General features: G+C 72.1%; 53 protein-coding genes and 1 riboswitch (2 of these 54 only partly in view). Of the genes, 32 read left to right on the top strand and 21 right to left on the bottom strand.

Translation table 11 applies throughout. From position 1 onward, the window contains the following. The 3 genes from JTN19_RS00795 to JTN19_RS00785 all read right to left on the bottom strand — a co-directional run. Positions 1-370, bottom strand: partial view of an ABC transporter substrate-binding protein gene (locus JTN19_RS00795; protein WP_206929071.1) — the beginning only. The gene continues 392 nt to the left of window position 1, outside the view; the window shows 370 of its 762 coding nt (coding positions 1-370); its start codon is at positions 368-370; its stop codon lies beyond the left edge, outside the window. 131 nt (positions 371-501) lie between these two features. Further along, the gene (locus JTN19_RS00790) at positions 502-2,688 is read right to left on the bottom strand and encodes a TonB-dependent receptor (RefSeq protein ID WP_206929069.1); all 2,187 of its coding nucleotides are present in this window, start codon (positions 2,686-2,688) and stop codon (positions 502-504) included. A 4-nt stretch (positions 2,689-2,692) separates the two neighbouring features. Next, entirely contained in the window at positions 2,693-3,478 is a 786-nt protein-coding gene (locus JTN19_RS00785) for a hypothetical protein (RefSeq protein WP_206929061.1), read from the bottom strand. 28 nt (positions 3,479-3,506) lie between these two features. On the opposite strand from JTN19_RS00785, the gene JTN19_RS00780 reads away from it, so the two are divergent. Genes JTN19_RS00780 through cbiB form a run of 3 tightly spaced genes read left to right on the top strand, consistent with a single transcriptional unit; the run spans position 3,507 to position 5,991 of the window. Further along, positions 3,507-4,013: a Fur family transcriptional regulator gene (locus JTN19_RS00780; protein ID WP_206929059.1), complete on the top strand. Its 507-nt coding sequence runs from the start codon at positions 3,507-3,509 to the stop codon at positions 4,011-4,013. A gap of 32 nt (positions 4,014-4,045) precedes the next feature. Next, a complete protein-coding gene (gene cobD / locus JTN19_RS00775; RefSeq protein ID WP_206929057.1) occupies positions 4,046-5,035 on the top strand; it encodes a threonine-phosphate decarboxylase CobD in 990 nt (329 codons plus the stop codon). Further along, the gene (gene cbiB, locus JTN19_RS00770; protein WP_206929047.1) at positions 5,032-5,991 is read left to right on the top strand and encodes an adenosylcobinamide-phosphate synthase CbiB; all 960 of its coding nucleotides are present in this window, start codon (positions 5,032-5,034) and stop codon (positions 5,989-5,991) included. The genes cobD and cbiB overlap by 4 nt, the downstream gene beginning before the upstream one ends. On the opposite strand, the gene JTN19_RS00765 is transcribed toward cbiB, so the two are convergent. From JTN19_RS00765 to cobU, 3 genes are read right to left on the bottom strand one after another with little or no spacing between them, the layout of a single operon-like run. Further along, positions 5,951-7,432 (bottom strand): cobyric acid synthase, encoded by a 1,482-nt coding sequence (locus tag JTN19_RS00765; RefSeq protein WP_206929040.1) that lies wholly within the window; start codon positions 7,430-7,432, stop codon positions 5,951-5,953. The two genes, cbiB and JTN19_RS00765, sit on opposite strands and share 41 nt — an antisense overlap. Further along, complete coding sequence (gene cobO, locus JTN19_RS00760; RefSeq protein ID WP_206929038.1) at positions 7,432-8,037, bottom strand: cob(I)yrinic acid a,c-diamide adenosyltransferase; 606 nt, start codon at positions 8,035-8,037, stop codon at positions 7,432-7,434. The genes JTN19_RS00765 and cobO overlap by 1 nt, the downstream gene beginning before the upstream one ends. After that, entirely contained in the window at positions 8,034-8,537 is a 504-nt protein-coding gene (cobU, locus tag JTN19_RS00755; protein WP_340643248.1) for a bifunctional adenosylcobinamide kinase/adenosylcobinamide-phosphate guanylyltransferase, read from the bottom strand. Before cobU ends, cobO begins: the two co-directional genes overlap by 4 nt. Before the next feature lie 52 nt (positions 8,538-8,589). Continuing rightward, a riboswitch (cobalamin riboswitch) is annotated at positions 8,590-8,802 on the top strand. Positions 8,803-8,907: 105 nt separating this feature from the next. Here cobU and JTN19_RS00750 point away from each other — a divergent pair. From JTN19_RS00750 to JTN19_RS00720, 7 genes are read left to right on the top strand one after another with little or no spacing between them, the layout of a single operon-like run. Beyond that, complete coding sequence (locus tag JTN19_RS00750; RefSeq protein ID WP_206929036.1) at positions 8,908-9,282, top strand: DUF1636 family protein; 375 nt, start codon at positions 8,908-8,910, stop codon at positions 9,280-9,282. Further along, positions 9,279-10,322: a cobalamin biosynthesis protein CobW gene (gene cobW / locus JTN19_RS00745; protein ID WP_206929034.1), complete on the top strand. Its 1,044-nt coding sequence runs from the start codon at positions 9,279-9,281 to the stop codon at positions 10,320-10,322. Before JTN19_RS00750 ends, cobW begins: the two co-directional genes overlap by 4 nt. A gap of 4 nt (positions 10,323-10,326) precedes the next feature. Further along, entirely contained in the window at positions 10,327-13,569 is a 3,243-nt protein-coding gene (cobN, locus tag JTN19_RS00740; RefSeq protein WP_206929032.1) for a cobaltochelatase subunit CobN, read from the top strand. Beyond that, positions 13,569-14,657, top strand: coding sequence for a hypothetical protein (locus JTN19_RS00735; RefSeq protein ID WP_206929030.1), 1,089 nt, complete (start codon positions 13,569-13,571; stop codon positions 14,655-14,657). Before cobN ends, JTN19_RS00735 begins: the two co-directional genes overlap by 1 nt. After that, complete coding sequence (locus JTN19_RS00730; protein WP_206929028.1) at positions 14,650-15,276, top strand: precorrin-8X methylmutase; 627 nt, start codon at positions 14,650-14,652, stop codon at positions 15,274-15,276. The genes JTN19_RS00735 and JTN19_RS00730 overlap by 8 nt, the downstream gene beginning before the upstream one ends. Beyond that, positions 15,273-15,992: a precorrin-2 C(20)-methyltransferase gene (locus JTN19_RS00725; RefSeq protein ID WP_206929025.1), complete on the top strand. Its 720-nt coding sequence runs from the start codon at positions 15,273-15,275 to the stop codon at positions 15,990-15,992. The genes JTN19_RS00730 and JTN19_RS00725 overlap by 4 nt, the downstream gene beginning before the upstream one ends. Continuing rightward, positions 15,989-16,744 (top strand): precorrin-3B C(17)-methyltransferase, encoded by a 756-nt coding sequence (locus JTN19_RS00720; protein ID WP_206929016.1) that lies wholly within the window; start codon positions 15,989-15,991, stop codon positions 16,742-16,744. Before JTN19_RS00725 ends, JTN19_RS00720 begins: the two co-directional genes overlap by 4 nt. Here JTN19_RS00720 and JTN19_RS00715 read toward each other — a convergent pair. Further along, complete coding sequence (locus JTN19_RS00715; RefSeq protein WP_206929014.1) at positions 16,717-17,475, bottom strand: cobalt-precorrin-6A reductase; 759 nt, start codon at positions 17,473-17,475, stop codon at positions 16,717-16,719. The genes JTN19_RS00720 and JTN19_RS00715 overlap by 28 nt on opposite strands. On the opposite strand from JTN19_RS00715, the gene cbiE reads away from it, so the two are divergent. The 3 genes from cbiE to cobM are packed head-to-tail and all read left to right on the top strand — an operon-like array spanning position 17,474 to position 19,835. Then, on the top strand, positions 17,474-18,694 hold the full coding sequence (gene cbiE / locus JTN19_RS00710; protein WP_206929012.1) for a precorrin-6y C5,15-methyltransferase (decarboxylating) subunit CbiE: 1,221 nt from the start codon (positions 17,474-17,476) through the stop codon (positions 18,692-18,694). The genes JTN19_RS00715 and cbiE overlap by 2 nt on opposite strands. After that, entirely contained in the window at positions 18,673-19,074 is a 402-nt protein-coding gene (locus JTN19_RS00705; RefSeq protein ID WP_242530731.1) for a cobalamin biosynthesis protein, read from the top strand. Before cbiE ends, JTN19_RS00705 begins: the two co-directional genes overlap by 22 nt. Beyond that, positions 19,071-19,835 (top strand): precorrin-4 C(11)-methyltransferase, encoded by a 765-nt coding sequence (cobM, locus tag JTN19_RS00700; RefSeq protein ID WP_206929010.1) that lies wholly within the window; start codon positions 19,071-19,073, stop codon positions 19,833-19,835. Before JTN19_RS00705 ends, cobM begins: the two co-directional genes overlap by 4 nt. On the opposite strand, the gene JTN19_RS00695 is transcribed toward cobM, so the two are convergent. Continuing rightward, positions 19,802-20,902, bottom strand: coding sequence for a cobalt-precorrin-5B (C(1))-methyltransferase (locus JTN19_RS00695; RefSeq protein WP_206929008.1), 1,101 nt, complete (start codon positions 20,900-20,902; stop codon positions 19,802-19,804). The two genes, cobM and JTN19_RS00695, sit on opposite strands and share 34 nt — an antisense overlap. A 44-nt stretch (positions 20,903-20,946) precedes the next feature. Here JTN19_RS00695 and cobA point away from each other — a divergent pair, with 44 nt between their 5' ends. Genes cobA through JTN19_RS00665 form a run of 6 tightly spaced genes read left to right on the top strand, consistent with a single transcriptional unit; the run spans position 20,947 to position 25,970 of the window. Then, positions 20,947-21,735 carry a uroporphyrinogen-III C-methyltransferase gene (gene cobA, locus JTN19_RS00690; protein WP_340643247.1) on the top strand — a complete coding sequence of 263 codons (789 nt, stop codon included), beginning with the start codon at positions 20,947-20,949 and terminating at the stop codon, positions 21,733-21,735. Continuing rightward, positions 21,736-23,052, top strand: coding sequence for a cobyrinate a,c-diamide synthase (locus JTN19_RS00685; RefSeq protein ID WP_206929006.1), 1,317 nt, complete (start codon positions 21,736-21,738; stop codon positions 23,050-23,052). After that, the gene (bluB, locus tag JTN19_RS00680) at positions 23,046-23,687 is read left to right on the top strand and encodes a 5,6-dimethylbenzimidazole synthase (protein WP_206929004.1); all 642 of its coding nucleotides are present in this window, start codon (positions 23,046-23,048) and stop codon (positions 23,685-23,687) included. Before JTN19_RS00685 ends, bluB begins: the two co-directional genes overlap by 7 nt. Continuing rightward, positions 23,687-24,685: a nicotinate-nucleotide--dimethylbenzimidazole phosphoribosyltransferase gene (gene cobT, locus JTN19_RS00675; protein ID WP_206928995.1), complete on the top strand. Its 999-nt coding sequence runs from the start codon at positions 23,687-23,689 to the stop codon at positions 24,683-24,685. The genes bluB and cobT overlap by 1 nt, the downstream gene beginning before the upstream one ends. Beyond that, complete coding sequence (locus JTN19_RS00670; protein WP_206928992.1) at positions 24,685-25,437, top strand: adenosylcobinamide-GDP ribazoletransferase; 753 nt, start codon at positions 24,685-24,687, stop codon at positions 25,435-25,437. Before cobT ends, JTN19_RS00670 begins: the two co-directional genes overlap by 1 nt. A gap of 2 nt (positions 25,438-25,439) precedes the next feature. Then, entirely contained in the window at positions 25,440-25,970 is a 531-nt protein-coding gene (locus tag JTN19_RS00665) for a histidine phosphatase family protein (RefSeq protein WP_206928990.1), read from the top strand. Between the two features lie 5 nt (positions 25,971-25,975). On the opposite strand, the gene JTN19_RS20300 is transcribed toward JTN19_RS00665, so the two are convergent. Together JTN19_RS20300 and hppD are read right to left on the bottom strand one after the other, a co-directional pair. Beyond that, the gene (locus tag JTN19_RS20300; protein WP_206928988.1) at positions 25,976-27,679 is read right to left on the bottom strand and encodes a methyl-accepting chemotaxis protein; all 1,704 of its coding nucleotides are present in this window, start codon (positions 27,677-27,679) and stop codon (positions 25,976-25,978) included. 144 nt (positions 27,680-27,823) lie between these two features. Beyond that, on the bottom strand, positions 27,824-28,915 hold the full coding sequence (hppD, locus tag JTN19_RS00655; protein ID WP_206928986.1) for a 4-hydroxyphenylpyruvate dioxygenase: 1,092 nt from the start codon (positions 28,913-28,915) through the stop codon (positions 27,824-27,826). 116 nt (positions 28,916-29,031) lie between these two features. Between hppD and JTN19_RS00650 the strand changes: the two genes are divergently transcribed. The 4 genes from JTN19_RS00650 (at position 29,032) to JTN19_RS00635 (ending at position 33,174) form a co-directional block, all read left to right on the top strand. Next, the gene (locus JTN19_RS00650) at positions 29,032-29,508 is read left to right on the top strand and encodes an Lrp/AsnC family transcriptional regulator (protein ID WP_206928984.1); all 477 of its coding nucleotides are present in this window, start codon (positions 29,032-29,034) and stop codon (positions 29,506-29,508) included. Positions 29,509-29,742: 234 nt separating this feature from the next. Beyond that, on the top strand, positions 29,743-31,632 hold the full coding sequence (locus JTN19_RS00645) for a GMC family oxidoreductase (protein ID WP_206928983.1): 1,890 nt from the start codon (positions 29,743-29,745) through the stop codon (positions 31,630-31,632). Further along, complete coding sequence (locus JTN19_RS00640; protein ID WP_206928981.1) at positions 31,629-32,711, top strand: ferritin-like protein; 1,083 nt, start codon at positions 31,629-31,631, stop codon at positions 32,709-32,711. Before JTN19_RS00645 ends, JTN19_RS00640 begins: the two co-directional genes overlap by 4 nt. Further along, a complete protein-coding gene (locus tag JTN19_RS00635; RefSeq protein WP_206928979.1) occupies positions 32,704-33,174 on the top strand; it encodes a hypothetical protein in 471 nt (156 codons plus the stop codon). The genes JTN19_RS00640 and JTN19_RS00635 overlap by 8 nt, the downstream gene beginning before the upstream one ends. A gap of 24 nt (positions 33,175-33,198) precedes the next feature. On the opposite strand, the gene JTN19_RS00630 is transcribed toward JTN19_RS00635, so the two are convergent. Then, a complete protein-coding gene (locus JTN19_RS00630) occupies positions 33,199-34,425 on the bottom strand; it encodes an FG-GAP repeat domain-containing protein (RefSeq protein WP_206928977.1) in 1,227 nt (408 codons plus the stop codon). Positions 34,426-34,456: 31 nt separating this feature from the next. After that, complete coding sequence (locus tag JTN19_RS00625) at positions 34,457-34,882, bottom strand: GlcG/HbpS family heme-binding protein (protein WP_206928975.1); 426 nt, start codon at positions 34,880-34,882, stop codon at positions 34,457-34,459. Between the two features lie 365 nt (positions 34,883-35,247). Between JTN19_RS00625 and iolE the strand changes: the two genes are divergently transcribed. Genes iolE through JTN19_RS00600 form a run of 5 tightly spaced genes read left to right on the top strand, consistent with a single transcriptional unit; the run spans position 35,248 to position 42,272 of the window. Further along, positions 35,248-36,144 carry a myo-inosose-2 dehydratase gene (gene iolE, locus JTN19_RS00620; RefSeq protein WP_206928973.1) on the top strand — a complete coding sequence of 299 codons (897 nt, stop codon included), beginning with the start codon at positions 35,248-35,250 and terminating at the stop codon, positions 36,142-36,144. Next, a complete protein-coding gene (locus JTN19_RS00615; protein ID WP_206928971.1) occupies positions 36,141-37,313 on the top strand; it encodes a calcium:proton antiporter in 1,173 nt (390 codons plus the stop codon). Before iolE ends, JTN19_RS00615 begins: the two co-directional genes overlap by 4 nt. Before the next feature lie 23 nt (positions 37,314-37,336). Further along, the gene (locus tag JTN19_RS00610; RefSeq protein WP_242530741.1) at positions 37,337-39,325 is read left to right on the top strand and encodes an amylo-alpha-1,6-glucosidase; all 1,989 of its coding nucleotides are present in this window, start codon (positions 37,337-37,339) and stop codon (positions 39,323-39,325) included. Beyond that, positions 39,322-41,970, top strand: coding sequence for an MGH1-like glycoside hydrolase domain-containing protein (locus tag JTN19_RS00605; RefSeq protein WP_206928969.1), 2,649 nt, complete (start codon positions 39,322-39,324; stop codon positions 41,968-41,970). The genes JTN19_RS00610 and JTN19_RS00605 overlap by 4 nt, the downstream gene beginning before the upstream one ends. 2 nt (positions 41,971-41,972) lie before the next feature. Continuing rightward, on the top strand, positions 41,973-42,272 hold the full coding sequence (locus JTN19_RS00600) for a hypothetical protein (protein ID WP_206928968.1): 300 nt from the start codon (positions 41,973-41,975) through the stop codon (positions 42,270-42,272). 6 nt (positions 42,273-42,278) lie between these two features. Here the strand turns inward: JTN19_RS00600 and pcaG are convergent, their stop codons facing one another. The 3 genes from pcaG to pobA are packed head-to-tail and all read right to left on the bottom strand — an operon-like array spanning position 42,279 to position 44,825. Then, positions 42,279-42,881: a protocatechuate 3,4-dioxygenase subunit alpha gene (gene pcaG, locus JTN19_RS00595; RefSeq protein WP_206928963.1), complete on the bottom strand. Its 603-nt coding sequence runs from the start codon at positions 42,879-42,881 to the stop codon at positions 42,279-42,281. Beyond that, positions 42,881-43,630 carry a protocatechuate 3,4-dioxygenase subunit beta gene (pcaH, locus tag JTN19_RS00590; protein WP_242530730.1) on the bottom strand — a complete coding sequence of 250 codons (750 nt, stop codon included), beginning with the start codon at positions 43,628-43,630 and terminating at the stop codon, positions 42,881-42,883. Before pcaH ends, pcaG begins: the two co-directional genes overlap by 1 nt. A 22-nt stretch (positions 43,631-43,652) precedes the next feature. Further along, positions 43,653-44,825, bottom strand: a complete 1,173-nt coding sequence (pobA, locus tag JTN19_RS00585; protein ID WP_206928961.1) for a 4-hydroxybenzoate 3-monooxygenase — start codon at positions 44,823-44,825, stop codon at positions 43,653-43,655. A 137-nt stretch (positions 44,826-44,962) separates the two neighbouring features. Here pobA and JTN19_RS00580 point away from each other — a divergent pair, with 137 nt between their 5' ends. After that, positions 44,963-45,895: a helix-turn-helix domain-containing protein gene (locus JTN19_RS00580; protein ID WP_206928959.1), complete on the top strand. Its 933-nt coding sequence runs from the start codon at positions 44,963-44,965 to the stop codon at positions 45,893-45,895. A gap of 1 nt (position 45,896) precedes the next feature. On the opposite strand, the gene JTN19_RS00575 is transcribed toward JTN19_RS00580, so the two are convergent. The 3 genes from JTN19_RS00575 to JTN19_RS00565 are packed head-to-tail and all read right to left on the bottom strand — an operon-like array spanning position 45,897 to position 47,946. Then, positions 45,897-46,655 (bottom strand): SDR family NAD(P)-dependent oxidoreductase, encoded by a 759-nt coding sequence (locus tag JTN19_RS00575; protein ID WP_206928957.1) that lies wholly within the window; start codon positions 46,653-46,655, stop codon positions 45,897-45,899. 2 nt (positions 46,656-46,657) lie between these two features. Continuing rightward, on the bottom strand, positions 46,658-47,446 hold the full coding sequence (locus JTN19_RS00570; RefSeq protein WP_206928949.1) for a crotonase/enoyl-CoA hydratase family protein: 789 nt from the start codon (positions 47,444-47,446) through the stop codon (positions 46,658-46,660). After that, complete coding sequence (locus JTN19_RS00565; protein ID WP_206928947.1) at positions 47,443-47,946, bottom strand: MarR family winged helix-turn-helix transcriptional regulator; 504 nt, start codon at positions 47,944-47,946, stop codon at positions 47,443-47,445. Before JTN19_RS00565 ends, JTN19_RS00570 begins: the two co-directional genes overlap by 4 nt. Before the next feature lie 294 nt (positions 47,947-48,240). Between JTN19_RS00565 and JTN19_RS00560 the strand changes: the two genes are divergently transcribed. From JTN19_RS00560 to JTN19_RS00550, 3 genes are read left to right on the top strand one after another with little or no spacing between them, the layout of a single operon-like run. After that, positions 48,241-49,917: a feruloyl-CoA synthase gene (locus tag JTN19_RS00560; protein ID WP_206928937.1), complete on the top strand. Its 1,677-nt coding sequence runs from the start codon at positions 48,241-48,243 to the stop codon at positions 49,915-49,917. Further along, positions 49,914-51,152, top strand: coding sequence for a thiolase family protein (locus JTN19_RS00555; RefSeq protein WP_206928935.1), 1,239 nt, complete (start codon positions 49,914-49,916; stop codon positions 51,150-51,152). Before JTN19_RS00560 ends, JTN19_RS00555 begins: the two co-directional genes overlap by 4 nt. Then, a complete protein-coding gene (locus tag JTN19_RS00550; protein WP_206928933.1) occupies positions 51,145-51,573 on the top strand; it encodes an acyl-CoA thioesterase in 429 nt (142 codons plus the stop codon). The genes JTN19_RS00555 and JTN19_RS00550 overlap by 8 nt, the downstream gene beginning before the upstream one ends. Positions 51,574-51,584: 11 nt before the next feature. Here JTN19_RS00550 and JTN19_RS00545 read toward each other — a convergent pair whose 3' ends face one another. The 3 genes from JTN19_RS00545 to JTN19_RS00535 form a co-directional block, all read right to left on the bottom strand. Further along, positions 51,585-52,541, bottom strand: a complete 957-nt coding sequence (locus JTN19_RS00545; protein WP_206928931.1) for a Bug family tripartite tricarboxylate transporter substrate binding protein — start codon at positions 52,539-52,541, stop codon at positions 51,585-51,587. Between the two features lie 62 nt (positions 52,542-52,603). Next, a complete protein-coding gene (locus tag JTN19_RS00540; RefSeq protein ID WP_206928930.1) occupies positions 52,604-53,710 on the bottom strand; it encodes a 5-methyltetrahydropteroyltriglutamate--homocysteine S-methyltransferase in 1,107 nt (368 codons plus the stop codon). 31 nt (positions 53,711-53,741) lie between these two features. Then, a protein-coding gene (locus JTN19_RS00535) for a xanthine dehydrogenase family protein molybdopterin-binding subunit (protein WP_206928928.1) crosses the window boundary here: on the bottom strand, positions 53,742-55,287 show its 3' portion. The gene runs 629 nt beyond the window's last position; the window shows 1,546 of its 2,175 coding nt (coding positions 630-2,175); the start codon falls outside the window, past its right edge — the gene reads right to left on this strand; its stop codon occupies positions 53,742-53,744.

The raw sequence follows: 55,287 nt of genomic DNA, 5'->3' as shown, positions 1-55,287 counted from the left end.
GCACGGCGTCGAGCCGCGCTTCCAGCCGCGTCACCAGCGCCTCCGCCACCGCCTCCTGCCCCGTGGCCATTCCCAGCAGGCGGAGGTTGGAGAAGATCTGCGGCAGGTCGCGATGCGTCACCACCAGAGTGGGCACGCCGATGCGCGCCATGGGCTCGGTCAGCGCATGGGCGGCGTTGCGGGCGGGCGTCATCACCACCAGGTCGGCGTCCAGCCGCGCGATGGCCTCGGCCGAGAAGCCGAGCCGCCCGCCCACCAGCGGCAGCCCCTGCACCTCGGGCGGGAAGCGGGTGTAGGCCTCGATGCCCACCACGCGGTCCAGCGCGCCGATGGCGGCCAGCATCTCGGTGTTGGAGGCGAAGATGGCCACGATCCGCCGCGGCGGCCGTCCGATGACGACGCGCCGCCCCAGCCCGTCCGTCAGTACGCGCGGCCAGGAGGAAGCGCGCGCGGCCGCCGGCGCGAGCAGTGGCGCGGCCAGCAGGGCGCGGCGAGGCAGCGTCAGAATGTGACGCGCATCCCGGCCGTGAACTCCCGCCCCGGCATCGAATTGCCCAGCCCGCCATTGGAGAAGCGTGCATCCCCCAGGAAGGGCTGCCCCGCCGTCGCGATGAAGAGCGCGTGGTTGTTCACGTCGAACAGGTTGTTGATCGCGCCGAAGATCCGCAAGCCCGGCGCCTGCTCGGGCAGGGGCTGGAAGCTGCCGCGCAAATTCCACACCCAGAAGGCTCCCTTGCGGTGGATGTATTCGCGGAAGGGCTCGGCCGCCGGGATCAGCAGGTTCTCCTCGGTGTCGTAGTGGATGGGGCCGCGCAGGATGCCCAGCACCGAGACATCCCAGCGCGCCTGCCCCACCGTGGTGCCGATGGCCGCCTGGTAGCGATACATGCGCTGCGCCGTGCGCGTGTTCACCGTGGGGCCGAGCCGCGCGCCCTCGTCGATCATGTCGAAATTCCAGGACGCATTGGCGAAGGCGGTCCAGCGCCAGCCCTCAATGCCGAAGGCGCGCGCCATGTCGGCCTGGAGCTGCACCTCCAGCCCCCGCACCAGGATGTCGCCGGGGTTGTTCACATAGTCCGAGGTATTGGCCACGCCGGGCCGCGCGCGGGTGGTGATGCGGTCATGGATGGTGTTCTGGAACAGCGCCACATCGGCCCGCCATCCGGGGCGGAACAGCGCCGCGCCCACCTCGTATTGCGTGCTGGTCTCGGGGCGCAGGTTCGGGTTGCCGAAGACGCGCCCGCCGCCCAGCGCCGTGAAATCCGCCGCGAGGTCGGTGGCCGTGGGCGCGCGGAAGCCTGTGGCCGCATTGGCGCGCAGCACGGCGCCTTCCGCCACGCGCAGGCTGGCGCCGGCCGACCAGGTGGTGGCCTCGTACTCCGCGCTGCGGAGGCGCAGGGCCGGCTGGTTGGGGGTCGCGTCCACCTGGGTCTCGCCCCAGGTCCGGCGCACGCCGCCGCGCAGCGTCAGCCGGTCATCCCACAGGCGCTGCGACAATTCGGCGAAGAGGCCGAGTGTCCGCTCGGTCTGGTCATTGTCGAAGGGGGGCACCTGGGTGGTGATGCCACTTCCCGGCAGCCCCACGCGCCAGCGCGTCGAGCGCAGCGTGGAATGTTCGAGGTCGAGCCCCGTCACCAGCTCCGCCCCCTGCCACAGCCGCATGGAGGGCTGCAGGCGCAGCCCCAGGATATCCAGCGTGCGGCGGTTGCGGTCCGCATCGGTGCCGATCACCGGCAGGCCGGTGCCGCCCCGCTGCACGGGCGAGCGCCAGCGGAAATGGTCCACGTCGCGCACCGCGTAGAACTGGCCGAACCAGCGATAGCGGCCGTCCGCCGTGCCGCCGTCCAGCGTCACGTCGGCGGAGGCGTTGGTGCGGTCCTCGCTATTGGTGGGGTTCCAGGCCGAGCCGCGGAAGCCCGCATCATAGGTGCCATCGGTCCGCAACGTGACGCCCAGGCGTCCCAGCCCCGTCTGCACGCCGAGCGCGCCCAGCGCGCCCAGCCGGTTCCACTGCGTGCCCGCCTGCTCGCCTCCGCCGCCCGCGCGGTAGGAGTCGCGCCGGCCGCCCGCGAAGCCCAGGTAATAGTCCACGCCGGCACTCTCCAGCGCGCCGCCATAGCCCGCGCGCCCCTCGACCAGGCCCCAGGAGCCGCCACGGATCTCGGCCCGCCCGCCCGGCGAGTTCACCCCGTCGCGCAGGATCAGGTTGATGACGCCGCCGAGCGCCTGGCTGCCATAGACCACGCTGGCCGGGCCACGGATCACCTCGATGCGTGCGACCTCGGAGGGGCTGAGCTTCGACAGGTTGGCCGTGCCCGCGCGCCGCCCGTTCACCAGCACCAGCACCTGGCTGCGGAAGTCGCGCCCCTGGCCATCAGTGGCGCCGCCGCGGATGTTGATGCTGGTCTGCGCCGGCGTCCATTCGCTGAAGAAGCCGACCGCATTCTCGGCCAGCAAATCGGTCAGGTTCTGTGCGGTGCTGTTGCGGATGGTGGCTTCGTCAATCACCTGCACGGTGCCCGCAAGCGAGGAGCGCGGCTCCGGCCGGCGCGTGGCGGTCACCACCACCTCGTCCAGGCTGGCCGTGGGGGGCAGCCGCACCTCCGGGGCCGTGCCCTGCGCGCGAAGGGGGGCAGCGGGCAGGGCCAGCACGGCCAGCGCCGAGCCGACCAGAAGAAGCTGTCGCATCGGTTCAGAGATTCCAGAAGAGAAGGGCGGAGACCTTGGGGGCGGCGAGTTCGACCCCGCCGCAGGGCAGGGGGCGCGCCGCCGCCTCCACCGCCGCGCGGCAGGCGGCCGGCGGCTGGGCGAGTTGGGCGGCGCAATAGGCGGTGGCGGCGTCGAGCCCGTCGAAGCGCGCGCGGAAGGTCCAGGGGGCGAGGCGGATGTCGTGCGGCTGGTCCGGTCCGAGGGCGGCCAGCACGCCGCGCAGGGCGGGTGTCTCATCCTCGCCATGCAGGGCGGCGGGCAGGGCGCCGGCCAGGCACCAGCGGCGCGGGCCGTGCTGGGCCGGCACCACCCAGGCCACCCGCGCCCGCGCGAGCGCCCGCATGTGGCCGAGCAAGGTCCGCGGCGCCTGGAGCGTGCCGCCGATATTGGCGGCGAAGGCCCAATGGTGCGGGGCGAGGCCGAGCGCGGGCAGGGATTCCCAGCAGGCGTTCAGCGGGCGCAGGCCGGTCCTGTCCATGCGCCGCAGCCGTCCCAGCCTGGCGCGCAGATAGCGATTGGGCTCCAGCGCGGTCCAGCCCGCGGTCTCCGGCAGCCAGGGCAGGACCGGGTGGCCGGCGCCGGCGCCGATGTCGAGCAGGCTCTCGGGCGCCTCCCCGCGCAGGGCGCCCGCGATGGCCGCGCCATAGTCCGAACGGTCCAGCGCCTGGGCGTAGAACCGCGCGGCGCGGTCGGGCCAGACGGAACCCCGGCCCGCATTCGGGGAGAGGCTGCCCTCTGGGCGCGGATCGGGGTTAGACTGCGGTGCCATCCGGCCGATCCTGTGATAAGATCACATCATGTGCAAGAGCATCCCCTTTCCGCGTTCGCTCTCCGCCTCGGCGCGGGGCGAATTTCTCGCCAGCGCCGCCGCGCCGCCGCTGTCGCGCAACCAGGCGCTGGTGATGGGCGTCCTGCGCGCCGAGACGGGCCGGGCGCTGACCGCCTATGAGGTGCTGGAACGCCTGCGCCCGGAGGGAATCCGGGGGCCGCAGACGGTGTATCGCGCCCTGGACGCGCTGCGCGAGGCTGGGCTGATCCATCGCATCGAAAGCCTGAACGCCTACACTTCCGCCGTCAGCGCGCGGCCGAGCTGCGGCTGCACGCCGGCGCCCTATGACGACCATGCCCACCCCAGCGCCTTCGCGGTCTGCCGCGGCTGCGGCGCGGTGAATGACCTGGAGGATGCGGCGCTGGCGGCGGTGCTGGGTGTGGCCGCCGATGGCAGCGGCTATGCGGTGGAGCGCCGCGTGGTGGAGCTGGTGGGCACCTGCCCCGACTGCGCCCGGGCCGCGGCGGAGGCCTGACCGCGCGCCCGGCTGTGATGGTATTCAATAACATGGGCGGCCCGCCCTTGCCGCATGGGGGCAACCTCGCCGCCGCGCGGCGGCGCTTCCCGGGGGCGCCGGAGCCGTTCCTCGATCTCTCTACCGGCATCGCGCCGGGCGCCTATCCGCTGCCGAGCCTGCCACCGGAGGTCTTCACCCGCCTGCCGGAACCCGCCGACCATGCCGCCCTCTGTGCCCTGGCCGCGCGGCGCTGGGGCGTGCCGGCCGGGGCGCGGGTGGTGGCGGCCCCTGGCACGCAGATCCTGCTGCCCATGATCGCGGCACTGCAGCAGCCAGGCGAGGCGCGCATCCTGGGCCCCACCTATGCCGAGCACGCCCGGGCCGCTGCCTTGGCCGGACATGCGGTGCGCGAGGTGCCGGCGCTGGAGGCGCTGACGCCGGCCACGGTCGTGACGGTGGTGAACCCGGACAATCCTACCGGCCGCGTGCTGCCCTTCGCCGTGCTGGAGGCCCTCGCCGCCGCCCAGCGCGCGGCGGGCGGATTGCTGGTGGTGGACGAGGCCTTCCTCGACGCCGACCCTAGTCTGCCCAGTGCGCTGCCCCTGGTGCCGGGGGGTGGGGTGATGGTGCTGCGCTCCTTCGGCAAGTTTCATGGGCTGGCGGGGGTGCGGCTGGGCTTTGCCGTGGCGGCTGAGGACATCGCCGCGAGGCTGGAGGCGCTGCTGGGTCCGTGGTGTGTCGCGGGGCCGGCTTTACATGCGGGGCTGGCGGCACTGGCCGATGAGGGCTGGGCGGCGGCGCAGCGCGAACATCTGCGCGCGGCGACGGGGCGCCTTGATGCGGTGGTGGCGGCCGCAGGGCTCACCGTGCTGGGCGGAACGCCGCTGTTCCGTTTCGTGGCGGCACCCCCCGGCACCGGGGAGCGCCTGGGTCGCGCCGGCGTCCTGGTGCGCGAGTTCCCCCATTGGCCGGACCGGCTGCGCCTCGGCCTGCCACGCGACGAGGCCGGTTTCGCGCGGCTGGCGGCGGCCCTGGCGTGACCGGGCTCGCCCTTCTCGCGCTGTTGATCGAGGCGGCCATCGGTTATCCGCAGCGCCTGGTGGACCGCATTGGCCATCCCGTCATCTGGATCGGGCGGCTGATCGGGGCCATGGATCGCGGCTGGAACCAGGCGGCGCGCAGCTTCGCCGCGCGGCGCGCGGCCGGGGTGGCCGCGCTGCTTGTGCTGGTGCTGGTGGCTGGCGGCGTGGGCTTCGCGCTGCAATCGGCGCTGCTGGCGCTACCCTTCGGGTTGGTGGTCCTGGCGGTGCTGGCCAGCAGCCTGCTGGCGCAGCGCAGCCTGCATGAGCATGTGGCCCGCGTGGCCGCCGCGCTGGAACAGGGCGGGCTGGAGGCGGGGCGGGAGGCCGTCTCCCACATCGTGGGCCGCGACCCGCTTTCGCTGGACGAGGCGGGCGTGGCTCGCGCGGCGATCGAGAGCCTCGCGGAGAATTTCTCCGACGGCGTCACCGCGCCGGGCTTCTGGCTGGCCGTTGGCGGGCTGCCGGGGGCGGCCATCTACAAGGCCGTGAACACCGCCGACAGCATGATCGGCCATCGCACCGCCCGGCACGAGGCCTTCGGCTGGGCCTCGGCGCGCTGCGACGACGTGCTGAACCTGCCGGCCTCGCGCCTGACGGGGCTCGCCCTCATCGCCGCCGCTGCGCTGCTGCCGGGGATGGATGCGCGCGGCGCCTGGCGTGCCATGTGGCGCGACGCGAAGCGCCACCGCTCGCCCAATGCCGGCTGGCCGGAGGCCGCGATGGCGGGCGCGCTGGGCCTCGCGCTGGCCGGCCCGCGCCGCTATGGCGGCGTGCTGTTGGAGGATGCCTTCATGGGCGACGGGCGGCGCGAGGCCAGTGCCGCCGACATCCGCGCCGCGCTGCGCCTCTACCGCACGGCCGACGCCCTGCTCATCACGCTGCTGGCGCTGGCCTTCCTCGCGCTGCAAGGCTGAGCAGCGCGTCGAGGTCGAGATGCGCTTCCAGGTGCGCGGCCAGCGCATCGAGCGCTGCCTCCACCTCCGCCTCATGGTCCAGGCGCGGGGCGCCGGCGTTGAAGCGGGCGAGCCAGGAAGCCCGCTGCGCCGTCGCGCCGAAGAGGCCATGGATGTAGGTGCCGGTGACGCGCCCATCGGGCGAGACGGCGCCTTCCGCGCCACCATCCTCCAGAGTGGCGAAGGCGCGGGCGCGTGCGGGGCCATCGGTGCGGCCCATATGCATTTCGTAGCCCGACAGCGCCGCGCCGTCATGGCTGTGGCCGCGCACGGGCACGAGGCGCTTCTCGCCGGAGAGCACCGTGTCCACCGCCAGCAGCCCGAGGCCAGGCAGGGTGCCGGGCGGGCCCTCCACGCCGTCGGGGTCGGCCACGGTCCGGCCCAGCATCTGGTAGCCCCCGCACAGCCCCAGCACATGCCCGCCGCGCCGCAGATGGGCGGCGATGTCCACATCGAAGCCCGCCGCGCGCAGCGCGCGTAGGTCGGACAGGGTGGACTTCGATCCGGGGAGGATGACCAGATGCGCGTCGCCCGGAAGCGCCTGGCTGGGCCGGACGCGCACCACCTCCACCTCCGGCTCCGCGATCAGCGGATCGAGATCATCGAAATTGGCGATGGCGGGCAGCACGGGCACGGCCACGCGCAGCTTCGCCCCAGGCTTGCGCGCGAGCGGATGATCCAGCGCCAGCGCATCCTCGGCCGGCAGCTTCGCGGCCTCGGGCAGGTGCGGCACGAGGCCCAACGCCGCCCAGCCCGTGCGCGCCGCGATCAGCGCCATGCCATCGGCGAAGAGCGCCGGATCGCCCCGGAAGCGGTTGACGAGGAAGCCGCCGATCATGGCCGCATCGGCCGGGTCCAGCACCGCATGGGTGCCGACCAGGGAGGCGATGACGCCGCCACGGTCAATGTCGCCGATCAGCACCACAGGCACATCCGCCGCGCGCGCGAAGCCCATGTTGGCGATGTCGTTGGCGCGGAGGTTCACCTCCGCCGCGCTGCCGGCGCCCTCGACCAGCACGATGTCCGCCTCGGCCCGCATGCGCGCGAAACTGTTCAGCACGGCCGCCATGAAGCCGGGCTTGAGGCGCTGGTATTCCGCGGCTCGCGCCTGGCCCACCACGCGCCCCTGCACGATGATCTGCGCGCCCACCTGGCTTTGCGGCTTGAGCAGCACGGGGTTCATGTGCACCGAGGGCGCCACGCCAGCGGCGCGCGCCTGCAGCGCCTGCGCGCGCCCGATCTCGCCACCATCAGCCGTGACGGCGGCGTTGTTGCTCATGTTCTGCGGCTTGAAGGGGCGCACGCGCAGGCCGCGCCGGGTGAAGGCGCGCGCCAGCCCCGCCACGATCAGCGACTTGCCGACATCGGAGCCCGTGCCCTGGAACATCAGCGCGAGCGACATCAGAACTCGATGCCCTTCTGCGCCTTCACGCCCGCGGCGAAGTGGTGCTTCACCACCCCCATCTCGGTGACGAGATCCGCCGCCTCGATCAGCGCGGGCTTCGCGTTGCGGCCGGTGACGACCACGTGCAGCAATGGCCGCCGCGCGGCCAGGTCCGCCAGCACGCCCTCCAGCGGCAGGTAGTCATAGCGCAGGGCGATGTTGAGCTCGTCGAGCAGCACCAGGTCCAGCGACGGGTCCGCCAGCATCTTCCGCGCCATCTCCCATGCGCGTGTCGCGGCGGCCACGTCGCGGGCGCGGTCCTGGGTTTCCCAGGTGAAGCCCTCGCCCATGGAATGCCAGCGCACACGCTCGCCGAATTGCGTCAGCGCGGCCCGCTCGCCCGTCTCCCAGGCGCCCTTGATGAACTGCACCACGCCCACGCGCCCGCCCGCGCCCAGCATCCGCAGCGCGAGGCCGAAAGCCGCGGTGGACTTGCCCTTGCCCGGCCCCGTGTGGACGATCAGCAGGCCTTTTTCCGTGATGGTCTTGGACGCCACCTCGGCGTCCTGCACGGCCTTGCGGGCGGCCATCTTGGCGCGGTGGCGCGCTTCCTCCTCGCTCATGGCTTCACCTTCAGCGGGATGCCGGCCACCACCAACTCCACATGATCCGCCAGCGCCGCGATGCGTTGGTTCAGCACGCCTTGCGCGTCGCGGAAACGCCGGCCGAGCGGGGTGGCGGGCACGATGCCCTGGCCCACCTCGTTCGAGACCAGCACCACCGGCCCCATGCGGGCGCGCAGCGCGCCCTCCAGCGCCTCCGTCGCCGCGCTGATGTCGTTTTCCGCCAGCATCAGGTTGGACAGCCACAGCGTCAGGCAATCCACCAGCACGGGCGGGCGGGCGCGGGACAGGATGTCCGGCAGGTCGCGCGGGGCGTCCAGCGTCTCCCACCCCGCCTCGCGCCGCGCGCGGTGCGCGGCGATTCGCGCCGCCATCTCGGCGTCGAAGGCCTCGGCGGTGGCGATATAGGTCCAGGGCGGGGGCAGGGCGGTGACGAGGGCTTCGGCGCGGCGGCTCTTGCCCGAACGCGCGCCCCCCAGGATCAATGTCAGGCTGTTCACGCCGCGATCATGCCCCAGGAAAGGCTGATTGACACGCCCCGCGTCACCCCGCTTGATAGGCCGGTTCGAAGGTTCCCCGGGGACGGGGATGAAAAGGGAATCCGGAGCGGGCCACGCGGCCCGAGGCCGGAGCTGCCCCCGCAACTGTGAACGGTGAGCGGGCATCACATGTCACTGGGCGAACCCATCGCGAGATGGGGCCCGGGAAGACGATGCCCCGCGGTGATCCGTGAGCCAGGAGACCTGCCCGCGAACACAGAATGCGCCGGGCGGGGTGCCTCGGGGCAGGGCCATGTTGGCAGGGGCGTGCGGTGACGCGCGCGCCCCGGATGCACCCTTTCGCCCTGATCTGGGGCCGGAGCATCCGCGCGTGTCCTCCGATGTCGTGATCTTCGTCTGCACGAGCTGCAAGCGCGAGGGCGATGCGCCCGACGCCCCCCGCGCCGGCGCCGCCCTGGGCGAGGCCGTGGCCGCGGCCGGCCCGCACCGCGTGCAATTCGTGAAGTGCCTGTCCAATTGTTCGCGTGGCCCTTCGGCGGCGCTCGTCCGGCCTGGCGGCTGGAGCTACGTCTTCGGGAAGCTGGAAGTGGACGCCTCGCCCGAGGCGCTGCACGAGGGCGCCACGCTGCTCGGCGCCTCCGAGGACGGCACCATGCCCTGGAAGGGCCGCCCCGACATCCTGAAGCGCCAGATGATCGCGCGCATCCCCCCCTTCGACTTCACCCCCGCGGAGAGCGCGCCATGAGCGGCCAGAGCCTCGACAAAACCCCCTGCACCATCGTCACGGGCTTCCTCGGCGCGGGAAAGACCACGCTGATCCGGCATCTGCTGGAGAACCCGGGCGGGCGGCGCATCGCCGTCATCGTGAACGAGTTCGGCGACATCGGCATGGACGCCGAAATCCTGCGCGGCTGCGGCGTGGAGGCCTGCGCGGAAGCCGATATCGTGGAACTCGCCAATGGCTGCATCTGCTGCACCGTGGCCGATGACTTCGTGCCCACGCTGGACGCGCTGCTGGCGCGCGAGCCGCGGCCGGACCACATCCTGATCGAGACCTCGGGCCTCGCTCTCCCAAAGCCGCTGGTGCAGGCCTTCCATTGGCCCGCCATCAAGGGGCGCGTGACGGTGGATGGGGTGGTGGCGGTGGTGGATGGCGCCGCGCTTGCGGAAGGCCGTGTGGCGCATGACGAGGCGGCGCTGGCCGCGCGACGCGCCGCCGACCCTTCGCTCGACCATGATGACCCGGTGGAGGAGGTCTTCGAGGACCAGGTGGCCTGCGCCGACCTGATCGTGCTGACCAAGGCCGACCTGCTGGACGAGGTCGGGCTGGCCCGCGCCCGTGCGGCGCTGGGCGCCGCCCTGCCGCGGCCCATCGGCGTGCTGGAGGCGCAGTCGGGCCGCATCTCGCCCGCGCTGCTGTTGGGCCTGGGCCTCGCCACCGAGGCCGAGATCGAGGCCCGCCGCACCCATCACGACAATGAGGAGGACCACGACCACGAGGATTTCGATTCCGTGGTCCTGCCGCTGCCCGAAGTGACCGATGCCAACGCCCTGGCACAGCGCGTCGCCGCCGCCTGCGCCGTGCCCGGCGTGCTGCGCGCCAAGGGCTTCGCCGCCGTTGTCGGCAAGCCCATGCGGCTGCTGGTGCAGGCCGTGGGCCAGCGTGTCGGCCATCATTTCGACCGCGCCTGGGCGCCAGGCGAGACGCGTTCTGGCCAGCTGGTCGTGCTCGGCCTGCACGGCTTCGACGCGGCCGCGGTGGCCGAGGCGCTCGCCGCGCCCTGATGCCATGCACCTGCTGAACACCTCCACCGCGACGCTGGACGAGCAGGCGGAGCCTGTCGATCTCCGCCAGCCGCCCGCGCCCATGGCGGTGCTCAGCTTCACCGACAGCGACCTGGCGGGCCTCGCCGCGGCATGGGAGGCGGAGCGGGACGTGCTGCCCGCGCTGCGCCTGGTACCGTTGCGCGAGTTGCGCCACCCCATGTCGGTGGATCTCTGGCTGGACCGCACGGCGGCGGGGGCGCGCATCATCGTGCTGCGGCTGTTGGGGGGGCTCGACTGGTGGCGCTATGGCGCCGAGCAGCTGGCGGCGTTCTGCCGCGCACGCGGCATCGCGCTGGCCGTGCTGCCGGGCGAGGACCGCGCCGACCCGCGCCTGCCCGCCCTGTCCACCCTGCCGGCCGAGGAATGCGCGGCCTTGCTGGAGGGGTTCCGCGCGGGCGGGGTGGCCGCGCTGCGCGGCGTGCTGCGGCGCATGGCGGGACATTGCGGGGTGGTGCTGGAGGCCGCGCCTGCCCAAGCCCTGCCGCCCGCCGGCTTCTGCGCGGAATGGCCCGCGCCCGACGGCACGCGCCCCGTGGTGCCTATCATCTTCTACCGCTCCATGCGGCTGGCGGAGGACATGGCGCCCGTCACCGCCCTGGCGGAGGCGCTGGCCGCGCAGGGCGTGGCCCCGGTGCCGATCTTCGTGGCGAGCCTGAAGGAGCCGCATTCGGTGGCCTTCCTGCGGGCCGAACTGCCCCGGCTGAACCCGGCGCTGATCGTCTCCTGCACGGCCTTCGCCGAGGGGCAGGGCCAGCCTTTGCTGGCCGCCAGCGGCGTGCCGGTGATCCAGGCCGTCATCGCCACCACCGCGCGCGCGGCCTGGGAGGGTGGCGCGCGTGGGCTGGGTGCCGCCGACCTCGCCATGCATGTCGTGCTGCCGGAGCTGGACGGACGCGTGCTGGGCGGCGCCATCGGCTTCAAGGACGTGGCACCCAGCGCGCCGGAGCTGGGCTTCACGCGCCAGATCAACCGCGCCGAGCCCGACCGCGTGGCGCAACTCGCCGCGCGCATCACGGCGCTGCTGCGGCTGCGCGAAACGCCGCCCGCGCAACGGCGCCTGGCGGTGCTGCTGCCCGACTACCCCGGCGCGGGCGGGCGCACGGGCTATGCGGTGGGGCTCGATGTGCCGTCCAGCGTGCTGGCGCTGCTGGAGGATTTGCGCGCCGCCGGCTACGACACGGGCACCGCGCCGGCCACGCCGCGCGCCCTGCTCGACGCCCTGGCCGAGCCGCGCGCCGCCTGGCCCGTCGCCGAATACGCCAGTGCGCCAGACGAGGCCTGGGGCGCCCCCGCCGACGACGCCGACGTGGCCGACGGTGCCTTCCGCTTCCGCACGCTCGAATGCGGCAACATGCTGCTGGCCGTGGCGCCCGATCGCGGACGCGCTAGCGACCGCCGAGCCACCTATCACGACGCCGCCCTGCCGCCGCGCCACGCGCTGCGCGCCTTCGGCCTCTGGCTGCGCCAGGCGCGCGACGTGCACGCCGTCATCCACATGGGCGCCCATGGCACGCTGGAATGGCTGCCAGGCAAGGCCGTGGCGCTGACCGCCGATTGCTTCCCCGAGCGCGTGCTGGGCGCGCTGCCCGTGGTCTATCCCTTCCTCGTCAGCAATCCGGGCGAGGCCGCCCAGGCCAAGCGGCGCATCGCCGCCGTCACGCTGGGCCATCTGCCGCCGCCGCTCACCACGCCTGGCCTCGCACCGGAACTGCACGACCTCGACCGGCTGCTCGACGAATTCGCGGCCGCCGATGGCATGGACCGCCGCCGCCGCGAACGCCTCGCACAGCTCATCCAGCAGAAGGCCGCTTCGGTGCCGACGCTGCCCGCCCTGCCGGACGATGCCGATGAACGCCTGCGCGCGCTGGACGCCTGGATGTGCGATGTGAAGGAACTGGCATTGCAGGACGGGCTGCATGTCTATGGCCGCGCCGCCCCCGGCGCCGATGCCGAACGCGCCGCCTGCGCAGAGGCCGAGCGCGCGGGGCTGCTGGCTGCCCTTGACGCCCGGCACATTCCGCCCGGCCCCGCTGGCGCCCCCGCGCGCGGACGGCGCGATGTGATGCCCACGGGCCGCAACCTCGCCACCACCGATCCGCGCGGCCTGCCCACGCCGACGGCCATGGAACTCGGGCGCCTCGCGGCCGCCGAGGCGCTGCGTCTCTACGCGCAGGAACATGGCGAGATGCCACGCCGCCTGGTGCTGGACCTCTGGGGCAGCGCCACGCTTCGCACCGGCGGCGAGGAGATCGCCCAGGGACTGGCCCTGCTGGGCTGCACCCCGGTCTGGGAGGCCGCCACCGGCCGCGTCACCGGCATCGAGGTGCAGCCCCCCGCCGCACTGGGCCGCGCGCGGGTGGACGTGACTTGGCGCATCTCCGGCCTGTTCCGTGACCTGTTTCCGGCGCAGATCGCGCTGCTGGACGCCGCCGTGCGGGCGGTCGCCGCGCGCGACGAGAGTGCCGAGGAAAACCCGCTGGCCGCTGCGCGCCGCGCGGGCGAACCGCTCGCCCGCATCTTCGGCGCGGCGCCCGGCGCCTATGGCGCGGGGGTGGAGGAGGCGCTTTCTTCCGGCGACTGGACCGCGCGCGAGGAGCTGGGCCGCGCCTACCTCGCCGCCGCCTCGCACCGCTATGGCGGCGCGGGCGGCGAGGCGGAACCCGATGCTGGCTTCGCCGCGCGCGTGGCACAGGCGGACGCGCTGCTGCACGCGGGCGACGATCCGGGGCGGGACCTGTTGCAGGGCGGCGCCGATGTCGCGCACCTCGGCGGCTTCGCGGCCGCGGCGGCGGCATTGGGAGCCACTCCCGCGCTGATCACGCTGGACACGACCGACCCCGCCCGCCCGCGCGCCCGCCCGCTGGAGGCGGCGCTGCGCCGGCTGGTGATGGGCCGCGCGGTGGATCCGCGTTTCATCGCGGGCCAGATGCGCCACGGCCCGCGCGGCGCCTCCGAACTGGCCGAGACGGTGGACCGGCTGGTGGCCTTCGCCGAGACCACGAACGCCGTGGACGGCACCCTGCTGGACCGCATCCACGCCGCCTATGTGCGGGATGCGGCGGTGCGCGATTTCCTGCGCCGCGAAAACCCGGCCGCCGCGCGCGCCATCGCGCTGCGCCTCTCCGATGCGCTGCGGCGCGGCCTCTGGCACCCGCGCCGCAACGCCACGCCGGCCGAACTCGCCCTGCTGACGGAGCCTGGCTGATGCGCCGCGGTGCCTGCCCGAGCCTCGCGGCACCCATGGAGACGGGCGATGGTCTGCTCGCCCGCCTGCCGCCCGCCGCCATGCCGCCCGAGGCCTGGGTGGCGCTGGCCGAGGCGGCCCAGCGCGCGGGCAACGGGCTGCTGGACATCACCGCGCGCGGCAGCGTGCAGCTGCGCGGACTGCGCGCCGAGACGCTGGACCTGGCCGCGCAACTCGTGCCGGCGGAGTGGCCGCGCGGCGCGCTGGTGATGACTTCGCCGCTGGCGGGCGAGGCGCTCGACGAAACCCGCGACCCCCGCCCGCTCGCCACGGGGCTCGCCGCCGCCGCGCCGCCAGGCCTGCCGCCCAAGGCCACGGTTCTGGTGGATGGCGGCGGCGCCCTGCATTTGGCGGCCGAGACGGCCGACCTGCGCCTTGTCGCGCGGCCGGAGGGCTGGCGGCTGGGCCGTGGCGGCGAATGGCGGGATGCGGGCGAGGATGACACCGCCTTCGCCGCCGCGCTGGACCTGCTGCGCGTGATGGCGCGCGAGCCCAGGCGCCAGCCGATGGCCGGCACGGCCGGGCCGCCGCCAGAACCCATCGGCCTGCACAGGCTGCGGGACGGTGTGGCACTGGGCCTGGGCCTGCCCTTCGGGCGGGTGGACGCCGAGACCCTCATCGCCTTCGCGCGGGCCAGCGGCGCCCGGGCCCTGCGCGGCGCGCCCGGCCGCGCCCTGCTCGCCATCGGCGTGCCCGACGCCGACGCCCTGCGCCGCCACGCCGCCACGCTGGGCTTCATCACCGACCCGGCCGACCCGCGCCGCCGCGTCGCCGCCTGCCCCGGCGCGCCTGGCTGTGCCGCGGCGTTGACGGAAACCCGCGGCCTGGCCGCGACGCTGGCGCCGCTGGTGCCGCCGGGCGCGCTGCTGCACGTCTCGGGCTGCGCCAAGGGCTGCGCGCACCCCCGCGCCGCCACCCGCGCGCTGGTCGGCACGTCGCGGGGGCTGGGCTTGATCCGGCGTGGGCGGGCGGGCGACACAGTGGCCGAGATGCTCGACCCTCAGGATGCGCGCGCCGTGCTGGCGCGGGAGTTCGCCGCCCATGCATGACTACATCCGCGACGGTGCCGCGATTTACGAGCGATCCTTCGCCATCATCCGCGCCGAGGCGGACCTCTCGCGCTTCGCGGCGGAGGAGGAGGACATCGCGGTCCGCATGATCCATGCCTGCGGGCTGGTCGAGGCCGCGGCGCATTTCGCCTTCGCGCCCGGCTTCGTCGCCGCCGGGCGTGCCGCGTTGCAGGCCGGTGCCGCCATCCTCTGCGATGCCGAGATGGTGGCGCGCGGCGTCACCCGCGCGCGCCTGCCCGCCGACAATGAGGTGATCTGCACCCTGCGTGACCCGCGCGTGCCGGAGATGGCGGCGCGCATCGGCAACACGCGCTCCGTCGCCGCCATGGCGCTGTGGGAGCCGCACCTGGCGGGCAGCGTCGTCGTCATCGGCAATGCGCCCACCGCGCTGTTCCACCTGCTGGACATGCTGGAGGCCGGCGCGCCGCGCCCCGCCGCCATCATCGGCATGCCGGTGGGCTTCGTGGGCGCGGCCGAATCCAAGGAAGCGCTGATGGCCGCGCCGCACGGCATCCCCTGGGCCGTGGTGCGCGGGCGCATGGGCGGCAGCGCCATGGCGGCGGCGGCGCTGAACGCGCTGGCGAGGCCCGGGCTGTGACGGGGCGCCTCTATGGGCTGGGCCTCGGCCCCGGCGACCCGGAATTGCTCACGCTGAAGGCCGCGCGGCTGCTCGATGCCGTGCCGGTCGTGGCCTATTTCGCGAAGCAGGGCAGTCCGAGCAACGCGCGCGCCATCATCGCGGACCGGCTGCGGCCGGGGGTGGTGGAACTGCCCTTGCTCTATCCGGTGACGACGGAAATCCCGCGCAGCGATCCGGGCTATCGCGCGGCACTCGACGCCTTCCACGATGCGGCCGCCGCCGACATCGCGGCCTATCTCGAAGCCGGGCGCGACGTGGCGGTGGCAAGCGAGGGGGATGCGCTGTTCTACGGCTCCTACATGCACCTCCATGTGCGGCTGGCGCACCGCTTCCCGACCGAGGTGGTGCCCGGCATCACCGCCATGTCCGGCGCCTGGGCGCTGGCCGGGCTTCCCATCGCGCAGGGCGATGACGTACTCACGGTTCTGCAAGGCACGCTGGACGAGGATGCGCTGACCCAGCGCCTGCGGGGCACCGAGGCCGCCATCATCATGAAGCTCGGCCGCAACCTGCCGCGTGTGCGGGCCGCACTTGGCCGCGCCGGGCGGCTGGACGCGGCCTTCTATGCCGAGCGCGTGGGCACGCCCGCGCAGCGCGTGCTGCGCCTCGCGGAACGCGACGAGGCGCCCGCGCCCTATTTTTCGCTCATCCTCGTGCCCGGCTGGGCGCGATGAGCGGGCGGCTGGACGTGGTGGGCATCGGTCCCGGTGATGCCGCGCTGGTGACGCCCGCCGTCAGCGCCGTGCTGGAGGCGGCGCAGGCGCTCTACGGCTATGGCCCCTATCTCGACCGCGTGCCGCCGCAGCCCGGCCAGGCCCGGCACGCCAGCGACAACCGCGAGGAGATGGACCGCGCCGTCGCCGCGCTCGACGCGGCCAGCGCAGGCGCGCACGTGGCCATGGTGACGGGCGGCGACCCCGGCGTCTTCGCCATGGCGGCCGCCGTGTGCGAGGCCATCGAGCATGGCAAGCCGGAGTGGCGCACGTTGGAGGTGCGGGTCCATCCCGGCATCACCGCCATGCTGGCCCTGGCGGCGCGGGCCGGCGCGCCGCTCGGGCATGATTTCTGTGCCATCTCGCTCTCGGACAACCTCAAGCCCTGGGAGGTGGTGGAGCAGCGCCTGGCCGCCGCCGCCGGGGCGGGCTTCGCCATCGCGCTCTACAACCCCATCAGCCGGGCGCGGCCTTGGCAGCTCAGCGCCGCCTTCGCCTGTGTGGCGCGCCATCTGCCGCCCGAGGTGCCGGTCATCTTCGGCCACGCCGTGGCGCGCGCGGCGGAGCAGGTGGTGATCACGCCGCTCGCGGAGGCCGCGGCCCAGCCCGCCAGCATGGCGAGCTGCATCCTCATCGGCACGCGGCAGACGCGGGTGGTGCCGCGCCCCGGCCTGCCGCCGCTGGCCTATACGCCGCGCAGCTTCAGCGCATGAGACAGCCAGTCCAGCGCGGCCGCCACATTCGTCACCCGTGGCACATCGGGCGGCGCGGGGCGTTGCAGCATCAGCACGGGCAGGCCGCGCGCCCGGGCGGCCAGCAGCTTGGCGTGGCTCGCCGTGCCGCCGCTGTTCTTGCAGACGATGACCTCGATGCGGTGCGCGTCCAGCAGAAGCGCCTCCTCCTCCAGCGTGAAGGGGCCGCGCGCGGTAATGGCGGTGACATGCGGCATGGGCGGGGGCGGCGTGATGGGGTCCACGCTGCGGATCAGGTAGCGGTGCTGGGGTGCCGTGGCGAAGCCCGCCACCTCCTGCCGCCCCAGCGCCAGGAAGACGCGGCGGGGTGCCGTGCCAAGTGCCTCGCAGGCGGCGGCCACATCGGCCACCGGGCGCCAGTCATCGCCGCGCTCCGGCACCCAGGCGGGGCGCGCCAGGCACAGCAGGGGCACGCCCGCCCGCCGCGCGGCCAGCGCCGCGTTGGCCGAAATGCGCGCGGCATAGGGGTGCGTCGCGTCCAGCAGCGCCGCCACGCGGTGTTCGCGCAGCCAGGCCTCCAGCCCCTCCGCCCCGCCGAAGCCGCCCACGCGCACCGGCACTGGCATGGCCAGCGGGCTTTGGGTGCGCCCGGCCAGCGAGAGGGTCACGTCGAGATCGCCGCGCGCGGAGAGGCGTTCGGCCAGGAGCCGCGCCTCGGTGGTGCCGCCCAGCAGCAGGAGGTGGGGTCGCATGGATGAGGCTTCGCGCGCCGCGCCCTGGTTGTCCATCATCGGCATCGGCGAGGACGGGCTGGCCGGGCTGGGCACGGCGGCGCTCGCGGCGCTCGCCGGGGCGGAGACCGTCTTTGGCGGCGCGCGGCATCTGCGCCTCGCGTCCGGAGGGATCACGGGTGAGGCGCGGCCCTGGCCCTCGCCCTTCAGCATCGCCCCCGTGCTGGCCCTGCGCGGGCAGCGCGTGGCCGTGCTGGCCTCGGGCGACCCCATGTGGCACGGCGCCGGCGCCAGCCTGCTGCGCGAGATCCCGGCCCATGAGGCGCGGGTGTTCCCGCAGGCCTCCGCCGCCAGCCTCGCCGCCGCGCGGCTGGGCTGGCCGCTGGCGGAGGCGACGACGCTTTCCCTGCACGGGCGCGACATCGCTCTGCTGCGCCCGCATCTGCACCCGGGCGCGCGGCTGATCCTGCTGACCAGCGGTGCCGAGGCGCCCGCCGCCATCGCCGCCCTGCTGGCGGGTTCGGGCTTCGGCGACAGCCGCCTCACGCTGCTGGAGGCGCTGGGCGGACCGGAGGAGCGCCTCCGCACCGCCAGCGCGGCGGGCTTCGCCCTGGCGGCGCTGCATCCGCTCAACACCCTGGCCGTGGAGGTGGTGGCGGCGCCGGATGCCACTTGGCTGCCGCGTGCGCCTGGCCTGCCGGATGCCCTGTTCGCGCATGACGGGCAACTCACGAAGCGGGAGGCGCGGGCGCTGGCCCTCTCCGCCCTGCGGCCCTTCCCGGGCGGGCTGCTTTGGGATGTGGGCGCGGGGGCCGGCTCCATCGGCATCGAATGGATGCTGGCCCACCCCGCCTGCCGCGCCATCGGCATCGAGGCGCGGGAAGACCGCGCGGCCCGCGCCGCCGCCAACGCCGCGGCGCTGGGCGTGCCCGGCCTGCGCCTGGTGGTGGGCGAGGCGCCCACCGCCTTCACCGGCTTGCCCGCCCCGGACGCCATCTTCCTGGGCGGTGGCGCCAATGACCCCGGCGTGTTCGATGCGGCGTTGGCCGCCCTCAAGCCCGGTGGCGTCTTCGCGGCCCATGCCGTGACGCTGGAGACCGAGGCCCTTCTCCTGGCCCGTCACGCCGCGCTGGGCGGCGAGATGCTGCGGATCAACCTGGCCCGCGCCGAGGCGGTGGGGTCCATGACGGGCTGGCGCGCGGCGATGCCCGTGACCCAATGGGTCTGGCGCAAGCCATGATGGTGGCGGGGCTTGGCTGCCGGCGTGGGGCGGCGGCAGAGGATGTGCTGGCCGCCATCGCGGCCGCCCTGGCCGTGGCGGGGCGGGAGCGCGCGGCGCTGGCCGCGCTCGCCACCAGTGTGGCCAAGGCAGGAGAAGCCGGGCTGCGGGAGGCGGCCGCGACCCTCGGCCTGGAACTGCGCGCCCTGCCCGAGGCCGCGCTGCACGCCGCCGCGCCCCGCTGCCTGACCCGATCGGCCCGCGCGCTGGACGCGACAGGCCTGCCCTCCTTGGCCGAGGCGGCGGCGCTGGCCGGGGCGGGGGAGGGGGCCCGGCTGCTCGGCCCCCGCGTCGCCGCCGGCCGCGCCGCCACCTGCGCCTTGGCGGAGGCCCGGCCATGACCGTCCACTTCATCGGCGCCGGCCCTGGGGCCGCCGACCTGCTGACGCTGCGTGGGCGCGACATCCTGGCCACTTGCCCCGTCTGCCTCTACGCGGGCTCGATCATCCCGCGCGAGATGCTGGTCCATTGCCCGCCCGATGCGCGGCTGGTGGACACGGCGCCCCTCAGCCTCGACGAGATCGAGGCTGAATGCGTGACCGCCCACGAAGCGGGGCAGGACGTGGCGCGGCTGCATTCCGGGGACCTCTCGATCTATTCCGCCATCGCCGAGCAGAAGCGGCGGCTGGAGGCGCGGGGCATTCCCGTCAGCCTCACCCCCGGCGTGCCGGCCTTCGCCGCCGCCGCGGCGGTATTGGGGCGGGAGCTGACGGTGCCGGCGCTGGCGCAATCGGTGGTGCTGACGCGGATGCCGGGCCGGGCCTCGCCCATGCCGGAGGGCGAGAAGCTCGCCGCCTTCGCGGCCACCGGGGCCACGCTCGCCATCCATCTGGCCGTGCCGCAACTGGCGCGTATCGTGGAGGAGTTGCTGCCCTTCTATGGCGCGGATTGCCCCGCCGCCGTGGTGGTCCGTGCCTCCTGGCCTGATGAGCAGGTGTTTCGCGGAACCCTCGCGGACATCGCGCCCCAGGTCGCGGCGGCGGGGGTGGAGCGCACCGCGCTGATCCTGGTGGGGCCGGCGCTCGCGCCCGAGGATTTTCGCGAGAGCGCCCTCTACGCGCCTGACTATCAGCGCCGCTTCAGGGGCAGGGAGGGGCTGTGAGCCACTGTCGCGAAATCCGCCCGCCCCACCATCCGGCCGGTGCGGTCGAAGACCACGATTTCCAGCTCAGTCGGCGCGGGATGCAACGCCTCCGCGGCCACCGCCCAGGCGCGGGCGGCGATGGCGTCGCCCAGCGGCTGGCCGGCTTGCTCCGCGATCTGGAAGGCCTCGGCCACGGTGTTCGCGGCGGCGATGCGCGCGGCCAGGTCCGCACCGGGCAGCAGAGCGCCGAGTGCGGCCAGATCCGCCTCGCCCCGCTTGGAATGCAGGTCGAGCCGCCCTTGCGCCAGCTTGGTCATCTTGGCGACCCCGCCCGCCACGGTGACGCGCGGGATGGGGTGGCGGCGGAGGTATTTCAGCATGCCGCCCACGAAATCGCCCATCTCGATCAGCGCCACATCCGGCAGGCCGTGCAGCTTCTGCACCGCCGCCTCCGACGCGCTGCCCGTGCTGCCCGCCACATGCCCGATGCCCATGGCCCGGGCCACATCCACGCCGCGATGGATGGAATCGATCCAGGCAGCGCAGGAATAAGGGATGACGATGCCCGTGGTGCCCAGCACCGACAGCCCGCCCAGGATGCCGAGCCTTCCGTTCAGCGTGCGTTCGGCCAGCCTCTCGCCATCGGCGATGGAGATTTCCACCTCGGCGTCAGGGTCGGGCGAGACCTCCTCCAGCGCCGCGCGGATCATGGCGCGGGGGCCCGGGTTGATGGCGGGCTCCCCGGGCGGCAGCGGCAGGCCAGGGCGGGTGATGGTGCCCACGCCGGGGCCCGCCTTGAAGCGCAGCCCCGCGCCCTGCGCCAATGGCCGCACCGTCACCAGGATCAGCGCGCCATGGGTCACGTCGGGGTCATCCCCCGCATCCTTCACCACGGCGGCCAGCGCGCCGCCCTCCACGCGCTCGGCGCGGGCCAAGGCGAAGGCGGGGGTCTCGCCGCCGGGCAGGCGGATGGTCACGGGGTCGGGGAATTCGCCATGCAGCAGCGCGGCATAGGCGGCCTTGGCCGCGGCCGTGGCACAGGCGCCCGTGGTCCAGCCGCGGCGCAGCGTCTTGCCCTCATCCATGGCGGCTTCGGTAGCGCGGCGCCCTGCCCCGCGATAGGCCCGCCGTGAGCGCCGACGCCCTTGCCGCGCTGCTCGCCCGCGGCCCCGTCATGGCGCCGGGCGAGGTCTGGCTGGCCGGCGCCGGCCCCGGCGACCCGAACCTGCTGACGCTGGAGGTGCTGGGCGCGCTGGGCCAGGCCGATGTCATCATCCATGACGCGCTGATCGAGCCCGAGGTGCTGGCGCTCGCCCGCCCCGGCGCCGATCTCGTCTTCGTGGGCAAGCGCGGCGGCCGCCCCTCGGCCCGCCAAGCCGAGATCACGTCCATGCTGGTGGCCGAGGCCCGCGCCGGCCGCCGCGTGCTGCGCCTCAAGGGCGGCGACCCCTTCGTCTTCGGCCGGGGCGGCGAGGAGGCGGTGGCGCTGGCCGAGGCCGGCATCCCCTTCCGCGTGCTGCCGGGCCTGACCTCGGGCCTCGCCGCCATGACGGCGGCCAGCATCCCGGCCACGATGCGCGAGACCAACCAGGCCATCATCCTCGCCACCGGCCACGCGGCCGACACCTCCCAGGCGCCGGACTGGGCGGCGCTGGCGCGCACGGGCCAGCCCATCCTGCTCTACATGGCCACCCGCACGCTGCCCGCCATCGTGGCGGCGCTGCTGGAGGGCGGACTGCCGCCCGCCACGCCCGCCGCCGTGGTGGTGGGCGCGACCACGCCCGACCAGTCCGTGATCGTCACGCGGCTGGATGCGCTGGCGGAGATGGACATTCCCTCGCCCGCCATCATCGGCATCGGCGCCATCGTGGCGGTGCGCGAGCGCCTGCTGGCGCATGCCGGCAGGTTGCTCGCCTGAATGCGCGGCCTGGTCATCGCCGCCCCGCGCTCCGGCGCGGGCAAGACCACGGTGACGCTGGGGCTGCTGGCGGCCCTGGCCGCGCGGGGCGTGGCAGTGCGCGCGGCCAAGATCGGGCCGGACTACATCGACACGGGCTTCCACGCCGCCGCCACCGGCCGTCCGGGGATGAACCTCGACAGCTGGGCCATGCCGGAGGCGCTGCGCGATGCCCTGCTGGCCGAGGCCGCCCAAGGCGCCGACCTGCTGCTGGCCGAGGGCGCCATGGGCCTGTTCGACGGCATCCCGGGGCCGGAGGGACAGCGCGGTTCCGCCGCCGACCTCTGCGCGCGGCACGGGCTGCCCGTGCTGCTGGTGCTGGATGTGGGCGGGCAGGCGCAGACCGCTGCCGCCCTGCTGCGCGGCTTCGCCACCCATGACCCCGCCGTGCGGATCGCGGGCGTGGTGCTGAACCGCCTGGGTAGCCCGCGCCACCGGCGCCTGGTGGAGGAGGCGATGGCGCCGCTCGGCATTCCCGTGCTGGGGGGCATTCCCAAGGACGCGCCGCCCGGTTTGCCGGAGCGCCATCTGGGCCTCGTCCAGGCCGAGGAACACCCGGCCCTGGCCGAGGCGCTGTCGCGGCTGGCCGCCATGGCCGAGGCGCATCTCGACCTGGACGGCATCCTGGCCGCCGCGCAGCCGGTGCGGCTGCACCCCGGCCGGGCTGTGGCGCTACGCCCGCCCGGCCAGCGCATCGCGCTCGCGCGGGATGCAGCCTTCACTTTCGTCTATGGGCATGTGCTGGCGGGGTGGCGCGCGGCGGGGGCGGAGGTTTTTCCTTTTTCGCCCCTGGCGGACGAGGCGCCGCCCGCCGATTGCGATGCCTGCTGGCTGCCCGGCGGCTACCCGGAACTGCATGCCGGCCGGCTGGCCGCCGCCGCCCGTTTCCGCGCGGGCCTCGCCGCTTTCGCCGCGACGCGGCCGGTGCATGGCGAGTGCGGCGGCTACATGGTGCTCGGCCAGGCGCTGACCGACGCGGCCGGCACCACCCATGCCATGACAGGGCTGCTCGGCCACGCCACCAGCTTTGCCACGCGGAAGCTCCACCTGGGCTACCGGCGCGCGCGGCTGCTGGCGGATGGGGCGCTGGGCGCGGCCGGGCAGCATCTGCGCGGCCATGAATTCCACTACGCGACCGAGGCCAACCCCGGCACCGACGCCCCTTTCGCCACGCTCCAGGATGGCGAGGGCCGCGACCTCGGCCCGGCCGGCGGGCGGCGCGGCCACGTCTCGGGCAGCTTCTTCCACATGATCGCGGAGGAGGCGCCCCCATGCTGACGCGCGCCTTCGAGACCCCCGCCTTCCGGGACGGCTTCGCGGAACTGCTGCGCTGGCGGCGCGACGTGCGGCGCTTCCGGCCCGACCCCGTGCCGCCCGCCCTGGTCACGCGGCTGCTGGAGATGGCGACCCTGGCCCCCTCGGTGGGCCTGTCCCAGCCCTGGCGTTTCCTGCTGGTGGAAAGCCCTGACCGTCGCGCCGCCATCCGTCGCGAGTTCGAGGCCAGCAACGCCGAGGCCGCACGGATCTATGCCGGCGAGCAGGCGTCCCGCTATGCCGCGCTGAAGCTGGAGGGGCTGCGCGAGGCTCCCATCCATCTGGCTGTCTGTGCCGCGCGCGACCCCGTGGCGGGCCACGGTCTCGGCCGCCAGACCCAGCCGGCGACGCTGCGCGATTCGGTGGTCTGCGCCATCCACACCCTCTGGCTGGCGGCGCGGGTGGAGGGGCTGGGCCTGGGCTGGATTTCCATCCTGCGGCCGGCGGTGGCCGAGGCCATCCTGGACGTGCCGTCGGGCGCCGAGCTTGTGGCCTACCTGGTGCTGGGCTGGCCCGAGGCGGCGGGCGAGGAGCCCGAGCTGGCCGTGGCGGGCTGGGAGCAGCGCCAGGGCCTCGCCGCCGTGCTGGAGACGCGCTGATGTCCTTCCCCGAAGCCCAGGCCCGCCTGGACGCGCTCGCCAAGCCGCCCGGCAGCCTGGGCAAGCTGGAGCGCCTGGCGCTGCGCCTCGCGGCAACGCAGGGGCGGCTCGACCCCCGCACGCGCCCGCGTCGCCTGGTCATCTTCGCGGGTGATCATGGCGTGGTGGCCGATGGGGTCGGGCTCTGGCCCTCCACCGTCACGGGCGCGATGATGCGGCTGATGCGCGAGGGCCGTTCCTCGGCCAGCGCGCTGGCCCGCGCCGCCGGCGCGGAGTTCCTGCTGGTGGATGCGGGCTCGCTCGCCGAGGGCATCGCGCCGGGGCCGGGCTTCCTGGACGCGCGGGTGGGGCGCGGGACGGCGAGCCTGGCGCATGGGCCCGCCATGTCGGTGGCCGAATTCGACGCCGCCTGGGCGCTCGGCGCGCGGGTGGCGGAGCAGGCCGCCGCGCAGGACATCGCCGTGCTGGCGTTGGGCGAGATGGGCATCGGCAACACCACCGCCGCCGCCGCCCTGGGCGCGCTGCTGACGGGAGAGGCGCCGGAGGCCATGGTCGGCCCCGGCGCGGGCGCCAGCCCGGAAAGCCTGTCCCGCAAGCGCGCCGTGGTCGCCGCCGCCGTGGTGCGGGCGCGGGCCGAACATGACCTCCGCGCCGCCATTGCCGGGCTGTGCGGTTATGAGATCGCGGCACTCGCGGGCTGCATCACGGAGGGCAGCCGGCGGCGCCTGACCGTGGTGCTGGACGGGCTGATCGTGGGCGCGGCCGCCCTGGTGGCGCAGCGCCTCGCGCCCGGCGCACTGGAGGGCGCCATCGCCGCGCATGTCGGCGCCGAGCCCGGCCATGCGCGCATGTTGGCAACGCTGGGCCTCGAACCCTTCCTCGACTGGGAGTTGCGCCTGGGCGAGGGCAGCGGGGCCGCCCTGCTGCTGCCGCTGCTGGACGCCGCCGCGGCGCTGCTGACCGAGGTGGCGACGCTGGCGGAAGTCACGGGCGGCTGATGCGCGACTGGGTGCAGCCCGCGGCGCTGGCGCTGCGCTTCCTGAGCCGCCTCTCCCTGCCGGGCGAGGACATGGCCCGCTTTGGCCGCGACCTCCCGCGCGCGCTGATGTTCTTCCCGCTGGCGGGCGCGCTGTTGGCGGGCCTGACCGCGCTGGTGCTGCTGGGCGCGGCGCAGGTCTTTCCGCTCTATCTCGCGGTGCTGCTGGCGCTGGCTTTCGACGCCTGGCTGGGGCGCGGCCTGCACGAGGACGCGCTGGCCGATCTCTGCGACGGGCTGGGCGGTGGCCGCACGCCCGAGGAGGTGCTCCGCATCATGAAGGACAGCGCCATCGGCGCCTTCGGGGCGCTGGCGCTGGTTTTCGCCGTGGCGCTGCGCGTGGCGGCCCTGGTGGCGCAGGACGACCCCTGGCGCGCCGGGCTGGTGCTGGTGGTGGCCGGCGCCGTGGCGCGGCTGCTGATGCTGGCGGTGATCTGGCGCGTGCCCGCCCTGCCGGGGCTGGGTGGCAGCGTGGCCGGTGCCATGGACGGGCGGCGCTTTGCCCTGGCCCTGCTGCTGGCGTTGCCGGTGCTGGCGGTGGGGGCCTGGCTCTCGCCCGCCGGGATGGGACTGGCCCTGCTGGGCGCTGGCGCCTTCTTCCTCTGGTATCGCGCCCTGCTGCTGCGCCGGCTGGGCGGGGCCAATGGCGATGCCATGGGGGCCGCCGCCTGCGCCGGGCTGGTGCTGGTGCCGCTGGGTTTCGCCGCGTGGTGATCATGCTGCGCCACACGGAGGTGGCGGCGCATTGGCGCGGGCGCTGTTATGGCGCGAGCGATGCGGGGCTTTCGGCCGAGGGCCGGGCGGCGGCGCGCCATCTGGCCGCGACGCTGGAGGGCACGGGCATCACACGGGTGCAGGCTTCGCCGCTGCGGCGCGCGCGCTTCCTGGGGGGGCTGCTGGCCCGACGCCTCGGCCTGCCGCTGGACATCGTCCCCGCCCTCGCCGAGCGCCACTTTGGCGACTGGGAAGGCCAGTCTTGGGACGCGATTTATGACGCCCATGGCGACGCGATGATGGGCATGATCGAAGCCCCCGACAGCTTCCGTCCCGGCGGCGGCGAGACCACCATGGAACTTGCCGCGCGGATCGAGGCCTGGTTCGACGCGCTGCCCCCGCGGGAGGGCGTGCTGGCCGTCACCCATGGCGGGCCGGTGGCCGCCTTGCGCGGGCGGCTCGCGGGCCAGCCGGTGCGCGGCTGGCTCGCCCTGGTGCCGGCGCTGGGCGAGGCGGTGCGCCTGCCCGGCTGACCCCGCTACGCCGCTTGCAGGCGCGCCACCAACCGACCAACCTCGGCCTGGAGCATCTCGCCCTGGCGGGCCACGCCCTCGGCACCCGTGCGAAGTTCCTGCAGGGCGCCCGTCGTCTCGCTGATGCCCTCGTTCACCCGCTCGACCTGCTGGGACACCGCGCCCGTGCCCGCCGCGGCCTCGCCCACATTGCGCGCGATCTCGCGCGTGGCCGCGCCTTGTTCCTCCACCGCCGCGGCGATGGCGGCCGCGATCTCGCTGGAGCGTTCGATGGTGACGCCGATGGTCTTGATCGCTTCCACCGCGTGGCCCGTCGCGCCCTGCATTTCCGCGATCTGGCGCGCGATCTCCTCGGTCGCCTTGGCGGTCTGGCCGGCCAGGCTCTTCACTTCGCTGGCGACCACGGCGAAGCCCTTGCCGGCCTCGCCGGCACGGGCCGCCTCGATGGTGGCATTGAGCGCCAGCAGGTTCGTCTGGCCCGCGATGTCCCCGATCAGCCGCACCACCTCGCCGATGCGGCTCGCCGCCTCGGCCAGCGTGCGCATGGTGCCGTCCGTGGCCCGTGCCTCGTCCGAGGCCTGCTGTGCCACCGAGGCCGCCTCGGCCACCTGTCGCGTGATCTCCGCGACGGAGGAGGCCATCTGCTCGGCCGCCGTGGCCACCGCCTGGACGTTGGTGCTGGCCTGGGTGGCGCCCTCGGCCGAGGCGCTGGCCTGCTCGGAGGTGCGGTTCGCGAGGCCCGCCAGGCTGTCCACCGTGGCCTGCAACTCGGTCGCGGCGCCGGCCAGCGTCGTGCTCACGCCGCCCACGGTGCGCTCCAGCTCGACCGCCATGGCGCGCTGCGCGGCGCGACGCTCCTCCTCGCTGCGAAGGCGCGTGGCTTCGGCCTCGGCCTCCAGCGCGCGGGCTCGCGCCGAATTTTCCTTCAGCACCGCCACGGCGCGGGCCAGCGTGCCGATCTCGTCGCGCGTGGCCGTGCCGGTCACTTCCACCGCGAGGTCGCCCTCCGCAATGCGAGCCACCTGGCCGGACAGTTGCGACACCGGCCGGGCAATGCCGCGCGCCAGCGAGAGGCCGGCCAGCAGCGCGAAGAGCGCCGCGAGACCCGTGCCCAGCATCAGGGCGAGGCGTGCCTCGCCAAAGGAGGCGGTGGCGGCGGTGCTGCGCTCATCCAGCAGCCGGCGTTCCAGCGAGGCGATTTCCTCGGCCTTGGCGCGCACCGCGTCCATCGCGGCCTTGCCCGCGCCCTCTTCCTCCATGCGGCGCGCCTCGCGGCGTGAGGCCTCGTCCCCACGTGCCATCAGGGCGATCTGTCGGCCGGCATGACCCTCGGTCCAGCTGCGCGCCGCGCGGTCGAGTTCGTCGAGCCGCGCCTGCTGAGCCGGGTTGTCGGCGGTGAGGCGGCGGAGGGTGGCCATCGCGTCGGCATAGCCCCGCCGCCCCGCCTCGAAGGGTTCGAGGAAGGCGCGGTCGCCGTTCAGCAAGTGCCCGCGCACCCCCGTCTCCTGGTCCACCATGGCACCCACCAGGCGATCGGCCTGGGCGAGCACACGGTAGGTGTGGCGGTTCCAATTCGTCGCGGATTCGATATCCGCGAGGCGAAACCAGGTCACCGCGCCCGCGACGGTGGCGGCGAGTATGACGACGGAGAAGGCAATGCCAAGCTTGCGGCTGATGGAGGGGTTGCCGAGCCGGTTCAGAAGATTCATGGGCAGGTTCCCTGATGGAGGGCCCTGGCCGCGCGGTGGAACCATGGGGGTTCGGCCGCGCGGCCGTGGCCGCGCGGGGAACCTCATCCCCCACAATAAAAAGAGAATTAACTTCGCGGCCGGCGCCGCAACCTTACGTTCTTTTTAACCCGCCAGCACGCCGCGCCGCACCTGGTCCAGCTCGATGCTCTCGAACAGGGCGCGGAAATTGCCCTCGCCGAAGCCCTGGTCGCCCTTGCGCTGGATGATCTCGAAGAAGATCGGCCCAATGACGGTGTGGGTGAAGATCTGCAGCAGCCGCCCGCCGGAGGGCGAGCCATCCATCAGGATGCGGTTGGCGGCCAGCCGCGCGATGTCCTCGCCCGTGTCCGGCAGGCGCTGGGGCAGCAATTCGTAATAGGTGTCGGGCGTGTCGAGGAAGCCCACGCCCTGGGCGCGCAGCCCCTCCACGCTCGCATGGATGTCGGTGGTGCCCATGGCGATGTGCTGGATGCCCTCGCCGCCATAGGCGCGGAGATATTCCTCGATCTGCGACTTGTCGTCCGCGCTCTCATTGATCGGGATTCGGATCTGGCCGCAGGGGCTGGTCATCGCCTTGGACTTGAGGCCTGTCAGCTTGCCCTCGATGTCGAAGTAGCGGATCTCGCGGAAGTTGAAGAGGCGCTCATAGAAGCCGGCCCAGGCGTCCATCCGCCCGCGATGGACGTTGTGGGTGAGGTGATCAATCACCGTTAGACCCTGGCCCGCGGGGTTGGGGTCCACGCCTTCGATGGGTCGGAAATCCACCTCGTAAATGGAGCCGCGCGGCCCGTAGCGGTCCACGAAATAGATCAGCGAGCCGCCGATGCCCTCGATGGCCGGGATGTTCAGCTCCATCGGTCCCACCCGGCCGTGGAAGGGGCGGGCGCCCAGGGTCAGGGCGCGGTCCCAGGCGGCTGCCGCATCGGCCACGCGGAAGGCCATGGCGCAGGCGGAGGGCCCATGCACGCGGCCGAAGGATTGCGCGAAGCTCGCGGGCTCGGCGTTGAGCAGGAAGTTCACGTCGCCCTGGCGCCACAGAGTCACGTCCTTGCTGCGGTGGCGCGCGACGGCGGTGAAGCCCATGCGGGTGAAGACCTGGCGCAGATGCTCGGTGTCCGGCCCCGTGAATTCCACGAATTCGAAGCCATCCGTGCCCATCGGGTTCTCGGCGCTGACGACGCCGGCGAGGGCGGTGCGGTCGGGGGGGATGTCCATGGGCATTTCCTTGGGGTTTCCCGCCCTGTCTAGCGAAGCGGGGGGAGGGTTTTTCGCCTTTCTCCATGCCATATTGCGGTGCTGATGGCGGAGATTCGCCACGAAAGGGCCTTCGCATGGCGAAAAACCCCACCATTCCGCTGGACGCCACCGACCGGCGCATCCTGGCGGCCCTCCAGCGCGACGGGCGGGCCAGCATCGTGGAGCTGGCCGAACGGGTCGGGCTCTCGCCCACGCCCTGCCAGCGGCGGGTCCGGCGGCTGGAGGAGGCGGGCGTCATCCAGGGCTATGCCGCCCGCGTGGACGCGGCGCGGGTGGGGCTGCCCTTGCAGGCCTTCGTGCAGGTCGCGCTGCAAAGCCATGCGGAGGAGGTGGTGGAGCGCTTCCACACCGCGCTGGCCGCCCGGCCCGAGGTGCTGGCCGCCTACACCATGTCCGGCGAGATGGACTACCTGCTCCACGTGCTGGCGCCCGACATGGAGGCCTTCGGCGACTTCGCCACGCGCGCCCTGCTGCGGATGCCGGGGGTGAAGGAGACGCGCTCGGCCTTCGTGCTGGCCACGCTCAAGCCGCCAGCGGAAGTGCCGACCTGAAGTTCAAGTTCCGGTTGACAGCGCCCGGGTGCTACGGCGAGCATTTTCTCGTGCCATCGGCACGCTTGAGGAAACGCGACGCAATCTCCCCGCAAAAACCGTGACGCGCTGGCCGATACTGGACATTAACCTCCCTGGCCCCAGCTTGGTGCCTGTGGCGGCCACGCCGCGCGCCTGCCCATCGCTCACCGCCAGGCCCGCCCTTCCGGCGGGCCCAGCCCCTGAAGGATCACGATGACGACATCAGGCAAGGACCCCGCGCTGACCAGCTTCGAAGCGGTGGCGGGGCAGGAATTCGACGTGGTCATCGTGGGCTCCGGCGTCAGCGGCGCGGTGATCGCGAAGCAGCTGGGCGCGCGGGGTTGCCGGGTGCTGGTGCTGGAAGCCGGTTCCGGCAACGAGATCACCGTCGCCGACTACGAGGAGAGCGTGCAGCGCTTCTACGGGTCGCAGCGCAAGGACAACAACTCGGCCTATGCCAATCCGCGCAACGCGCCCATGCCGCGCGACTACGAGACGCGCAAGCTGCCGCCGGGCGCCTCCAACACGGATGGCTACCTGGTGCAGATGGGGCCGCTCGAGATTGACAGCACCTACACCCGCGTCCTGGGCGGCACGACCCGCCACTGGGAGGGCAAGGCGCTCAGGATGCTGCCCGATGACTTCCGCATGCGTTCCCTCTTCGGCCAGGGGCGCGACTGGCCGCTGGCCTATAATGACCTCGATGCCCATTACCGCGCGGCCGAGCGCGAACTGGGTGTCGCCGGCGATGTCGAGGACCAGCAATATGGCGGGCTCGATTTCGGGCCGGGCTATGTGCTGCCCATGCGGAAGATGCCGCTCTCCTACCTCGACCGCATGATCGCGCGGGACCTCGATGGCATGGAGGTGACGCTGGCGGGCGAGACCTTCCCGCTGAAGGTCCGTTCCACGCCGCAGGCGCGCAACGGCGTGCCCAACCCCGCCTATGACGAGGGGCGGGGCTACAAGCCCGTGGGCGCCGTCAGCACCCACCAGGAAGACAAGGGCGAGCGCTGCCAGGGCAACACCAACTGCGTGCCCATCTGCCCGGTGCAGGCGAAATACGACGCCCGCCGCACCCTCTACGCCGCGCTGGAGACAGACAATGTCCAGCTCCTTGCCTGGACCGTCGCCTCGCGGCTGGAGGTGGATGGCGCGACGGGCCAGGTGTCGCAGCTCGAATTCAAGACCTATGACGACCCCGACGCGCCCGGCCACCGCGTCGGCCATGTGCGCGCCAAGGTCTTCGTACTCGCGGCGAACGCGGTCGAGAACGCCCGGCTGATGCTGGCCTCCGACCTGCCGGGCAGCAGCAACCGCGTGGGCCGCAACCTGATGGACCACATGTACCTGCTGACCTGGGCGCTGATGCCCAAGCCCGCGGGGGCGCTGCGCGGGCCCATCTGCACGGCCGGCATCGAGGACATCCGCACCGGCGCCTATCGCCGCCACCAGGCCGCGGTGCGCTATTCCATCCACAATGATGGCTGGGGCTGGGCCACCGGCTCGCCCTATTCGGATCTGGAACATCTGGTCGAGCACGAGAACCGCTTCGGCGCCGCGTTGCGCCAGGGGCTGATTGACCGCGTCTCGCGGCAATTCCTGCTCGATTGCATGATCGAGGTGCTGCCGGACGAGAGCAACCGCGTCTCGGTGGACCCGCGCTGGGTGGACCAGATGGGCAATCCGCGCCCCGTCATCTCCTTTGGCGCCACGCCCTACACGCTGGAGACGGCCGCCTTCTCCCGCCGGCTGTCACGCCGCATCTTCCAGCGCCTCGGTGCCGAGGACCACACGCATTACGACCCGCTCGCGCCCGGCTATGTCAGCCATGGTGGCGAGGGCTATGTGCTGCGCGGCGGCAACCATTGGGCCGGCACGCACATCATGGGCACCAGCGCGCGGGACAGCGTGGTGGATTCCACGCAACGCAGCTGGGACCACCCGAATCTCTACCTCGCCGGCGCCGGCTCCATGGCCAGCATCGGCACCGCCAACACCACCTTGACGCTGGCGGCGCTGTGTTTCCGCACGGCCGAGGCCATCCTGGCCGGGCTCGGCACGCACGCGCCCGCCGCCGCGACCACGGGAGCCCGCGCGTGAGCCTGACGAAGATCACCGACAAGGCCGGGCTGCACCGGCACCTCGAAGCCGCCATGCAGCTCGAGCATGCGACGATTCCGCCCTATCTGAACGCGCTCTATTCCATCAAGCCCGGCACCAACACGGAGGCCTTCCACATCCTCCGCGCGGTGGCGGTGGAGGAGATGCTGCACCTGACCTTGGCCGGGAACATCCTGAACGCGGTGGGCGGCACGCCCGACATGACGGTGCCGGGCTTCGTGCCCCTCTACCCGGCCTACCTGCCTGATGGGGAGACGGACTTCCAGGTGGATTGCCAGGCCTTCAGCCGTGCCGCCATCGAGACCTTCCTGAAGATCGAACGCCCCGCCCAGGGCGCGACGCCTGGCGTGGACACCATCCACAAGGGGCGCAAGCGCGCCCACCACAATGGCCACAAGCGCCACGGCACGGCGCTCCGCGCCCGCCACGTCCCCGGCAACGAGGAAGAGCATTTCTACAGCATCGGTGAATTCTACCAGGCCATCGAGGAAGGCCTCGAGCGCCTGCATGCCGAGATGGGCGATGCGCTGTTCAGCGGCGACCCCGCGCGGCAGATCGGGCCCGAATACTACTATTCCGCAGGCGGCGGGCTGATGGCGGTGACGGACCTGGCTTCCGCCAAGGCCGCCATCCGGCTCATCTCGGAGCAGGGCGAGGGCGTTACCGACAACATCTTCGACTATGAGGGCGAGATCGCGCATTACTACCGCTTCGAGCAGCTCCTGCTCGGCCGCTACTACCAGAAGGGCGATGCGCGTGGCCGGCCCACCGGGCGCGAGGTGGCGGTGGACTGGGACGCGGTGTTCCCCATCAAGGCCAATGCGCGGATCGCGGATTTCCCGGAAGGCTCCGCGCTGCGCCAGGGCGCGGAGGAGTTCAACCGCGCCTATGGCGACTTCCTCTCTCTGCTGACCCGCGCCTTCCAGGGCGAACCGGCGCTGTTCGTCGAGGCGGTGGGCGGCATGTTCCAGCTCAAGGAGCTTTACTACCAGATCATGCGCCAGCCGCTCGGCGATGGCACCCACGCGGCCCCCACCTATGAGATCCCCCATGGCTGACATGCTCGATGGCTTCCTGGCGCTCTCCGCGGCGCTGACCGGCTTCACCGGCCACCGCCTGCGCGGCACGGGCCAGGCGGAGGCCTATCTCGCCACCGCGACCGGCATCGTGGGGGAGGGCGTGATGCGCGACCTGCTGCTGGCGGCCGATGAGGCGCGCGCCTCGGCCGGCGGTGATGCGGCGAAGCACGAGGCGGAGCTGCGCCGCCTCATCATGAGCGACGACCGCCTGGGGCCTGTCGCGCGCAACATCATCCGCATGTGGTATGTCGGCAGCTGGTACCAGCTGCCGAAGCCCTGGCGCGAGGCGCATGGGCAATCCCCGCGCGACCATGACCATGTGGTTTCGCCCATCTCCTACACGGAGGGGCTGCTCTGGCCCGCCATCGGCGCCAACCCGGCGGGCGCGAAACCGGCGGGCTATGGCATGTGGGCCATGCCGCCGCGCATCGCGCCTGGCTGAGCCGGGCCTGTGGGTGGGGACGCCTCAGGCGTCCCCCGTCCGGTTCAGGAAGACCAGCACCTGGGGATTTTCCGCCAGGAAGTAGCCCGGCGTGTAGTAGCCGGTGGTCGCGAAATCCGGCCGCCCATCGCCGTCGAAGTCGGCCACGGTGATGCGGGCGGCGGAGGACCAGGAGACGCGCTGCTTCACGAAGAGCGCCTTCTGCAGGTCCACGCATTTGTAGTAGAACACGCCCTGCCACGGCCGCGGCCCGCGCAGCGCCACCAGGAATTCGTCATCTCCATCGCCGTCGAAATCGGCGCAGACGACATGGTGGCCCGCGCCTTCGCCCACCTCGTTCGGGTCGCCGAAGACGTCCAGCACATGCCGCGTCCAGGGGCCGGATTCGAGCGTGGAGCCGGGCTCCTTCACATAGACGGCCACGACGTTGCCGTGGAACGGCTCCATGGTCGCGACATAGGCCTGGGGGTCGTTCCCGATGCGGCCCGTCGCGGCATTGCCGGTGCCGAGGAAGCCGGTCAGCCCCACCTCCTCCGTCTCGCCGGTGCCGATGTGGCGCTTCTGCCAGGCGGCGCCGTCGTAATAGAACCAGGTGACGCCCTCCTCGCTGGAGAGGATCACGCTGTCGAGGTCCGAGCCCGGGCGGAACTTGCCCACCTGCACGTCATGGATGATGCGGAAGGAGACCTCGTCCACCAGCGTGCCCTCCCAGCCTTCGGGCTGGGCCGGCTGCTCGGGCACGGGGTAGAGCATCACGCGCACCGGCGCGTGGACGCCCGTCAGCCCGCCCTGCGGCCCCACCACGGGCAGGGCCATGAGTTCCAGCCGGTCGGTTCGGGTGAAATGGCCGAGGCGCAGGCGGTGCGTGGCCATCAGAGGTGCGATGGGGTGCGTGGCCCAATGGCCCTCGGCCGAGGGGTCGGCCGGGTTCTGCAGCCAGGAGATCTTCCCGTCGCCATCGCGGCAATGGAACATGCACTCGCCGTAGTCGTGGCAGATGATGAAATCGGGCTTGCCATTGCCCGTCAGGTCCGCGTGGTCGAGCGCCACGGGCTTCTGGAACTGACCGATGATGCGCTTTTGCCAGCCGGGATTTTCGTACCAGGCCACCTCGCCGATCGCGAGGCCGGAGACGATCAAATCGGGCTTGCCGTCGCCGTTGATGTCCACGGCGTCGATCCAATAGCCGTCCTTCAGCCCGTCCTCGACGACGACCTGTTCGAACTTGGGCAGGGTGATGTTGGAGCCCATGGGGGTGCTTTCCGCGCGAGAGGGAAGGGGGTCAGCCGACCGGCAGGCCGAGGGCTTCGAGCGCGCCGCGCGCCACCCCCATGTCGTCCGTGTAGTGCCCGCCCGACACGCCGATGGCGCCGATCATCTGGCCGTCCTCCATGATGGGATAGCCGCCGCCATAGACAACCACGCGCGGCGTGTGCACCACGCCGTGCAGCAGGGGCCCGTCCTCCTTGATGAAATCCCACCAGGCATGGGTGGGGATGCCGAAGGAGGCGACGGTCCAGGCCTTGTTGATTGCGATGTCCTCCGAGACGAAGGGCGCGCCGTCCATGGCGTGATAGGCCTTGAGCTGCCGCGCCTCGTTCATGATGGCGATGCACATGGGCTTGCCGCCCGCGCGGGCGACCTCGATGGCGGCATCCACCAGCCGTTGGGCGAGGGCCGCGTCTATGCTGCGTTTGACGATGCTCAAAGGACGATTCCCTGTCTCGTGAACTACGGTGCTTCTTGACGCAAAGGTCTTTAACGGAAGGTGATTCGCGTGCGCGCGCCGTCCGCTTTCCCTGGTGGCCGGATGGTCATGGCCCTCACCCTCAGGTGTCAAGCGAAAGCGGGGTCGGAAGGCGCGCAAGCTTCTTGCGACGCAACTTGGCCGCGTGCATCCTGCCCCTGGCGGGGCGTCAGGAATCCTTGGTTTCGCGGGCGGGATGATGGCATGGCGCGGGTCAGCATCAATCTGTCGTCAATTCTTGCGTGCGAGACTTGTTTCCTGTTCCAACCCACGCCACAGGGCTGGCGGAAACGTGCGGGCGGATGTCCCGGGGGGGAAGCGAAAAGATGTTCCAACGTGACAAGGTGATGCTGGGCATCACGCCCACCTGCTGGACCAATGATGATTTCCCGCTGCTCGGCCATGACACGAGCTGGGGCCAGGTCATGAGCGAGATGGCGCTGGCGGGCTATGAGGGCTGCTCCATCGGCCACAACTTCCCCAAGGACCGCGCGGTGCTGAAGGCCGAACTCGCCCGCCGCGGCCTGCGCGTCAGCGAGCCCTGGGTCAGCACCCTCTTCACCGCCCGCAACATGGAACAGCGGACGGTGGACAATTTCATCGCCCAGATGGACTTCATGCAGGAGATGGGCGGCACCGATGTGGTGGTGGCCGAACTCGGCGGCGCGGTGCACCAGCAGCCCGTCACGCCGCTGGCGAACAAGCCCATCTTCACCGACGCGCAATGGGATTCCCTGGTGGCGGGGCTGAACAAGCTCGGCGCCATGGCCAAGGCGCGGGGCATGCAACTCTGCTACCACCACCACATGGGCACGGGCGTGCAGACGCGGGCCGAGGTGGACCGGCTGATGGCGGCCACCGACCCTTCCTGCGTCCACCTGCTGCTGGACACCGGCCACCTGGCCTGGTCGGGCGATGACCCGCTGGAGATGGCCCGCGCCCATGCGAAGCGCATTCGCCACGCGCACCTGAAGGACATCCGCCCCGACGTGATCGCGCGCGGGACCGCGGGCAGCCTCAGCTTCCAGGAATCTATCATGGAGGGTGCCTTCACCGTGCCCGGCGATGGCGCCATTGATTTCCGCCCCATCCTGCAAACCCTGGCCGACGCCGATTTCTCCGGCTGGCTGGTGGTGGAGGCCGAACAGGACCCGGCCCGCGCCAACCCGCTCGACCACGCGCGCAAGGCGCGGGAATATCTGCGCGGGATCATCGGGTTTTGAGCCTCACCTCCCCGGAAGCCCATGGGGTGGCGCATGGCGCCCCCCATTTCACCGGTATGCAGCAATTCGGCCCGATGGGCGTCGCCTGGGCGGTGTTCCTGGCGATGACGCTGATGGGCCATGACGCGCACAGCCATACGGGGCTGGGCCAGTCCTTCATCATCGTCGTGGTGCTCTTCACCACCATCCTCTGGGGCGCCATCGGCGTGATGCGCCACGCGGAGGCGGTGGCGCATGAACTGGGCGAGCCGCTGGGCACGCTGGTGCTGACGCTCTCGGCCGTCACGGTCGAGGTGGCGCTGATCCTCTCCGTCATGCTGGTGGGCGACAGCGAGCCCACGCTCGCGCGCGACACCATGTTCGCCGTGGTCATGATCATCGTGAACGGGCTGCTGGGCGCCGCGCTGCTGCTGGGCGGGTTCCGCCACCGGCAGCAGATCTACAACCTGGAAGGCGCGCGCTCCTTCCTCGTGGTGCTCACGCCGCTGGCCATCTGCGCGATGGTGCTGCCCAACTTCACCACCTCCACGCCGGACGCCACGCTCTCCTTCGCGCAGGCGGCAACGCTGGGCGTCATCACGCTGTTCCTCTACGGCGTGTTCCTCGCCTTGCAGACCAGCCGCCACCGCTCCTTCTTCGCGGAGGCGGCGGCGGAGGTGACGGGCGGCCATCGCGGCCCCGCGCCGGAAGAGGCGGCCACACCTCGCGCCAGCCGCGTGAAGGTGGCGCGCCATGCCCTCTTCCTGGTTCTGACCATCATCCCCGTGGCCCTGCTCGCGCATGACATGGCCGAGGCGCTGGACCGCGTGGACCGCGCGCTGGGCGTGCCGGTGCAGATGACGGGCGTCATCATCGCGGTGCTGATCCTCGCACCCGAGGGCATGGCCGCGCTGCGCGCCGCCTGGGCCAACCACCTGCAGCGTTCGGTGAACATCCTGCTCGGCTCCTCGCTGTCCACCATCGGCATGACGGTGCCGGCGGTGCTGCTGGTGGGGCATTTCATCGGGCATGACATCGTGCTGGGCCTGGATGAGGCGCACATGATCATGCTGGTGCTGACGCTGGTCACGGCGGGCCTCACCTTCGGCACCGCCAAGACCGACATGCTGAAGGGGGCGGTGCACCTGGCCCTTTTCGGCATCTACCTCATGCTCGTGCTGGTGCCCTGACGCGGGAGGCGGATGTGACGGCGATGATCCTCGGGCGTGACATCTGCGGTGATCAAGGTGCTGCGCTGTCGCGCGAATGGCTCGTCACCAATGGCATCGGCGGCTATGCCTCGGGCACGGTCTCCGGCGCTCCTACGCGCGGCTATCACGGGCTGCTGGTGGCCGCACTCGAACCCCACCCCGCCCGCACCCTGCTCGCCGCCGCCCTGCTGGAGGAAATGGAGGGCGCGTCGGGCCGCCACGAGCTCGCCACGCTGAACTGGTCCGGCGGCGCGACCTCACCCCAGGGATACCGCTTCCTCGACAGCTTCCGGCTGGAGGGCACCATCCCGTGCTGGCGCTTCGCCTGTGGCGGCGAGGTGCTGGAAAAGCGCGTGTGGATGGAGGCCGGCCGCAACATCACCCGCGTGGAGTACCGCCTGGTGCGAGGCGCCGGGCCGGTGCGGCTGACGCTGAAGGCCCTGGTGGACCACCGCGACCACCATTCCCGCACATCGGCCGATTCCTGGCAGCCCGACGTTTCGCTGGGCGACGGCACGGCGCGCGTGCTGGCCTTCCCCGGCGCCACGCCGCTGCACATCGCGGCCGAGGGCGCCGAGGCCCATCCCGGCACCGGCTGGTTCCGCGGCTTCGACCTGCCGCGCGAGCGCGAGCGCGGCCTGCAGGACCGCCAGGACCATCACCACGCGGCCAGCTTCACGCTGACGCTGACGCCGGGTGGCCGCGCGCAGGTGGTGCTCTCCGCCAGCGCGCCGGCCGCGCCCGATGCCACCGCGCTCGACCGCGCCCGCGCGCGCGAGGCGGGGCTGCTCGCCCGTTTCGCCAGCCTCCATCCCACGGCGCCCGACTGGGTGCGGCAACTGGTGCTGGCGGCCGACCAATTCATCATCGCGCGCCAGGATGCCGAGGGGCGGGCGGGGCATTCCGTCATCGCGGGCTACCATTGGTTCGCCGACTGGGGCCGCGACACCATGATCAGCCTGCCCGGGCTGACCCTCGCGACCGGAAGGCCGGAGATCGCGCGCTCCGTCCTGCTCACCTTCGCGGGCTTCGTGGACCAGGGCATGCTGCCCAACCGCTTCCCCGATGGCGGCGAGACGCCCGAATACAACACGGTGGACGCGACGCTCTGGTTCTTCGACGCCATCCGCAAATACCACGCCGCCACGCGCGACGACGCCACCCTGCTGGCCCTGCTGCCGGTGATGGAAGAGATCATCGCCTGGCACCGCCGCGGCACGCGCTACGGCATCGCGGTGGACCCGGCCGATGGCCTGCTGCGCGCGGGGGAGCCGGGCGTGCAGCTCACCTGGATGGACGCGCGGGTGAATGGCCGCGAGATCACGCCGCGCATCGGCAAGCCCGTCGAGGTGAATGCGCTGTGGTACAACGCGCTCCGCGTGATGGCCGAGAGCCTGGCGCGGCTGGGGCGCGATGCCAGCCTCTACGCCGGCCTCGCCCACACGGCGCGAGAGGGCTTCGCGCGCTTCTGGAACCCCGCGGCCGGCCATTGCTTCGACGTGCTGGACGGGCCCGACGGCCATGACGCCACGCTGCGGCCCAACCAGATCCTCGCCGCGAGCCTGCGGCCCGAACTGCTGCCGCTGGACCGGCGGCTGGCGGTGCTTGCCGTCTGTGAGCGCGCGCTGTTGGGCCCCTGCGGGTTGCGCAGCCTCGACCCCGCGCACCCGGATTATCGCGGCAGCTATGGCGGGGATTCGGCCTCGCGCGATGGCGGCTACCACCAGGGGCCGGTCTGGGGCTGGCTGGCCGGCCCCTTCATCGAGGCGCACCTGGCCGCTGGCGGCAGCGTGGAGGTGGCGCGGCTGCGGCTGGAAGCCATGGGGCGTGAGACACGACGCCAGGGCCTCGGCACGCTGAACGAGATCTATGAAGGCGACCCACCCCACGCCCCGCGCGGCTGCATCGCTCAGGCCTGGTCCGTGGCCGAGGCGCTGCGCGCCTGGGCGCTGGTGGAAGCCCAAGACGAGACAGGGAAGGCCAGGCCATGAGCGAAGCCGAGCGCATCAAGAGCCGCGATTCGGGCCAGGAGGATTGGGCCCTCTGGGGCCCCTATCTCAGCGAACGCCAATGGGGGACGGTCCGTGAGGATTTCAGCCCCTATGGCAATGCCTGGGAGTATTTCCCGCATGACCACGCGCGCTCCCGCACCTATCGCTGGGGCGAGGACGGGCTGGGCGGCATCTCGGACAGCAAGCAGCGGCTGTGCTTTGCCCTGGCGCTGTGGAACGGCGCCGACCCCATCCTGAAGGAACGCCTGTTCGGCCTGACCAACAGCGAAGGCAACCACGGCGAGGACGTGAAGGAATACTACTTTTACCAGGACAACACGCCGACCCACAGCCATATGCGGATGCTCTACAAGTATCCGCACCGTGCCTTCCCCTATGGCGACCTGGTGGCCGAGAACGCCCGCCGCAAGGCCACCGACCCGAAGGCCCCCGAATACGAGCTGATTGATACCGGCCTCTTCGACGAGGACCGGTATTTCGACGTCGAGATCGCCTATGCCAAGCGCGGGGTGGCCGACATCCTCGCCCGCATCACCGTCACCAACCGCGGGCCTGATCCGCACGAGATCACGCTGCTGCCCACGCTGTGGTTCCGCAACACCTGGAGCTGGGCGGAAGGCAGCGAGAAGCCGGTGCTGCGCGCCGTAGCGGAGGGCGTGGTGGAGGCCAGCCACCCCGCGCTCGGCCTCATGCGCCTGGTCGCGGAAGGCGCCGAGCGCCTGTTGTTCTGCGACAACGAAACCAACATCCATCGCCTCTTCGGCGCCGAGGGCGGGCCGGCCCACCCCAAGGACGCCTTCCACGACTTCGTGGTGCATGGCGATGCCGGCGCGGTGAACCCCGCGGGCGAGGGCACCAAGGCCGCCTCCCTGCACCGCCGCACCCTCGCCCCCGGCGAAAGCTGGACCCTGCGCCTGCGCCTCACCCATGACGCCGCCGCGACCACGCTGGGGGCGGATTTCGACGCCACCTTCGCCGCCCGTGCCGCCGAGGCCGATGCCTTCTATGACGAGGTGCTGCCCACGAACGTCTCGCCCGAACGCCGCGCCATCATGCGCCAGGCCCAGGCCGGCATGCTCTGGAGCAAGCAGTTCTACCACTACGTCGTCGAGGAATGGCTGAAGGGCGACCGCTACCCGCCTCCGCCCGAGCGCGCCACCGGCCGCAACGCGCAATGGCGGCACTTCTACGCCGAAGACGTGCTCTCCATGCCCGACAAGTGGGAATATCCCTGGTTCGCGAGCTGGGACATGGCCTTCCACTGCGTCGTGCTGGCCCAGGTGGACCCGGGTTTCGCCAAGGGGCAACTGCGCCTGCTGACGCGCGAATTCTACATGTCGCCCACCGGCCAGGTGCCCGCCTATGAATGGGCCTTCGAGGATGTGAACCCGCCCGTCGGCCCCTGGGCCGCCTGGGAGATCTACAAGCGCGAACTCGCCCAGACCGGCATGGGCGACGTGCCCTTCCTGGAGCGCATCTTCCAGCGCTCGCTGATGAACTTCACCTGGTGGGTGAACCGCAAGGACGCGGACAACAACAACCTCTTCCAGGGCGGCTTCCTGGGGATGGACAATATCGGCGTCATTGACCGCACCGCGGCCGAACGCCAGGGCTTCCGCCTCTACCAGGCCGATGCGACGTCCTGGATGGGGTTCTGCGCCCTCATCCTGATGGAGATGGCGATCGAGCTCGCCAAGCACGACAAGGTCTATATCGAGATCGGGGTGAAGTTCCTCCAGCACTACCTCTACATCGCCGACGCCATGAACCACCTGACGCGCCAGACCGATGGCGCGCTGGATCTCTGGGATGAGGAGGAGGGGTTCTACTTCGACGTGGCGCTGCGGCACGGGCAGTACCAGAAGCTGAAGGTGCGCTCGCTGGTCGGGCTTACGCCGCTGCTGCCCGTCTCCTCCATTGATATCCCGGCGCTGGAGGATGATTTCGAGGATGTGTTCCGCGACCGGCTGCGCTGGTTCCTCCGCCGCCAGCCCGAATTGCTGGAGCAGGCGAGCGAGACGCATGACGGGCTCGACCAGACCATCCTGCTCTCCTTCCTCAGCGAGGACCGGCTGCGGCGCATCCTCTCCGTCATGCTGGACGAGGAGGAATTCCTCTCCCCCCACGGCATCCGCTCCATCTCGCAGCGCCACCGCGACCACCCCTATGCGCTGCAGGTGGATGGCGAGACGCTGGTGGATGCCTACGAGCCCGCGGAATCCAGCAGCGGCATGTTCGGCGGCAACTCCAATTGGCGCGGCCCGATCTGGATGCCGGTGAACATGCTGGCGGTGCAGAGCCTGCGCCGCTTCCACGAACATTACGGCGATCGCTTCCAGGTGGAATGCCCCACCGGCTCCGGCGTGATGATGACGCTGGCCGAGGTGGCGGATGAGATCAGCCGCCGCCTGGTCTCCATCTTCGAGCCCGGCCCCGATGGCCGCCGCCCCCTCTACGGCGGCACCGAGCGCTTCCAGTCCGATCCGCACTGGCGCGACAACATCCTGTTCTACGAGTATTTCCACGGCGACAATGGCGCGGGCATCGGCGCCTCGCACCAGACGGGCTGGACGGGCCTCGTCTCCATCCTCATCGAGGAGCTGGCGAAGCGCGGGAAGGGCTGAGGGTGCGCGCCGCCCTGCGCCTCTGGCGCGGCGAAGCGCCGCTCGATGTCGCCTTCTGGAACTGGGCCGTGATCGGCGCGCTGGTGGTGAACATCACCACCACCATCGGCTTCTTTCTGCTGTTCAAGGAAGGCCAGATACTGGCGGCCTACCTGGTCGGGTACGGAATGTCGCTGCCCTACAATTTGCTGACGCTGGTCGGCGTCTGGCGTAGCGCCGCGCGCTACGCCGGCCCGCCATTCCATGCCGCCCTGGCCCGCTGGGCGGCCACCCTGCTCCTGGCGGTGTTGAGCGCGACCTGAACGCCTTCAAATGTCCAGGAAGACGGTCTCCTTCGGGCCCTGGAGGTGGATGTCGAAGCGGTAGGCCCTCGGCCCCGAGCGCCGCGCGATCAGCGTCTCCGCCCGGGCGCGGTGCTCGATGCGTGACAGGATGGGGTCCTCGGCGTTCGCGGCCTCCTCATCGGCGAAATAAAGGCGGGTTTGCAGGCCGATATTGATGCCACGCGCCACCACCCAGACGCTGACATGCGGCGCTTGGAGCCGCCCATCGGGCCAGGGCACGCGGCCGGGCTTCACGGTGTGGAAGGTGAATTCCCCCGTGTTCATGTCGCCGGCCGAGCGGCCGAAGCCGGTGAAGTTCGGGTCCGCCTGGCCGCGGCGCTCGTGGGGCGTGTTGAACAGGCCGGCCGCATCGGCCTGCCAGATTTCCACCAGGGCATCCTTCAGCACGGCCCCCATGCCGTCATGCACCGCGCCGGTGAGGGTGATCTCCTCGCCGCGCACCGGCCCGGTCTTCATCACGGCGCCCAGGTCCCCGCCATACATCGCGATGCCGCACACATTGGGCGTGCAGCCGATATGCACATAGGGCCCCGCCGTCTGCGAGGCGGTCTCGATGAAAGGCGGCATCACAGCCCCTCCTTGCGGTTCTCGAAGACGGATTGGCGGCGGCCGCGCAGCACGATGTCGAAGCGGAAGGCGCGGCTGTCCATCGGGATCGTCGCCTGCATGTCGAGCGTGGCGACGAGGCGTTGCAGCGCCGCCGCGTCCGTCACGGCGCCCAGGATGGGGCAGAGTGGAATCAGCGGGTCGCCCTCGAAATACATCTGCGTGATGAGGCGCTGCGCGAAGGAAGGGCCGAACAGCGACAGATGGATATGCGCCGGCCGCCAGTCATTGCCGCCATTGGGCCAGGGATAGGGGCCGGGCATGACGGTGCGGAAGCTGTAATGGCCTTCCGCATCGGTCAGGCAGCGGCCGCAGCCGCCGAAATTCGGGTCGAGCGGCGCCAGGTAGCCTTCCTTCGCGTGCCGATAGCGCCCGCCGGCATTGGCCTGCCACACCTCCACCAGCGCGCCGGGCACGCCGCGCCCGCCCTCATCCACCACGCGGCCATGCACGATGATGCGCGGGCCGATGGCGGTTTCGCCGGGGGCGGCGAAATTGCTGAGCAGGTCCGCGTCCAGCGGTCCCAGCAGGGATTGGCCGAAGACCGGCCCCGTCTCCTCGCTGAGCGAGGAGGGGAAGGAGAGCAGCGGCGCGCGCGGCGAACGCCACACGCTGGTCTTGTAGGGCGGGTGGAGGGCCGCGGGCTGGGCCGCGCGGTTGCGGGCCATGAAGCCGCCGAGTGGCGGCGGTGGCATCTGTTCCGGGGGCATGGCGTCGTTTCCTCCTCTGGCTTCAGTAGGGCAGGCCCACATAGTTCTCGGCCAGCACGCGCCGCGCCGACTCGGACGAGGCGAGCAGCGCGAATTCGGCATCCTGCATGCGGCGCTCGAAGGGGGTGCTGGTGTCGAAGCGGTGCAGCAGCGTGGTCAGGGACCAGGAGAAACGCTCGGCCTTCCACACGCGCTCCAGCGCCCTGGCGGAATAGGCATTGATGCCGGCCTCCGACCGGTCCTGATAGTACTCGACCAGCGCCTCGGACAGATAATGCACGTCGCCGGCGGCGAGGTTCAGCCCCTTGGCGCCGGTGGGCGGAACGATGTGCGCGGCATCGCCCGCCAGGAAGAGGCGGCCGAAGCGCATCGGCTCGGCCACGAAGCTGCGGAGCGGGGCGATGGATTTCTCGATGGGCGGGCCGGTCACCACCTGCGCGGCCGCGGCGGGGTCGAGGCGCCGGCGCAGCTCGTCCCAGAACATGTCGTCGGTCCAGCGGGCGGGGTCGTCATCGGCGCGGCACTGCACGTAGTAGCGGCTGCGCGTGGCGGAGCGCATGGAGCAGAGCGCGAAGCCGCGTTCATGCCCCGCATAGATCAATTCATGTGAGCAGGGCGGCACATCGGCCAGCACACCCAGCCAGCCGAAGGGATAGACGCGCTCGAAGGTCTCGATCGCGCCGGCGGGCACGCTCGCGCGGCTCGCGCCATGATAGCCGTCGCAGCCCGCGATGAAGTCGCAGGCGGCCTGTCGCGCCTGGCCGTCCTCGGTCCAGCTGACGTGGGGGCTGGGTCCGTCGAAGCCGTGCAGTGCCACATCGCGCGCGCCGAAGATGATGGGCGCGCCGAGGGCGGCGCGGTGGTCCATCAGGTCCCGCGTCACCTCCGTCTGCCCATACACCGTGACGCTGCGGCCATTGGTGAGTTCACGGATGTCGATCCGCAGGTGGCGGCCCGCGAAGTTCAGCGCGAAGCCGTCATGCACCAGCCCCTCGCGTTCGAGCCGCCCGGCGATGCCCGCCCTTCGCAGCAGGCCGACGGTCCCGTCCTCCAGCACGCCGGCGCGGATGCGGCCCAGCACATGGTCGCGGGACTGGCGTTCCAGGATCAGCGTGTCGATCCCGGCCTGGTGCAGCAGCGCACCCAGCAGAAGGCCGGAAGGGCCGGCGCCAATGATGATCACCTGGTGCCGCATCCGCGTCCTGCCCTCCCCCTTCGCGCCCCGGTCAGGGATCGCCCTGGCCCTTGCCGCGCCTTGATTTTCACTAGTGGAAGCCCGGCCGCGGATGTAGGCTTGAAACGACGCAAGACTTGGACATTTGCGAGCGATCCATGCCCAGAACCGAGAGGCCTTCCCCGGCCGGGCGCCTCTACCGCATCCCTGTTTTCGGTCTCTACGGCGCGGCGGCGGGGCAGGCTTCGGGCGGCTATGTCCACATCGAGACCATCTCCTCCCGCGCGCCCGCCCATGACTGGGAGATCCTGGTCCATCGCCACGAGAACCTGGCGCAATGCGTGCTGGTGCAGGAGGGCGGCGGCACGCTGGAGGTCGAGGGCGAGAAGGTGGATTTCACGGCCCCCTGGTTCGTCTGGATGCCGTCGGCCGCCGTGCATGGCTTCCGCTTCGACACGGGCACGGAGGGCCATGTGCTGACCGTCTCGGATGACGTGGTGGCGGGCAGCATCGCGGGCGTGCCGGAAGGCGAGCGCCTCGCGCAGTTGCTGCTGCGGCCCGTCCTCGGCGCGGCACGGGGTGAGGAGGAGATCGCCATCTCCATGCCCGCCACCATGCGCGCCATCGCGCGCGAGCATGACCTGCCGCGCACCGGCGTCACCGCCGCGCTGCAGGCGCATCTGGTGCTGCTTCTCGTCGCCATCCTCCGCACGCGCACCTTGTCGGAACTGGCCGAGACGCTCGGCAACCAGGGGGCCACGGGCTTCCGCCGCTTCCGCGAGCATGTGGAACGCAACTTCCGCCGGCAGGAGAGCATCGACGAGATCGCCAGCCAGCTCGGCATGAGCCGTGGCCAGCTTTATGCGGTGACGATGCGGGCCGTCGGCAAGTCGCCGCTGCGCATCCTGCATGACCGCCGCATCATCGAGTGCAAGCGCGAACTTACCTATTCCACCCAGCCCATCGCGCAGATCGCCTATGAGCTGGGCTTTTCCGACGAGGCCTATTTCAGCCGCTTCTTCACCAAGCATGCGGGCATGTCGCCCAGCGCCTTCCGCAAGGCCCGGCGCAAGGCGCTGGGGGCGGACTAGGTCACGCGGGCGGCAGCCGCAGCGCGCCGTCCAGGCGGATGGTCTCCCCGTTCAGCAGCGGGTTGGCCGCGATGGTCAGCACCAGCGCGCCGAACTCGGCGGGCTTGCCCAGGCGCTGCGGAAACAGCGGCTGCCGTGAGAGGGCCTCGCGTGCCTCGGGCGTCAGCGTGTCCATCAACGGTGTATGGATCAGGCCCGGCGCGATGGTGACGACGCGGACGCCGAAGCGCGCCAACTCCCGCGCCGCCGGCAGGGTCAGCGCCACGATGCCGCCCTTTGACGCCGCATAGGCCGCCTGGCCCACTTGGCCCTCATAGGCGGCGACCGAGGCCGTGCAGATGATCAGCCCGCGTTCGCCATCGGCCAGTGGTTCATTGGCGGTCATGCGGGAGGCCGCCACACGCATCAGGTTGAAGGTGCCGATGAGGTTCACGCGAATCACGCGCTCGAACAGCGCCAGGTCATGGGGACCGCCACGGCCCGCGATGCGCGCGGCCGGCGCGATGCCGGCGCAGGCCACCACGACGCGCAGCGGTGCGAGCAGCGATGCGGTCTCCACCGCGGCGGCCACGATGGCTTCCTCCGCGACATCACCCGCAATGGCGACGCCGCCGATGCGCGCGGCCACCGCCTCGGCCTTGGCCGCGTCAATGTCCAGCACCACCACCTTCGCCCCCGCCTGCGCCAAGGCCTCGGCGGTGGCCGCGCCCAGGCCGGAGCCCCCGCCGCTGACGATGGCCGATGCGCCCGAAATCTCCATGCTCAGTCTCCGGAAGGCAAGGGTTGGATGGCCTTGGGGGCCCGCTTGTCCAGGAAGGCGGCCAGGCGGCGCTCGGCCTCGGGCGCGGTCTGCGCCAGCGCGGCCATGAGGCTCTCCACGAAGAGGCCGTCGGATTCCGACATGTCCTGGATGCGGGGCAGGGCGTGCAGCACGCCGGCGACGGTCAGCGGCGCCGCCTGCGCCACCTGGGTCGCCACCGCGCGCGCGCGAGCCAGGGCCTCGCCGGCCGGCTCCAGATAGGTGATGAGGCCCGCGCGTTCGGCCGCGGCGGCGTCCAGCGTGCGGCCTGTCAGCATCATGTCCGTCATCCGCGCCGCGCCGATGAGGCGCGCGACATGCACCGTGGCACCGCCGCCCACGAAGATGCCGCGCGTGCCCTCGGGCAGGGCGAAGACCGCGGTCGCGTCGGCCACGCGGATATGGCAGGCGGCCGCGAGTTCCAGCCCGCCGCCCACGCAGGCCCCATGCACGGCCGCGATGACGGGGATGGGACCTTCGCGCAGGGTGCGGAACACGCGGTGCCAGCCCCGGGAGTGGTGGAACACCTCCTCCGCCGTGCGGGCGCGATGCTCCGACAAATCGAGCCCTGCGCAGAAGCACGGGCCGTGCCCGTGCAGGATGATGGCCCGCGCGGCCCGCTGCGCCTCGGCCAGGCGCATTTCGAGGGCCGCCAGCAGCGCATCGCTGATGGCGTTGCGCTTCGCGGGCCGGTTCAGCCCGAGCAGCGCCACATTCCCCGCCATTTCGAGGGTGACAAGCTCCTGCGTCATCGTCTCTCCGCAATGCGGCGCAGCGCCTGGATCAGCGCGGCGCGTTCCGTCGCGTCCAGGCCGGAGGCGAGTTCCGCCTCCATGGCGACCTCGCGCTCACGCGCCTTGCGCAGCAGGGCCCGGCCCGCCGGCGTCAGGCGCAGGATGTTGGCGCGCCTGTTGCGGGCATCCTCCACGCGACGAATGAGGCCCTCCTGCTCCAGCCCGCCCAGCAGCACCGCCATGTTCGGCGGCTTCACCCGCAGCGCCTCCGCCAGGTCGGTCTGCCGCCGCGCCGTCCCGGCTTCGATCAGCAGCAGGGCGCCGAGGCGGCCCGGTGTCAGGCTGAGTGGCGACATGGCCTGGTTGAACATGTCGAAGGCGGTCATCTGCGCGAGGCGCAGCCAGAAGCCCAGCCGGTCATCGAGGGGGCCCTTCGCGGCACCCCCCGCGACCGGTGCGTCATCCTCCTCGACGGCGGCGGAGGGCGCGGTCGGGTCCTGGTTCGGCGTTCGTGACATGACCTCGATATGCAGCGCGCCTCTCCCCTTGGCAATGGTGTTATGAGATATAATTATAGAATATAACACACAGGCACCGTCAGGCTGCCGGAGGGAAGCGATGTCCGACGTTCAGGGGGCAGGGGACCCGTTCACAGCGCCGCACCGGCCACGGCTGGGGCCAGGGCCGGTCTCGATCGAGCGGCGCCCGGATGGCGCCCTCATGGTGACGCCCCGGCGCGCCCTCGGCGCCTACCCGCGCCGCCTCACCGAAAGCCTGGAGCAATGGGCGGCGAAAGACCCTGACCGCGCACCTTGATCGCCCGGCGCGACCCGACCGCGGGCGGTGCCTGGCGGCGCATCACCTATGGGCAGATGCTCCAGGCCGTGCGGGCGGTGGGGCAGGCGTTGCTCGACCGCGGCGCCTCGGTGGAGCGGCCCGTCGCGATCCTGTCGGCGAACTGCCTGGACCAGGCGGTGCTGACCTTGGCCGCGCTGCATGTGGGCGTGCTGGTCGCGCCCATCTCGCCCTCCTACGCCCTCGTGGCCAAGGATTTCGCCAAGCTGCGCCACTGCCTGGAGCTGGTCGGGCCCGCCATCGTCTTCGCCGAGGACGGGCGGCGCTTCGCGGACGCCATCGCCGCCGCGTGCCCGGCCGAAGCGGGCCTCATCGTCTCGCGCAACCCGCCCGAGGGGCGCCCCGCCACCCTCTTCGCGGAGCTGCTCTCGACGACGCCCGCCCCCGCGGTGGAGGCGGCGGCCGCGGCGATGGACCCGGACGCACCGGCCAAGATCCTCTTCACCTCCGGCTCCACCGGCATGCCCAAGGGTGTCATCAACACCCAGCGCATGATCTGCTCCAACCAGCAGATGCTGCGCGAGGCCTTTCCCTTCCTCGCTGAGGAGCCGCCGGTGCTGCTGGACTGGCTGCCCTGGCACCACACCTTCGGCGGCAACCACAATCTGGGCCTCGTGCTCTACAATGGCGGTTCGCTCTACATGGATGACGGGCGGCCCACGCCCGGGCGCTACGCCGAATCCCTGCGGAACCTGCGCGAGATCGCGACGCACATCCACTTCAACGTGCCGCTCGGCTTCAGCGAGCTGGTGCAGGCGTTGAAGGAGGATGCGACGCTGCGCGAGACCTTCTTCTCCCGCCTGCGGATGATGTTCTACTCCTCGGCCGGCCTGCCGCAGCACATCTGGGATGAGCTGGACGCGCTGGCGCTCGCCACGCGCGGCGAACGCATCCCCATGATCACGGGCCTCGGCGCGACCGAGACGGCGCCCTTCGCCATCTGCGTGCGCGAGGAATTCTCGGAATCCGGCGCGGTCGGCCTGCCCGTGCCGGGGGTGGAGCTCAAGCTCGCGCCCGTGGGCGACAAGATGGAGGCGCGGGTGCGCGGCCCCTCCATCACGCCCGGCTACTGGCGCAACCCCGCGGCGACGGAGGCGGCCTTCGACGAGGAGGGCTGGTACCGCTTCGGCGATGCGCTGGTGCCCCTCGACCCGCATGACCTGCACAAGGGGTTCCGCTTCGACGGCCGCATCAACGAGGATTTCAAGCTCTCAACCGGCACCTGGGTCAGTGTTGGCCCGCTGCGCCAGCGCCTGATCGCGGCGCTGGCGCCCTTCGTGAAGGATGCCGTGATCGCCGCCCCCGACCGCGACATGCTCACGGCCATCCTGCTGCCCGCGCCCGAAGCCATCCTGTCGCTCGTGCCCGAGGGCCAGCATCCGAGCACCCACCCCGCCCTGCGCGCCATCCTCTCGGAGCGGCTGCGGGCGTTGGCGGCCGAGGCGAGCGCCAGCAGCCAGCGCATCGCCCGCGCCACCCTGCTCATGGACCCCCTTTCGATCGAGGCCGGCGAGATCACCGACAAGGCCTCGGTCAACCAGCGCGCGGTGCTGGCGCGCCGCGCCGCGCTGGTCGCGGATCTCTATGCCGAGACCCCGCCCGCCCATGTCATCATCGTTGGAGACCCCGCATGACCGCCCTGCACACGAGCTGGGAGGACGCCTGGCTGCTCGCCGGCGCCCGCACCCCCTTCGCCGATCTGGGCGGGCCGCTCGGCCTCGTCTCGCCCATTGACCTCGGCATCAAGGCGGCGCGCGCGGCGCTGGCCAGGGCGGGGCTGGACGGGTCGGAGATCGGCTATGTCGTCGCAGGCTCCGTCGCGCAGGCGAGCTTCGACGCCTACATGCTGCCGCGGCACATCGGCCTCTACGCCGGCGTGCCGGTCGAGGTGCCGGCGCTGCTGGTGCAGCGGGTCTGCGGCACCGGCATCGAGGCCATCACCCAGGCGGCCACGGCGGTGGAACGGCATGGCGTGCGCTTCGCCCTCGCCGCCGGGGCGGAGAGCATGAGCCGCAACCCCATTGCCGCCTTCACCCATCGCGGCGGCTTCGGCCTCGGCGCGCCGGTCGAGTTCAAGGACTTCCTGTGGGAGGCCTTGCTGGACCCCGCCTGCGGCCTGACCATGGGCGGCACGGCGGAGGAGCTGGCGCGGCGCCATGGCTTCACCCGCGCGGAAGTGGATGCCTATGCCGCCCGCAGCTTCGAGCGTGCGCTGGCCGCGCGCGCGGCGGGCTTCTTCGAGGACGAGGTCGTGCCCGTGGTGAACGAGGCCTTCACCCGCGCTGGCGTGAAGGACCGGGGCATCCACCTGCCGCGCAAGGTGGAGAGCGTCGCGGCCGACACCCATCCGCGCCCCTCGCCGGTGGAGCAGCTGGCGAAGATCCGCCCGGCCTTCGGCGGGCTGCAGACGGGCGGCAATTCCTCGGCCGTGGTGGATGGGGCGGCGGCGGCCGTCATCGCCTCGGGCGCGGAGGCCAAGGGCCGCGCGCCGCTCGCCCGGCTGGTGGCGGCGACCGCGGTGGGCTGCCCGCCCGAGATCATGGGCATCGGCCCCGTGCCCGCCATCCGCGCGCTGCTGGAGCGCACGGGGCTCACGCTCGACAAGATCGCGCTGGTGGAGATCAACGAGGCCTTCGGCGCCCAGGTCATGGCCTGCGCGCGGGAGCTGGAGCTGGATGAGGCGCGGCTGAACGTGAATGGCGGCGTCATCGCCATCGGCCATCCGCTCGCCGCGACGGGCGTGCGTCTCTGCGTGACCGTGGCGCGCGAGATGCGGCGGCGCGGTGCCCGCTATGGCATCGCCTCCGCCTGCATTGGCGGCGGGCAGGGCATCGCGCTGCTGCTGGAGAATCCCGATGGACATGGCTGAACCGCGCCTCGTCAACCGCCGCGCGCTGACGATCGAGTGGGGTGATTGCGACCCCGCCGGCATCGTCTTCTACCCGCGCTACTTCGCCATGTTCGATGCCTCGACGGCGGCGCTGTTCCACGCCGCGCTGGGCATGCCCAAGATCGCCTGGATCGCGAAGTTCGGCATATTGGGCATCCCGATGGTGGACACGCGGGCCAAGTTCCACATCCCGGGCGTCTATGGCGACGAGGTGGTGATCGAAAGCCGCATCGCCGCCTTCCGCCGTTCCTCCTTCGACGTGGCGCACCGGCTGCTGAAGGCCGATGGGGCGCTGGGGGTCGAAGGCTTCGAGACCCGCGTCTGGACGGTGCGCGAGGCCGAAGGGGGCCGCATCCGCTCCGCACCCATTCCGGAGGAGGTGCTGGCCGCCTTCGCCTAGCCCAAGCGGCGTCAGGTCTCCGGCCTGAAGCCGCTCTCGCGCACGATGCGCGCCCAGTTCTCCCGTTCGCGCCCGATGCGCGCGGCGAAGTCATCGGGGCGCGTGATGATGGGCAGGAATTCCAGCCGGTCCAGCGCGCTTCGGACCTCGGGGGTCGCCGCCGCCGCCGCGACGGTGTTGTAGAGCGACAGCGCGATGGCGTTGGGCGTGCGGGCCGGCAGGAACAGGCCCATCCAGTCCGTGACGATCAGGTCCCGGAAGCCGCTTTCGGCGATGGTCGGCACATCGGGCAGGCGCGACACGCGCTCGCGGCCGGAAATGGCCAGGATGCGCAGCCCGCGGCCATGGTGCGGCATGACGTCCGACAGCACCGTGACCACGATGGGGATGTTGCCCGCGACGGCATCCGTCACCGCCGGCGCGGCGCCGCGATAGGGCACATGGTTCATGGTGACGCCCAGCGCGCGGCCCACCATGTCCCCCACGAAATGCCCGCCCGAGCCCGCGCCGGGCGAGCCGAAGGCGACATCGGGCCCCGTCTGGGCGCGCAGCCAGGTGGTGAGTTCGGCGAAGCTCTGCGCCGGATGGCTGGCCGGCACCGCGATGGCGAAGGCGAATTCGCAGAGGGTGCAGACCGGCACGAAATCGGTCAGCGCGTCGTGCCGCGCCTCGCGCGGGAAGATGTGCGGCTGCAGCGTCATCACGCTTGCTGGCGACATGAGCATGGTGGCGCCGTCGGGCTCGGCGGTGCGGACCGCCTCCAGCGCCAGGCGGCCCGTGGCGCCCGGCCGGTTCTCGACCAGCGTGGCCGGCGCGTAGTTGGGGCGCAGCCGCTCGGCATAGAGCCGGGCCACCAGGTCGGTGGGGCCGCCGGCGGCGAAGCCCACCAGCATTCGCGCATTGCGCGGCACGGTCTGCGCCCGCGCGCCCGGCGCCATCATGGCCAGCGCCGTGGTTCCGAGCGCCATGGCGCCCCGCCGTCCGATCCTTGTCATGTCCCTGTCTCCCTTGATTGTTGCTTGTCGGGTGTTCAGGCCGCGGTGCCCCAGACCTCCCGGGCCACCTCGACGATCAGTTCAAGCTTCCGCCACTGCTCCTCCTCCGCGAGGGTGTTGCCCTCCTGGGTGGAGGCGAAGCCGCATTGCGGGCTGAGGCAGAGCTGATGGAGCGGCGCGAATTTCGCGGCCTCCTCGATGCGGCGCTTGATGTCGTCCTTGCTTTCCAGCGTGCCCGTCTTGGAGGTGACGAGGCCCAGCACCACCGTCTTGCCCTTGGGCAGGAAGCGCAGCGGCTCGAAGCCGCCCGCGCGGTCGGTGTCCCATTCCATGAAGTAGCCATCCACCGGCATGGCGTTGAACAGCACCTCCGCCACCGGCTCGTAGCCACCGGAGGCGATGAAAGTGGAGCGGAAATTGCCCCGGCAGAGATGCATCGTGATCAGCAGGTCCGCGGGCTTCTCCGCCAGGGCGGTGGCCACCATGCCGGCATAGATGTCGGGCTGGCGCTCCGGGTCGTCGCCACGCTCGCGCAGCATCTCGCGCTGCGCCGGGTCGCAGAGATAGGCGAAGGAGATGTCGTCGAGCTGGAGATAGCGGCAACCCGCCGCATACATGTCCGCCACCGCGCCGGCATAGGCACGGCCCACATCGGCGTAGAATTCGGCCATGTCCGGGTAGAGGCCAGGGGCCATCATCTTCCGACCGCCCCGGTAGTGCAGCATGGAGGGGCCCGGGATGGTCATCTTGGGCGTCTGCCGCGCGCGCGTGGCGAGGTAGTGGAAATGCCCCACCATGGGGTGCGCCGCATAGCCCACGCGGTCATTGATGCGCAGGGTCTTGGGCACGCCCACGCCGCCCTTGAAGTTCATGCCGCTGTCGCCCTCCTCGGAGGAAACCCCGGGCAGGCGCTCCAGGAAGTCGAAATGCCAATAGGCGCGGCGGAACTCGCCATCAGTGACGCTGTGAAGGCCGATCGCTTCCTGCTTCGCGACGAGCGCCGCGATCTCCTGGTCCTCCACCTCCTGCAACTCGGCGACCGACATGCGCCCGGCGAGGGTCGCCTCGCGCGCGGCCTTGAGCGTGCCGGTGCGGAGCAGGCTGCCGACATGGTCGGCGCGGAAGGGGCGAAGGGCGGTCATGCTCGATTCCAGATGCTCTGAAGGGGACAGGTCAGCCGGCCAGCGCGGCGCGCACCCGCTCCGGCGTGAAGGGAAGCGCCGACAGCCGCTTGCCGGTCGCGGCCAGCACCGCGTTGGAGATGGCCGGCGCTACGGTGCCCAGGCCAAGCTCCGCCACGGGAAGCGGCACCTCGCCCCCGCCCACAAGGCGCAGCTGCACCTCGGGCGTCTCAGGCGCGCGCAGCATCTCGTAATCGGTGAAATTGCTCTGCTGCACGGCGCCGTCGCGGAGGGTCAGCCGCTCGGTCAAGGCGCTCGAGACGCCCCAGAGCAGCGAGGATTCGATCTGCCGCATGGCGTTGCGCGGCTGCACCGCGAGGCCCACATCCGCCGCGCACCACAGGCGCAGCACGCGCAGCCTGCCGGAAGCGGCGTCCACCGCCACCTCGGCCACGGTCGCCGCCAGCGCCTCGCCCAGTTGCGGCAGGCCGAGCTTGGCGAAGCCGATGCCGAGATGCGTGCCCTCGCGCGCGCGGCTCCATTCTGCCATGGCGCCCACGGCCTCCACCACCGCGCGCGCCCGCGCGTCGCGCAGCAGCGCGAGGCGATAGGCCAGCGGGTCCGTCTGCGACTGCCGGGCCAGGTCGTCCACCACGGCCTCCACCGCGAAGGCGTTGGGGCCCGCGCCGATGCCGCGCCAGGGCGCCGTCCGCACCCCGTGCTCGCGGTAGAGGTGCAGCGTCAGCGTCGCCGGCACGTCGTATTGCGCGACATTGGCGTGGTAGGTGACGATGTGGTCCACGCCGCGCTGCGCCTCCAGCCGCGCGCGGCCATAGAGCTGGGGCACCACGAGGTCCGAGGCCAGGCGGTGGCGCCAGGCGGTGATGCGCCCCGCCGCATCCAGCCCCACCTCGATGCGGTGCGCCGTCATCGGCCGGACATGGGCGTTGGCCATGTCGTCCTCGCGCGTGGCCATCACCTTCACCGGCCGGCCCACGGCACGCGCGACCTGCACCGCCTCCACCGCGTAATCAATGGTGGCACGCCGGCCGAAGCCGCCGCCCATGGTCAGCATATGGACCGTCACCCGCTCCGCCGGGATGCCGAGGATGCGCGCCGCCTCGTCGCGCACCAAGCTCGGCCATTGTGTGCCGGCCCAGATCTCGGCGCCGCCCTCCGTCACCGAAGCCACGCAGGTCAGCGGCTCCATCTGGCCGTGATACACATAGTCTGAGGTGAACTCCGCGCTGTGGACGTGCGCAGCGCCGGCCAGGGCCTGCTCCGGCTCACCGGTGCGGACGACCTGCACGCCGGCCTTCGTGGCGTCGCGCACATCCTCGAGGTAGGAGGCCAGCGCCGCCTCGGAATCATGCGCGGCCCCCTCGCCGGGTGACCACTGCACGGTCAGCTCCCGCCGCGCGGCCAACACCGCCTCCACCCGCTCGCCCACGATGGCGACACCCTGGTCGAGCGGCAGCACATGGGTGATGCCGGGCCGTTGGAGCAGCGCGGCGCCATTGTGCGACAGCGGGCGCGCGCCCAGCCCTGGCGATCGCGCCACGGTCGCGTGCAGCATTCCGGGCCGGCGCACGTCAATC

Source organism: Roseococcus thiosulfatophilus (genome assembly GCF_017311575.1).
GTDB classification, from domain to species: Bacteria; Pseudomonadota; Alphaproteobacteria; order Acetobacterales; family Acetobacteraceae; genus Roseococcus; species Roseococcus thiosulfatophilus.
Note: the sequence above shows the minus strand (reverse complement) of the source record. Positions and strands in the feature narration are given on the sequence as shown.

Coding starts and splice junctions, on each gene's coding strand:
- JTN19_RS00605 (WP_206928969.1), top strand. CDS start 39,322: ATGAGCGAAGCCGAGCGCATCAAGAGCCGCGATTCGGGCCAGGAGGAT.
- JTN19_RS00715 (WP_206929014.1), bottom strand. CDS start 17,475: ATGCGACCCCACCTCCTGCTGCTGGGCGGCACCACCGAGGCGCGGCTC.
- JTN19_RS00790 (WP_206929069.1), bottom strand. CDS start 2,688: ATGCGACAGCTTCTTCTGGTCGGCTCGGCGCTGGCCGTGCTGGCCCTG.
- JTN19_RS00695 (WP_206929008.1), bottom strand. CDS start 20,902: ATGGATGAGGGCAAGACGCTGCGCCGCGGCTGGACCACGGGCGCCTGT.
- JTN19_RS00650 (WP_206928984.1), top strand. CDS start 29,032: ATGGCGAAAAACCCCACCATTCCGCTGGACGCCACCGACCGGCGCATC.
- iolE (WP_206928973.1), top strand. CDS start 35,248: ATGTTCCAACGTGACAAGGTGATGCTGGGCATCACGCCCACCTGCTGG.
- cobN (WP_206929032.1), top strand. CDS start 10,327: ATGCACCTGCTGAACACCTCCACCGCGACGCTGGACGAGCAGGCGGAG.
- JTN19_RS00735 (WP_206929030.1), top strand. CDS start 13,569: ATGCGCCGCGGTGCCTGCCCGAGCCTCGCGGCACCCATGGAGACGGGC.
- JTN19_RS00570 (WP_206928949.1), bottom strand. CDS start 47,446: ATGACGCAGGAGCTTGTCACCCTCGAAATGGCGGGGAATGTGGCGCTG.
- JTN19_RS00635 (WP_206928979.1), top strand. CDS start 32,704: ATGGCTGACATGCTCGATGGCTTCCTGGCGCTCTCCGCGGCGCTGACC.
- JTN19_RS00785 (WP_206929061.1), bottom strand. CDS start 3,478: ATGGCACCGCAGTCTAACCCCGATCCGCGCCCAGAGGGCAGCCTCTCC.
- hppD (WP_206928986.1), bottom strand. CDS start 28,915: ATGGACATCCCCCCCGACCGCACCGCCCTCGCCGGCGTCGTCAGCGCC.
- JTN19_RS00540 (WP_206928930.1), bottom strand. CDS start 53,710: ATGACCGCCCTTCGCCCCTTCCGCGCCGACCATGTCGGCAGCCTGCTC.
- JTN19_RS00765 (WP_206929040.1), bottom strand. CDS start 7,432: ATGTCGCTCGCGCTGATGTTCCAGGGCACGGGCTCCGATGTCGGCAAG.
- JTN19_RS00780 (WP_206929059.1), top strand. CDS start 3,507: ATGTGCAAGAGCATCCCCTTTCCGCGTTCGCTCTCCGCCTCGGCGCGG.
- JTN19_RS20300 (WP_206928988.1), bottom strand. CDS start 27,679: ATGAATCTTCTGAACCGGCTCGGCAACCCCTCCATCAGCCGCAAGCTT.
- pcaG (WP_206928963.1), bottom strand. CDS start 42,881: ATGCCGCCTTTCATCGAGACCGCCTCGCAGACGGCGGGGCCCTATGTG.
- JTN19_RS00705 (WP_242530731.1), top strand. CDS start 18,673: ATGGGTCTGGCGCAAGCCATGATGGTGGCGGGGCTTGGCTGCCGGCGT.
- JTN19_RS00610 (WP_242530741.1), top strand. CDS start 37,337: ATGATCCTCGGGCGTGACATCTGCGGTGATCAAGGTGCTGCGCTGTCG.
- cobW (WP_206929034.1), top strand. CDS start 9,279: ATGAGCGGCCAGAGCCTCGACAAAACCCCCTGCACCATCGTCACGGGC.
- cobO (WP_206929038.1), bottom strand. CDS start 8,037: ATGAGCGAGGAGGAAGCGCGCCACCGCGCCAAGATGGCCGCCCGCAAG.
- JTN19_RS00565 (WP_206928947.1), bottom strand. CDS start 47,946: ATGTCACGAACGCCGAACCAGGACCCGACCGCGCCCTCCGCCGCCGTC.
- JTN19_RS00630 (WP_206928977.1), bottom strand. CDS start 34,425: ATGGGCTCCAACATCACCCTGCCCAAGTTCGAACAGGTCGTCGTCGAG.
- cbiE (WP_206929012.1), top strand. CDS start 17,474: ATGGATGAGGCTTCGCGCGCCGCGCCCTGGTTGTCCATCATCGGCATC.
- cobT (WP_206928995.1), top strand. CDS start 23,687: ATGTCCTTCCCCGAAGCCCAGGCCCGCCTGGACGCGCTCGCCAAGCCG.
- cobM (WP_206929010.1), top strand. CDS start 19,071: ATGACCGTCCACTTCATCGGCGCCGGCCCTGGGGCCGCCGACCTGCTG.
- JTN19_RS00730 (WP_206929028.1), top strand. CDS start 14,650: ATGCATGACTACATCCGCGACGGTGCCGCGATTTACGAGCGATCCTTC.
- JTN19_RS00645 (WP_206928983.1), top strand. CDS start 29,743: ATGACGACATCAGGCAAGGACCCCGCGCTGACCAGCTTCGAAGCGGTG.
- JTN19_RS00720 (WP_206929016.1), top strand. CDS start 15,989: ATGAGCGGGCGGCTGGACGTGGTGGGCATCGGTCCCGGTGATGCCGCG.
- JTN19_RS00665 (WP_206928990.1), top strand. CDS start 25,440: ATGCTGCGCCACACGGAGGTGGCGGCGCATTGGCGCGGGCGCTGTTAT.
- pcaH (WP_242530730.1), bottom strand. CDS start 43,630: ATGCCCCCGGAACAGATGCCACCGCCGCCACTCGGCGGCTTCATGGCC.
- JTN19_RS00580 (WP_206928959.1), top strand. CDS start 44,963: ATGCCCAGAACCGAGAGGCCTTCCCCGGCCGGGCGCCTCTACCGCATC.
- cobD (WP_206929057.1), top strand. CDS start 4,046: ATGGGCGGCCCGCCCTTGCCGCATGGGGGCAACCTCGCCGCCGCGCGG.
- JTN19_RS00685 (WP_206929006.1), top strand. CDS start 21,736: ATGCGCGGCCTGGTCATCGCCGCCCCGCGCTCCGGCGCGGGCAAGACC.
- pobA (WP_206928961.1), bottom strand. CDS start 44,825: ATGCGGCACCAGGTGATCATCATTGGCGCCGGCCCTTCCGGCCTTCTG.
- JTN19_RS00545 (WP_206928931.1), bottom strand. CDS start 52,541: ATGGCGCTCGGAACCACGGCGCTGGCCATGATGGCGCCGGGCGCGCGG.
- JTN19_RS00670 (WP_206928992.1), top strand. CDS start 24,685: ATGCGCGACTGGGTGCAGCCCGCGGCGCTGGCGCTGCGCTTCCTGAGC.
- bluB (WP_206929004.1), top strand. CDS start 23,046: ATGCTGACGCGCGCCTTCGAGACCCCCGCCTTCCGGGACGGCTTCGCG.
- JTN19_RS00550 (WP_206928933.1), top strand. CDS start 51,145: ATGGCTGAACCGCGCCTCGTCAACCGCCGCGCGCTGACGATCGAGTGG.
- JTN19_RS00575 (WP_206928957.1), bottom strand. CDS start 46,655: ATGGAGATTTCGGGCGCATCGGCCATCGTCAGCGGCGGGGGCTCCGGC.
- JTN19_RS00555 (WP_206928935.1), top strand. CDS start 49,914: ATGACCGCCCTGCACACGAGCTGGGAGGACGCCTGGCTGCTCGCCGGC.